We start from the raw sequence: 43,805 nt of genomic DNA on the forward strand, positions 1-43,805 counted from the left end.
CGGCCAGCTCCGCGGGCCGGCCCGCGACGGTCGCGCCGAAACAGACGTCGCGCTCGCCGCTGTTGCGGGACAACAGGATCGCCCACACGCCCTGCACCAACGTGTTCACCGTGACCCGCAGCCGCTTCGCCGTGGCGTAGAGCCGCTCGGACAGAGCCGGCGGCAGCTCGAGGGAGAGCGACGCCGACGACGACCCGCCCTGGCGGGCCGCGGCGCGGCGGTCGCCGGGCAGCGGCGTCGGCGCCGCCAACCCGTCGAGCAGCGCCCGCCAGTGCGCCTCGACGGCCGCGCTGTCCCGCGTGGACATCCACTCGACGTAGTCGGCGTACGGCCGCCGCGGCGGCGGGGTGTAGCCCGTCCCGGCATACTCGCCGAACACCTCGGTCAGCAGCTGCGTCAGGCTCCAGCCGTCGAGCACGAGGTGATGGAACATGCACAGCAGCCGGACCCGCGTGTCGCTCTCCCGCGCGATCGCCAGGCGCAGCAGCGGCGCGACCCGCAGGTCGAGCCCGCGGCCGAGCTCGGCACGCAGGTACCGCTCGCTCTCGCGACGCCGCGTGCTCTCGTCCAGCGCCCGCCAGTCCAGCTGGGCGACCGGGAGTCGCACGCCGGTGTGCACGACCTGGACCGGGTCCGGCACGCCCTCCCACACCAGCGCGGTACGCAGCACGGGTGTGCGGTCGACGACCCGCTGCCACGCGGCCGCGAGCGCTTCGGGGTCACGCACGCCGTCCAGCACCATCGCGGCCTGTTCGAGGTAGGCCTGCCCACGCTCGTCCATCAGGCTGTGGAAGAACATCCCGCTCTGCATGGGGGTCAGCGGGTAGATGTCCGCGACGGTGCGGCCGTCGCCGGCGACCAGGTCGACCGCCGCCTGGTCGAGCGCCGCGAGCGGGAAGTCGGACGGGGTCCGCCGGCCAGAGCCGGACCGCGCGCAGTGCTCGATCAGCTCCTCGATCGCGGCCAGGAACCGCTCGGCGAGCGCGAGGACGGTGTCGTGCCCGTGGACCGCCTCGGAGTGGATCCACTGGAACTCCATGACGCCGTCCCGCACCTGGCCCACGACGTCGATGAGGTGCTGGCGGGTCTGTCCCGCGCACTCGTCGAGGCCGAGGTCCTCGAGCCGGAACGACGTGGGGTCCGCGGCGTCCGAACCGAACTGGCCGAGGTAGTTGAAGCTGATCTGCGCGGTGGACGCGGGAACGCGGGCGTCGGTCAGGTACCGCAGCGCGCCATGGCCGAGACCTCGGCTGGGCACGGCACGCAGGTGCTCCTTGACGGAGCAGATCACCTCGCGCCAGTCCCCGCCCGCGGTCAGGGCGACCGGGTACATCGAGGTGAACCAGCCGACGGTGCGGGACAGGTCGACGCCGCCGAGGATCTCCTCGCGGCCGTGTCCCTCCAGGTCGACCAGGACCCGGTCGCCGCCGGTCCACGGGCACAGCACCATGGCGAGCGCGCTGAGCAGGACGTCGTTGATCTGCGTCCGGTACACGTCGGGCACCCGCTGCAGGAGCTCCTCGGTGCGTTCCCGGCTCAGCCGCACGGTGACACCGCGTGCCGTGGCCGCGGTGTTCGGTCCGGCCCCGTCCACCGGCAGTGCCGGGAAGTCCGTCGCCGCCAGGGCGTGCCAGTAGTCCAGTTCCCCGTCGAAACCCCCGGCCGCGGTGTGCTCCCCCAACCGCGTCGCCCAGGTTCGGAACGACGTGGTCCTCGGGCCGAGGTCGATGGTCTCGCCACCGGCCGCCTGCCGGTACGCCACCTCCAGGTCGTCGAGCAGGACCCGCCAGGACACGCCGTCGACCACGAGGTGGTGTGCGGTGAGCACGAGGACCGCGGGGTCGTCGGCGGCGCGGGCGGCGTGGAACCGCGGACCGGCGCCGAGCCCGTGGTGCACGGTGGACAGCTCGACTCGCGGCGCCGCCGGGCCGTCGTACTGGCGCCACCGCCCTTCGACGGCCTCGTAACGCATCCGCAGCGCGTCGTGCTGGACCAGCAACGCATCGAGTGCCGAGCGCAGCGCGGTCTCGTCGAGATCCTCGGGCAGCCGCACCCGCACCGTCTGGTGGAAGTGGCTGGGGTCGACGGTGTGGGTGTCGAAGAACCAGTGCTGGATCGGCGTCAGCGGAACCGTGCCATCGGCCGGCCGCTGCTCGACCTCCTCGGTCGCGGAGCGCTCCACGTGGGGTGCCAGCGCGGCGATGGTCTGGTACCGGAAGAGGTGGCCGGAACTGAACGACAGGCCCTCCCGGCGGGCCTGGTGCACCACCTGCAGCGCCAGGATCGAGTCGCCGCCGAGGGTGAAGAAGTTGTCCTCGACGCCGACCGCGGGCAGGCCGAGCTGCGTGGCCAGGATCTCCGCCAGCGCGCGCTCCACCTCCGTGCGCGGCGCGACGTGCCCGGCGCCGGTCGCCGCCGCGGCCGTCGGCGGCGGCAGCGCCTGCCGGTCGACCTTTCCGTTGTGGGTCAGTGGAAGCCGCTCCAGCAGCACGAACGCGGCGGGCACCATGTACTCGGGCAGCATCAGCTCCAGCTCGGCCCGCAACCGGGTTGCCGTGACGTCGGCGTCCTGGTTCACGACCAGGTAACCGACCAGCTGCCCGCGCCCACTCGGGCCCGGTTTGACGCACACCAGCGCCTCGTCCACGCCGGCGCACCGCCGCAGCGCGGCCTCGGTCTCGGCGGGCTCGACCCGGAAACCGCGGACCTTCACCTGGTCGTCGGTCCGCCCGAGGAACTCCAGCTCGCCGGGTCCGGCCGAGCCGGGACTCGCCCTCCACCGCACCAGATCGCCCGTGCGGTACAGCCGCGACCCGGCCGGGCCGAACGGGGCGGCGACGAACCGTTCGGCCGTCAACCCGGGGTGCCCGGCGTAGCCGCGGGCCAGGCCGGCCCCGGCGATGTACAGCTCACCGGGCACCCCGACCGGCACCAGCCGCAACGCCGCGTCGAGCACGTAGACCCGGTTCCCGTCCAGCGGCCGGCCGATGGGCACCGCGTCCGGCACGATCCCGGCCGCCGACATGCGGTGCGCGGTGGCGAAGGTGGTGGTCTCCGTCGGACCGTAGCCGTCGACGACGACCAGGCCGGGACACGCCCGCAGCACGTCGCGGACCGACGCGGCAGGCACCACGTCACCGCCGGTCCACATCTCGCGCAGCCCGGCGAAGCAGCCCGCGTCGTGCTCGGCGAGCAGCCGGAAGAGCCCGGCGGTGAGCCACAGCGCGGTGACTCCGTTCCGCTCGATCATCCGCCGCAGCACGGCGGCGTCGACGTCCCCGGGTGGGGCGACGACGACCCGGCCGCCGTTCAGCAGCGGCACCCAGGTCTCGTAGGTGGCGGCGTCGAACGCCGACGGCGAGTGCAGCAGGACGCGGTCGTGTGCGCCGCCGGCGAAGCGACTGTCCGACGCCAGCGCGGTCACGTCCCGGTGGCGGACCGCGACGCCCTTGGGTGTGCCCGTGGAGCCCGACGTGTACATCACGTAGGCGAGGTGGTCCGGCGCGACCGGCGGGAGGTCGCCGGCCGGGCCCGGTTCGTCCATCGCGATCGTCGGTCCATCGTGGACGGACACCGCACGGTCGGTGATCAGCAGCGCCGGCCCGGCCTCGGCCAGGACGGCACGCAGGCGCGACTCCGGGGCGCGCAGGTCCAGCGGGAGGTAGGCGCCACCGGCCATGAGCACCGCCAGCTCGGCCACGACCAGGTCGGCCGACCGGGCCAGCAGCAACCCGACCGGCTGCTCGGGCCGCAGTCCCCCGGCGACGAGCCGGCCGGCCAGCCGGGTCGCCCGCTCGTCGAGTTCGGCGTAGCTCAGCGACTCCGCACCGCACACCACGGCGGTCGCGGCCGGCGTTCGCCGCACCTGGCGGGCGAACGCGCCGGTGATCGTCGTCGCCGCCACCGCCGGGGATCTCTCCGGCGGGGCAAGCAGATCGTGTTCGGCCGCGGTCAGGATCGGCAGCGTGGCGAGTGGTCGGTGGGGCCGGTCGGCGATGGCGGTGAGCAGCACGCACAGGTGCGCCGCCATCGCTTCGATGGTCGCCGCGTCGAACAGGTCGGTGCGGTAGTTGAGGACCGTACGGACGGTGGCGCCGTGTGGCCAGAACTCCACGAACAGGTCGAACGGCACGGCGGTCACCGGCAGGTCGTACTCCTCGACCCGCAGGCCGGCGACCTCGTGCGGCTCGGCGAACGGGGTCTGCATGGCGACCACGACGTCGAACAGCGGGGTGCGACTCGGGTCGCGGTCCGGCCGCACCGCCTCGACGACCCGCTCGAAGGGGACGTCCTCGTGCGCGAACGCCGCCAGGACCGCGGTTCTGGTGCCGGCCAGGTGGTCGGTGAACGGACGCGTCGGGTCCACTGTGGACCGCAGGGTCAGTGTCCGCACGAAGAACCCCAGCAGGTCCTGGAGTTCGGCGCGGTCGCGGCCGGCGCTGACCGTGCCGACCGTGACGTCCCGCTGGCCGGTGTAGCGCGCGAGCAGGACCTGGACGCCGGCCAGCAGGGTCATGAACATGGTCGAACCGTGCTGTGCGCCCAGCTCCGCCAACGCGGCCACCACGTCGGCGGGCAGGTCGAACCGGTGCGCGGCCCCTGCCGCGGTTCGCAGCGCCGGGCGGGGCCTGTCGGTCGGCAGCTCCAGCGCGGTGACCCCGTCGAGCCGGTGCCGCCAGTAGGTGAGCTGCTCCTCGGCCACCGGCCCGGCGAGCCGCGCACGCTCCCACACCGCGAAGTCGGCGTACTGGATTCGCAGTGGCGGCAACGAGACCCGCTCGTCGGCGTAGTACGCGAACAGCTCCCGGACGAGCACCCCGGCCGACCATCCGTCGGACACGATGTGCCGCTGGTTGAGCGCGAGCACGTGCTCGGTCGCGGACAGCCGCACCAGCAACGCCCGCAGCAGCGGGCCGCGCGACAGGTTGAACGGCAGGTCGGCGGCCTGCCGCAGCACCCGCTCGACCGCGTGCTCCCGTTCGGCACCGCGCCGGCCGGACAGGTCGACCACGTCGAGTGGCGCCTCGCCGCCGGCGTGCACGACCTGAGCGCCGTCGCCGTCCCGGAACGTGGTGCGCAGTGGTTCGTGCCGCGCCACCAACAGGTTCAGCGCCAGGCGCAACGCGGTCACGTCCAGGTCGCCGGTCAGGCGCAGGCCGGTGGCGGTGTTGTACTCACCACTGTCGGCGCTCAGCTCCTGCAGGGCCCACAGCCGGCGCTGCGACGGCGCCAGTGGCACCGGACTGTCCCGGGACACCAACGGAATCACGTCGTCGCGACCGTCGCCCGCGGCGATGAGCGTGGCCAGCCCGGCGACGGTCGGGTGCTCGAACAACGCCTTCGCCGGCAGGTCCGTGCCGAACACCGTGCGTACCCGGGACATCATCGCCATCGCGAGGATGGAGTGGCCGCCGAGGTCGGCGAAGAAGTCGTCGTCGCGGCCGACCCGCGTCACCCCGGTGACCTCGGCCCACACCGCCGCGAGGTCGCGCTCGGCCGGAGTGCGCGGGGCGGTGTACGGAGTGGCGATCATCGACCGCCGGTCGGGTGCCGGCAGCGCCCGCCGATCGACCTTTCCGTTGGGGGTCAACGGAAGCGTGTCCAGCGGCACGATCACCGACGGCACCATGTGCCCCGGCAGGACGTCGGTCAGGTCCCGCGCCAGAGCGGGCGGGTCGATCGTCGAACCCGCCGCCGCGACGACGTACGCGACCAGGCGCTTGACGCCCGGCTGGTCCTCGCGGGCCACGACCGCGGCCTTCGCGACCTCCGGCCGCTGCGCGACGGCATGCTCGACCTCGCCCAGCTCGATGCGGAAGCCGCGGATCTTGACCTGGTCGTCGACCCGGCCGACGAAGTCCAGGTCGCCGTCCGGACGCCACCGCACCATGTCACCGGTGCGGTAGAGCCGCGAGCCCGGTGGGCCGAACGGGTCGGCGACGAACCGCTCGGCCGTCAGCTCCGGCCTGGCCCAGAACCCACGCCCCAGACCGTCGCCGCCGATGTACGCCTCGCCGGGTTCGCCGATCGGCACGGGCTTCAGCTCGCCGTCGAGGACGTACAGCCGGGTGTTCGGCATGAGCCGGCCGATCGGCAGCGGACCGGCCGAGCGCGCCGGCTGGAACGTGCTGCGGCAGGTGACCGCCGAACACTCGGTCGGCCCGTACACGTTGACGATCGAGATCCCGGGCACCCGGTCGGTCACTCGTGCGCAGTGGCCCGGCGACAGCACTTCGCCGCCCACGACGATCTGGCGCAGGCCGTCGAGCATCTCGACGCGGTGGTCCACCACCGCGTGGAACAGCCCGGTGGTGAACACCATCGTCGTGACCTGGTTGTCGGCCAGGAAGTCGGCCAGCGTGTCCAGCGAGGTGGTCTCGGCCGGGTAGATCGCCAGGCAGGACCCGCCGAGCAGCGCGTTCCACATCTCGAACGCCGCGGCGTCGAAGGACACCGACGCGAGCTGCCCGACGACCTCGTCCCGGTCGAACCGGACGACCGCGCTCGGCCGCACCAGGCGGACCAGGCCGCGGTGGGTGAGCATCGCGCCCTTGGGCACCCCGGTGGAACCGGAGGTGTAGAGGACGACCGCCAGGTTCTCCGGGTCGACCACGACGCTCGGCGCGGTCGACGTCAGCGCGTCGATCCCGGCCCGCTGCTCGTCGAGCAGCACCACGTCCGCGGTCGTGTCAGCGGGCAGCCGGTCGAGGAAGTGGCGCTGTGTCAACACGATCGGCGTGCCGGTGTCCGCCAGCATGGCCGCCAGGCGGGCCGCCGGGTAGTTCGGGTCGAGCGGCACGTAGGCGCCGCCCGCCTTCAGCACGGCCAGCGCGGCCACCACCGCATCGAGGCCGCGGCCGAGGCAGACGCCGACGAGCGAGTCGGCACCGACCCCCCTGCCGGCCAGGAAACGCGCCAGCCGGTTGGCCCGCGCGTCCAGATCCGCATAGGACACCCGGAGGCCGTCGTGCACCACCGCGGGCGCGTCCGGGTCGCACCGGACCTGCTCCTGGAACAACTCGTGGAGGCAGCTGTCCCTGGGGTAGTCGGCCGCGGAGTCGTTCCACTCCGCGAGCAGCAACCGAGAGTCCGTTCCGTCGCCCCGTCGCTCGAACCGCACTGCGAGTCCTTCCTCTGTTCCAGATGTCACGGCCGGTGGCGTTCGGACGGAGCGCTCAGACGGAGTCGAAGACGCCGGTCATCGCGACGAGAACACGCCGCGCGCCGGTGTAGGGGCGGCGTCCGTGCGAGACAAGGAGGTTGTTGACGATCATCAGGTCCCCGCGTCCCCAGGGGTTCGCGAAGATCGTGTCCTCGTAGGCCTTCCTGATCAGCTCCAGGTCCGTGTCGGCGATCGGCGAGCCGTCTCCGTACAGGGCGTGGCGCGGGTAGTCCGCCTCGTCGTACATCTCGACGATCGCGGCCCGGACCTTCTTCGGCAGGTTGGTGACGTGGAACAGGTGCGCCTGGTTGAACCACACGTCGCGGCCGGTGTCGGGGTCGGTCACGATCGCCGGGCGGCGGCTGCGGGTACGCAACTCGTCGTCGCCCAGCCACTCCAGCTCAAGAAGGTTGTCGCCGCAGAACTTCTCGACCTCGGCCTTGCTGTCGGTCTGGAACACCTCCTGCCACGTCAGCCCCATCCCCGGCCGGTAGGAGCGCGTGTAGAGCACGCCGAGCTCCCGGAACCGGGCGACCAGGTCGGCGGGCAGGCGTCGCAGCACCGCCGCGCTGTCGGCCAGCGGCGTCTCGCCGCCGGTCTCCGACGGCGTGACACAGGCGAAGAACAGCCAGCGCGGCGAGTGCCGCGAATAGGCGGACTCGTTGTGCTGCGGGATAGTCTGGTTCGCCGGGTACTCGGTGGAGGTGTAGACGTTGCCGCTCACCGTGCTGCGCGGGGTGGTTCGCTCGGTGTACTCCAGCAGGTCGCCGCCGACGGCCCGGGCCACCTGGTCGAGTAACTCGGGGCCGTCGATGACGCCACGCAGCAGGACGGCCCCGTACTCGTGCAGGTCCTCGAACAGCGCGGCGCGGTGCTCGTCGATCCACGCCGTCACCGGCTGGCCGCTCTCGAGCGGACTGTAGGCCATCATGCGGGTGTCGGCGTTGCCGATGAGGCTGCCGCCCAGCGAGTTGTCGCGAGCCAGTTCCGAGCCAAGCATGTCGAGTCCTACCCTCACTGATGTCGTCGTTGTCCGTGAGTTACCGCGGGATGGCTTCGAGCTCGAAGACCACGGACACGGTCAGGCTGTCGATCCGGTGTGCCTCGACCAGCCGCCAGCCGCCGTCCTCGAAGACGCCGTGCCACTCGTCGAGCGTCGGCACGTAGACCCCCATCAGGTCGTGGCCGACCTCGAAACCGAGCGTGAAGATCGGCAGCTCGTCGTCGCGCAGGCCGACCGTGCGGGTCGCGTCGCCGAGCAGGAACCGGCGCACGTTGGGGAACGCCGCGCGCAGCCTGCGCAGCGCCGTCACGCAGTTGTCCCTCGGCCAGAAGTCGTGGCCCATCATGAAACAGGTGAGCAGGTCGACGTCCTGGAACTCGGGCCGCGGCTCGATGTTCCTGGCGTCGCCTCGCACGAACGTGATCCGGTCCGCGAAACCCTTGGCGGCGACGGAGTCGTTCGCCATCGCGATGGCCGGCGGCGCGATCTCGATGCCGACGCCACGCGCGTGGGGGTGCCGGTTCAGGATCTGGATGAGGCGCTCGCCGCTGCCCGACCCGAGGTCCGCGACGGACCTGACCTCGTGGGTCAGTCCGTCCATCGCGGTCCAGAACGCCGGGTCGAAGTACCGCTCGCTGATCTCCCGGCAGGCGTAGCTGATCGCCGCCGCGTCGCGCTGGTAGAAGTCACCGACCCGGTTCTCGTTGCGCAGTACGAACGGCATCCGCCGGAACAGCTCGCCGGAACCCTGCACCAGCCAGTGGAACAGCGACCGGTGCCGGCACGCGTCGTCGAAGTTCGGGCCGACCAGGACCTTGCCGTCCTCCCGCTCGACGATGCGCACGCTGGCCAGTGCGGCGAACATCCCGTTGACCGACGGCAGATGAAGGTCGCCGCCCTTGGCGAACTCGACCGGGTCGAGCTTGCCGTGCTCGCGCAGCTCGTCGAGCGCGCCGACCTCCCACGCCGCACCGACCGCGGCCGCGGCGATGGTCGAGTTGAAGATGTCGATGACGCCGGTCCGCGAACTGGACGTTAATTCGTTCGGATTCATCTGTTCATTCCGTCTCGTGTCGGCAACCAGGCCATCAGCTTTTCGGAAGGCGGTCCCCGGCGCCACCAACTTGACCGACCGGCGAAATTGCACGCTTTTCGTCGCGTAGCTCTCCTCAGGCGGCGCCGGCCGGGCTGTCCATGCTTTCCCGCAGGCTTCTCGGCCGCATGTCCGTCCAGTTCTCGTTGACGTGGTCCACCGCCGACTGCCGGTCGGTCTCCGCCAGCGCGACCGTCCAGCCCGCCGGAACCTCCGCGAACGCGGGCCACAGCGAATACTGTTCCTCGTCGTTGACCAGAACCAGGAAACGGCCGTCCTCGTCGTCAAAGGGATTGGTGCTCATTATTCCTCCAGCAACGAATCGAGGGACGGACGCGATTCGCGTCCGTCCCTCAACGTGCCAGAAGAGAACTGCCGTCACCACGTTCTTGACGTGTCGGTGAAACAGCCCGGTCGGCTCATTCCCGGGCGGCCACCAGCGTCACCGGTCGCGGACGGGTCGCCGACAGCGTGGTGAGCACGCTCGTCACACTGGTCACGACGAACGCGCCGGCGGCGAGGATCGACCCCAGCGTCCACGGCACGGCCACCACCGGTGTGCCCAGCGCCGATCCGGTGGCCGCGCCGACGCCCAGCAGCGTCCCGGCGACGACCAGCCCACCGAGGAACAACCCGATGAACGTGACCGCGCAGGACTCGATCAGCGCCATGCGCACGACCTGCACGCGCTTGAGCCCGGTGACCCGCGCGGTGGCGAACTCGTGCCGGCGCGCGGCGTACGCGATGACCACCGAGTTGACCACGGCCAGCGCCGTGTAGAGACCGGCGAGACCCATCAGCACGACCATGATCCCGACGTCGTCCTGCTCCCGCCGCGCCGACGTGCTGGCGACCCAGTCGGCCACCGTGCTGACCTCGAAACCCTTTCCCCGCAACGTTTTCGTCACCGCGGCCGGGTCGGCGCCGTCGGCGAGCACGACCACGGTCTCGGCCGGGGCGCCGGCCAGCACGTCCGGCGGCACGACGGAGAGCGGCACCAGGAACGACTCGCCGGACGCCAGCCCCTCGGGCATCGTGCCCACCAGGCGCAGCGCCAGCGTCCGCCCGTCGAGCTCCGCGCTGGCCGTCGTGCCGATCTCCGCGCGGTGCTCGCTGATCAGCGTGGCGGCGATCGTGTCGCCGGACAGGTCGGCCAGCGACCCGGCGAGCATCGACACGTCGTGTGTGCGTTGGTACGCGGCTGGGTCGATCGCGGTGATCCCGGAGTAGTACTTCTCCTCCTCCGGCTCTCCGCTGTCCGCGTTGAGGACGGTCATCGTGAGTGCCATCGGCACCTCGATCTCCGGCGACGCGACCGCCACGCCGTCCACAGTGGACACCCGGCCTGCCTCGGCGCCGGTGGAGCGCACGATCAGGTCGCCGTTCACCGTGTCGAGCTGCTCCTGCGCGGCGGCCTTGGTGAGTGAGCTGAGTGCGCCGAACAGGCCCAGTACCAACGAGATCAGCACGATCAACGGCGCGGCGGTCGACGCGCTGCGGCGAACGCCCTCACGCAGGTTCGCCTCGGCGATCCGGCCCAGCGTCGAGTACCGCAGGACGAACCCGAACACCCGGCTCGTCAACGGCACCACCAGCGGGCTGAGCAGGCTCAGCGCGACCGCGCCGATCATCGCGAAACCCATCGCCACCACCAGCGCCGCCACCGAGCCGACCGCCTGCGCCAACACGACCAGCCCGGCCGCGACACCAGCGAGCAGCAACCCGACGACCCAGCGCGCCGGCGTCATGACCTGCCGCGCCGCGCCGGTGTCCCGCAACGCCTCCAGCGGCCGCACCTTCGCCGCCCGCCAGGCTGCCGCGCGCACGCCGAGCAACGCGATCACCACCCCGGCGGCGGCCGTGGCGAGCACCACCCACCCCGACGGCGACACCGTGAAGTCCTGGGGCAGGAAGCCGAGCTCCTTGGTCAACCAGATCTGCACCCGCAGGGCCAGCATGCCGACCGGCACACCGAGCACCGCGCCACACGCCCCCAGCAGCAACGCCTCCGACAGCAGCAACCGGCGCAGCTGCCGCTTGCTGCCGCCGACCAGGCGCAGCAGCGCGAGGTCGCGGCGCCGTTGGGCGACGGTGAACGCGAACGTGGAGCTGACCACGAAGATCGCGAGGAACGCCGACAGCAGCATCGTCATGCCCATCAGCGTGGTCGCGCCGTCGTAGCTCTCGCGGATCCGCGCGGCCTCGATCACCGACGCGCCCGCGGGCACCGGCGGGTCCTGCGCGGCGATGAGCACCCGCAGCGACGCCTGCATCAGCCCGACGCCGACCGCGACCGTGAGGATCGAGCCGACGAACAGCTGCCAACGCTCCCGGAACGTGTACAGGGAGAACTCGAACATGGCTAGCGCTCCAACCGTGCGAGCCGGTCGGCTACGCCGTGCACGGTCGGCCGGAAGTCCTGGTCGATGATCCGCCCGTCGGACAGGTACAGCACCGAGTCGGCGCTGGCCGCGGCGGCCGGGTCGTGCGTGACCATCACGATCGTCTGGTTGTCCGAGGAGACGAGGTCGCGCAGCAGTGTCATCACGTTGCGGGCCGACTTGGAGTCCAGCGCGCCGGTCGGCTCGTCGGCGAACAGCACCGCGGGCCTGGTCACCATGGCTCGTGCGATCGCCACCCGCTGCTGCTGCCCACCGGACAGCTCGGCGGGCCGGTGCCGCAGCCGGTCGGCCAGTCCCACCGCGGCCAGCGCCGCGCGCACCTGTTTCTTCGCGACCGTGCGGCCGGCGAGCTTGAGTGGCAACGCGACGTTCTGCTCGGCGCTGAGCGAGTTGATCAGGTTGAACGTCTGGAACACGAACCCGATGCTGCGACGGCGAAGTTCGGTGAGCTTGTTGTCCGACGCGTCGGTGATTTCCTCGCCGAGCAGGAAGACCTGGCCGCCGGAAACCTGCTCCAGACCGGCCGCGCAGTGCAGCAGCGTGGATTTCCCCGACCCGGAGGGCCCCATCACCGCGGTCCAGGTGCCGGGCGAGAACGCGACGTCCACCCCCGCGAGCGCGCACACCCGCGCCTGTTTCGACCCGTACTCCCTGGTGACGCCCCTGAGTTCGACGACGGCGGCCGCCACCGAATCGGTCGCGCCGTTCGGGCCGGTCTCGGTCATGCGCGGGATCCCCCGTCGTTGTTCTCGCCCCGTTGATGTCACTGTCCCGCGCCCCAGAATTCTCGTCCTCGGCGATGTCGGCAACCGTCGCGCCGTGACACGGCGTGTCGGCGTGGGCACAGGAGCCGACCCGGTTCCTGTCGTGAGTTCTCGGCGCAAGGTTGTCGTGGTGGGCTTCCGCCGCGCTTCCCTTCCGCTTCCCTTCCGCTTCCAGTTCACTGGCAGTGACGGCCAGCGGAGGGGAAAGAAAACGGTTGCGACGACCGGTTGAGTGGTTCCACCGTGGAAAACGCGGTGAAGAGGCCAAACAGTGCCTGCGCGACAGCGCCAGGGGGAGACACAATGATGACAATCCGTAATATCTCGCTCACCGTACTCACGGCCGTCGCGATGGCGGTCGCGGTCGCCCTGATCATGACCTCGGCGCCGGGGGTGGCGTCGGCGGACTCGCCATGGGACCGGGGCGGCCACCTGACGGCCCACGACTCGCCCTGGGACTGACGAAGGGTGACCAGCTTCCGAACGGGGGTCGGAGGCTGCTCTCGCGCCGCGCCGCGGACCATGCACCGAGGGTCCGCGGCGCGGTTCTCGTTTCCCGCCAGGCGTGTCCCCCGCCGTGATTCTTCCGCGCCGACCTGGGAAATTCGCCGGCCCCTGAAGTTCATGGCCGGGTGAGGCGCCGGTCTTTACCGTTTACCGCGTGACAGCCACCGCACTCACGCGGGATGGCGCCGAACGGAGACCATGGATGCCCACCACGCTGATCGAGGCCGCCGAACGGCGCGGGCGGCACGTGCCCGAGACCCTCGAGCTCGCGCTGGGTGAGGTCTGGCCGTCCATGCTCCGTGGCCACGCGAACGCCGCCGTGGCCGGCAGCGCCGTCGTCAACGAGATCCACGAGCGCCGCTCGCCGGTGAAGGAGTTGTCGAGAGCATGCGGGTGACCGAACCGGGCGCGCTGGTCGCGCCGCCAGAGCACCGGGCACCCGCCGGCTGGCGGCCGGACTCCTGGCGCGGGCTGCCGATCACCCAGCAGCCGCCCTGGGATCCCGCCGCCCTCGAGCGGGTCACCGAGGAGATCGCACTGCTGCCGCCGCTGGTGCTGCCGGCCGAGATCCGAGAGCTGCACCGCTCGCTCGCCGCGGTCTCCGCGGGAGAGGCGTTCCTGTTGCAGGCGGGCGACTGCGCGGAGCGGTTCAGCTCGTGCACCGAGCAGGGCGTGCGCGGCAAGCTCAAGGTCATACTGCAGCTGGCGATCCTGCTCACGTACGGCGCGGGTCTGCCGGTGGTGAAGGTGGGCCGGATCGCCGGCCAGTTCGGCAAGCCGCGCAGCCAGCCGACCGAGGTGGTCGACGGCGTGGAACTGCCGGTGTTCCGTGGCGACATCGTCAACAGCCCCGAGCCACGCGCCGAGGCGCGCCGACCCGACGTCAACCGCCTGCTCCGGGCGTACCACCACTCGGCGGCGACGCTGGACGCGCTGCGGGCGCTGACCCTGGGCGGCTCCGCCGACCTCGACCAGGCACACGCCTGGAACCAGGAGTTCGTCCGGCGCACCGGCCCCGGCCAGGACTACGAGAAGGTCGCCGACGAGATCACCCGTGCGCTGCGGTTCATGGCCGCCTGCGGGGTGGACATGAACGAGCTGCGGGCACTGCACCAGGTGCACCTGTTCACGTCGCACGAGGCCCTCCTGCCGCACTACGAGCAGGCGCTGACCCGGTACGACGAGAAGTCGCGTGCCTGGTTCGACACCAGCGCCCACATGGTCTGGATCGGCGACCGCACCCGTCAGCTCGACGGCGCGCACGTGGAGCTGCTGTCCGGCATCACGAACCCGATCGGGCTCAAGGTCGGCCCGTCCACCACGCCAGAACAGCTCAGGCAGCTGTGCGACCGGCTCGACCCGAACCACGTGCCGGGTCGGCTCGTGCTGATCACCCGTCTCGGCGCGACCAACGTGACCGACCTGCTGCCGCCACTGCTCAGAGCGGTCAACGAGACGGGACACTCGGTCGTCTGGGCCTGCGATCCCATGCACGGCAACACGTTCGTGTCCCGGAGCGGGTACAAGACCCGGCGGTTCAGCGACATCCTCACCGAGATCGCCATGTTCTTCGGCGTGCACCGCGCCGAGGGGACCTACCCCGGGGGCATCCACCTCGAGCTCACGGGCGACGACGTGACCGAGTGCCTCGGCGGTGTCGAGGACGTCCTCGACAACCAGCTCGGCACCCGCTACGAGACCGCCTGCGACCCCCGGCTCAACGCCGGCCAGTCGATCCAGCTGGCGTTCCACGTGGCCCAGTTCCTGCGGTCCAGCGCCTGGCCTGCCCACTGAGAACTTTCGTTCACGGCGGAAAGCGCCGATCATCTTTTGTGACATCCGGTCGCGACGAGCGCTATTTCGAGTGCCCGAAAATATCCGCCCACGGGGGTAGAGGAAAATGCTACCTGAGGTTGATGACCGCGCGTGTGCACTCGGCTACAGTTGTCCAGGTACTCCAGCGATGTTTTCGAAGGGAATGACCGCCATGCGAAAGCCGACCAGTAATGCTGGCGAATCGATGTGGCAGGTTGAACCGATGCTCCGGCCCCTGGACATCCGCCTCGTCTCGCCATGGCAACGAATTACCCACCTGGAGAACGAGGTGCGGGAACTCCGCGAGGCCAACGGAATCCTCAGGAAGGTCGCCGGTCACTTCGCCTCGATCGACGCACTCGACACGAGCGGGGAGAACACCTGACTGCGGCCGGCCGGGCGCCCACTGTCGGACCAGGCGCCCACCGCGGAAACACCTTGTTGCCCGGTCCCGCGGCCGCGCACCTGTTTCCTGGAAACCTTCCTACCGGCCAGTTCCGTGCGCTCTCATTCCCCACGCACAGAATTCCGAGAACCGTCGGTCTCGGTGAGCAGCCGCCCATGGCACAACGTCTCCGCATAGGAGAACACGTATCCCGAACCGATCTCGACCGGTGCCAGGCCGGCGAGGTCCGAGTCCGGCTCGGCGAAGATGCTCAGTTCCGCGTCCCCCGCTTTCACCTCGGAGAACTCCACACCGGTGACCACTGAGGTCACCAGCTGTGCGGTCGTCTCCTCGTCGGGCACCCAACTGGGGAACATCCTGGTGTGCACGAGCGGCACGGTGTGCAGCAGGGGCGGCTCGACGACCTCGCCGGTGAGTCGCACGGACGCCTCGGCGACCCTCCTGCCGTACACCGAAAGCGTGCCGTCGACCCGGCGGTTGTGCTGCGCGCCCGCGCGACCGACGCGCATGTCCCTGGTCATGTGCACGGCGCCGAACTGCTTGGGCATCCCCTGGATCCAGCCACGGACCAGGGGAACCGCCCCGTCGACCCAGGCGTACGGACACCGTGCCAGCGACCGGCCGGCGTAGGAGCACCCAAGCAGGATCAGGAACTCGGCGAACTGGCATCGCGCCGGGTCGGTCAGCTCCGCACCCGAGTCCGAGCACCACTGCCACTGAGCGAACACCGCCGCGGCGGCGCCGGGGTCGGGACCGAGGTCGAGCTCCGGCGGGAGGAACCGGGCCGCCGCGTCGGGTTCGACGCGGTAGTCGACCATGACCACCTCGCCGGAGAAGTGCCAGGGCGGCGGCGTGATCATCGCGGCTTCGCCGGACGGGGACAGCGGAAGGCTGAAGCCTCCCGGACCCCGCACATCGTTGGTGGTGGCTGACGACATTCCTCTGTCCTAACTGGAGGGTGCGGTGGTTTCCCATGCGGCGCCCAGCCGGGACGCCGCCTCGGTCAACCGCGCCGGTGAGTTGAAGCTGTAGGCGAGCCGCAGGCTGGTCCGCGAGACGGTGCCGAACCGGGAACCCGCGGCCGCGACGACACCGGCCTGCCGCGCCGCGGCGAGCAGGTCCGGTTCACGCTCCCCGTCCGGGAACCGCAGCCACAGGAAGAACCCGCCTCGCGGGCAGGAGATGTCGACCCGGTGGCCCAGCTGGTGGCGCAGTGGCACCGCCAGCGCGTCCCGCCTGGCCCGCAGCTGGCCACGCAACCAGCGGAGGTGCCGGTCGTAGCAACCGTCGCGCACCAGTACGGTCGCGGCGAGCGAGGCAAGGTGGTTCACGCAGCCGCCGCTGACGAACATCCCGTGCCCGGCCAGCCTGCCGACGAGCGACGGATCGGCGAGCAACCAGCCGAGCCGCAACCCGGGGGCCAGTGTCTTGGCGAAGGTGCACAGCCGGATCACGCCGTGGTAGCCGGCCAGCTCGGCGCACGAGACCGGGAGCTCGCCATGGTCCAGCCCAAGCCCGGCGTAGGCGTCGTCCTCGACGATCAGCAACCCCACCTCGGCGGCGGCGGAGACGAGGGCACGCCGGCGGGGTACGGGCATCACCGCCCCGGTCGGGTTGTGGAAGGTCGGGTTGAGGTAGACGAAGGCGGGCCGCCTGCCCGCCGCGCGTTCGGCCGCCACGGCCGCCACGAGCGCCGCGGGGTCCATGCCGGCGGCGTCGCCGGGCACCTCCCGCAGCGGCAACCCGCAGTCGGTGATGATCCGGCGCCCGAGGTCGTAGCTCGTCCGGTCGACGAACACCACGTCCGCCGGCGCGGCCATCGACGTGCTGACCAGCTGCAACGCCTGCGAAATGCCGCCGGTGACCAGTACGTTGCCTGGCCCGCACCGCCCGCCCGCCCTGGCCGCGAGCGCCTCGCGCAGAGGCAGCGCCCCCTGGTCGGCCCCGTAGCTCAGGGCGGCCGTGCCGAACTCGGTCAGCGCCTGCCGGTACGCCGCATCGAGGAGGCCGACCGGCAGCAGCGCGGGTTCGAGGTACCCGGGACCGAGGTCGAACGTCCCGGGTGGGGACACCGACTGCACGATCCCCGGGGTCCACTGCTCGTCGCGGGACGGCGGGCTCCCGGCCGTACCGGCGGGCACCGACGTGCCGAGCGCCATCACGTGTCCAGCAGCACCGACCGCAACACCCGCGCGGCGGCGGCGATCGCGGCCGGGGAACGGGAAAGGGCGATCCGCAGCAGGCGGTCACCCTCGGCCGGCCGGGCCCAGTGGAACTTCTGGCAGGGCAGCACGTACACGCTGTGCTCGCACATCCTCGCCCAGACGTCCGCCGCGTACCGGTCGCCGACGTGCACCCGCTCCACGCTGACCCGGGTGTCCTCGTCGACGAACCGGATGTCCGGCAGGCCGGCCAGCTCGGTCCGCAGCAGCGCCCGGTTCTCGGCGATGTAGTCGTGCAGGTCGGCGAGCCCGGCGTCGGCCGCGTCCTCGGCCAGCTCGCGCACCATGGCCAGCACGAGCGGCGACACACCCAGCAGGATGTCGGAGTACACCTTCGCGATGGGCAGGCCCACGTTCGCCGACCGGACCAGCCAGCCGACCTTGAGCTCGAGGGTCGGCCACAGCTTGCCGGTGTCCTCGATGACCACCCACCGGCACCCGCTCTCCTCGAGCACCGCGTAGTGGTCGTAGTGGGCGTCGGTGTCGAACCCGCGGAACGACGTGTCGAGCGTCAGGACGACCCCGTGCTCGGCGCACTGCGCGGCCAGCCCGCGCAGGCCCTCCTCGGACAGCACCCGCCCGGTCGGGTTGTTGGGGGTGGTGACGAAGACGGCGCCCACCGACTGGAGCAGGCCGACGGGCAGGTCGCCACCGTGCAGGACGTCCTCCTCCAGCGGAACCAGGCGCAGTCCGACCCCGGTGAGGATGTCCGGGATGTTGTCGAAGGTCGGGTGCACCAGCGCGACCGCGTCGGTCGTCGTGGCCAGTGCCCTCGCGTAGATCTCCATGGCCACGGAGGACGAGTAGCAGCTCAGCACCCGGCCGTCCCCGCCCGGGTAGGAGTGCTGGCCCAGCAGGTGGAAGTACGACTCCTGCGCCTCTCGCTCGATCTCGTGCACGGTCCGTTCCTGGGCCTCGGCCCAGAGGTCGGGTAACCGGGCGATGATCTTGGCCTGGCCCGCGGTGAGCTCCTGGCGGGCGTGCCCGTCGGCCAGGTTGAGCGAGCTGTTCAGCGCCAGGAATTCCAGCTGGGTCAGGTTGCCCGCAGCAACCGCGTCGCCGACCTTCTCCACTCTCGACTGAAGTTTCGAGTTCACAAGCACCTCTCGATTGATTAGCTTTGAATACTGTGCTTGGAGCGTGCGGGCCGACGAGCCGAATATGGGCTTTCGTTTCTTGACCACACTCTCACCGGCACTACTTGCCGGGATAACTCAGATTACCATCAGAATCACGCGGGCGACGATCCAAGAAAGTCGCGACCTGGATATTTCATCAATAATTCAATCGTATTGCCATGTCCCGTCCCGGGTGGAGCTCAGGGCGTTCCGGCGGACCAGGACGAGTACTGCCGGAACCCGTACAGCAATGGGCTCGTGACCTCGTCGTGCCGCGCCAGGCCGAGCACCTCGCCGAACACCACGATGTGGTCGCCGACGCACACGGTCCTGACGATCTGGCAGTCGGCCACCGCGTGCGCCATGTCGACCAGGTGCGGGCCGCCGAACGAGGGCTCGTTGCGCCATCGGATCCGTTCGAAACGGTCTGGCGCACCGGAGGCGAACAGCTGCGCGGTGTCGCGCGCCCCCTCGTGCAACAGGTTCACCGCGAAGGTCGACAGCTTCAACATCGCCTGGAGGGTCGGGCTCTCCTCGCGAAGGCAGACCAGCAGCGTCGGCGGGTCGACCGAGACGCTGCAGACGGTGGAACAGGTCATTCCCCACGGCCTGCCTTCCGGCTCGGTCGTCGTCACGACGGCGACGCCGGTGGGAAAGGTGGACATCAGCGCGCGGAACTGCGCCGGCTCGACCACCGCGGCGATACCGTCGCCGGACATCAACGCCGTGTCCACACCGGAGTTCACCATGTCAGGTCCCCACTGTTCGGTACTGGTGGCTCGAACCGGCGCCCACCGCGATCCGTTCGAGGAGCGCGTACGCCGGTCTGGTCATCGCGGTGGTCGTCAGCGCCATCACCAGCAGGGCCAGGAACATGGCCGGGGTGAGAATCCCGGCGGCATGGCCGGCCTGCAGGACGACCAGTTCGGTCAGCCCTCTCGCGTTGAGCAGGACACCGAGCCGCAGACCGTCCCGATGCGACTGTCCACCGAGCCGCGCGCCCAGGTAACCGCCGGCGACCTTGCCGAGGACGGCGAGGCCGGTGACGGCGGCGATCGCGACCCACGGCACGGGTCCGAGGCCGTCGGTGAACACCGTGGCACCGGTGACGACGAAGAACACCGGGACCAGCACCCGCCCGCCCCGCGAGAGGACGTCGACGACCCGCCGCCACGCGCCGTCCTGCCCGTCGTCCGGAATCGCGAAGCCCACGAGGACGGCGCCGAAGACACCGGTGAGTCCCCAGCTCTCCATCGCGGTGAACGTGGCGAACCCCGCGGCGGCGACCAGGACCACCGCCGTTCTGGTACGGGCACCGCACCACCGGGTCGCGACCCGGCCACCGAGCAGGCGCCGCACGCCCACCATGGCGAGCAGGCTCGCGACGAGCAGGCCCGCGAGCCTGGGCATCCCACCCGCACCACCCGTGGCCAGCCCCACGGCCAGCGCGACGACCAGCCACGACACGGCGTCGATGATCACCGCCACGACCACCGACAGCCGGCCGACCGGCGTCTCCGCCAGGTTGTTCTCCGCCAGGATCCGCGCCAGGACCGGCACCGCGGTCACGGCGAGCGAGACCGCGAGCAACAACGCCAGTGCCGGCGCCGGCGCGGTGCCGCGCAGCCCCGGGCCGGCGCTGGTCAGCACCCAGGCGGCGAACGCGGCCCCGATCGTGAGCGGCACGAGGAGGCCACCGGCACTCACCCAGCCCACGACCCGCCGTTGCCCCGGCTCCAGGGTCATGCGTGCCTCGTTGGCCACGCCGATCAGGAACAGCACCAACCCGACCTGCCCCACCACCTTGCTCCAGTCGAGGACGGTGGCCGGCAGCAGCGCCGCACGCAGCCGGGGTCCACCCATCGCGAGGATGACCGGCCCCACGGCGAGGCCGGCCGCGAGCTCGACCAGGACCACGGGCTGGCGCACCAGCCGGGCCACCGTCCTGGCGACGAAGGCCAGCGCGAAGACCGCCCCGAGGACGAGCACCGCGTGGCCGGCGTGCGCCAGGAGGACCGTGCCACTCATCTGCCGACCGCACCCGCGTGCCGGGTCCCGTACCGCTGCCGCGCGAGGAAGTCGTAGTGGCTGGGCAGCCGCTCGACCAGGTCCTTCGCCTGGTCCCGGACCAGGCCGAGCTCCTTGGTCGCGGCGAGGTCGTCGGACAGGGCGAGCGCGGCGGGCGCACGCGTCGGCAGCCCGCCGAGCCCGAGCAGCATCGCGGCGTAGGAGTACGCCTCGAACCCGTGGTAGCTCGGGAAGATCGACTCCGCGTCCGGCATCTTGACCTGCCACTGCTCGATCCGCTCGGCGAGCGCGTCGGGCATCGGCCGGGTCTTGGCGTCCCGCCAGTACTGGTTGTCCGCCCGCGCCGCGGCGTAGTAGTGCAGCACGAGGAACTCGCGCACACCGTCCATCACCCCGGCCACCTGGCGGTTGTAGGCCTTCCGGAGGACGTCGTCGGAGTCCGGCTGGCCGTCGGGGAAGTGCTTCACCAACTGCTCCACCGCGTTCTGGATGAAGAAGATGCCGGTCGACTCGAGTGGCTCGACGAACCCGCTGGACAGCCCGATGGCCACGCAGTTGTTCACCCAGGACCGCGAGCTGCGCCCGATCCGCATCCTGATGTGGTTGGCCTCGAGGTCTGCCGCCGCGTCGCCGACGAACGCGCGCAGGGTCGCCTCGGCCTCCTCCGGCCCGCAGTAGTCGCCGGCGTACACGTAGCCGGTGCCGACCCGCCCGAACAGCGGGATCGTCCAGATCCAGCCGGCGTCCTGCGCGGTCGCCGTCGTGCAGGGGCGGATTCCCCGCGTCGTCCCGTCCACCGGCACCCGCAGGGCCACCGCGCGGTCGTTGGGCAGACTGTCCTGATAGGACTCGAACGGCACACCGAGCGCCTTGTTGAGCAACAGGGAGCGGAAACCCGTGCAGTCGATGAACAGGTCGCCGGACAACGCACCGTGTTCCCGGGTCAGCACGTGGCTGATCCAGCCCCGCTCGTCGAGGCCGACGTCGACCACGTCGTCGAGGACGTGCCGGACGCCGCGCTCGACGCCGTACCCGGTGAGGTACTTCGCCAGCATCGCCGCGTCGAAATGGTAGGCGTACGGGAACTGCGTGTCCTGCTCGGCCAACGTGGTGCGGAAGGCGCGGTCCGCGCCGTTCTCTGCGAAGTCCTGTTCGAACAGCTCACCTGACAGGTACCGGGGCGAGCGCTTCGCGTCGCACAGCGAGGCGATCAGGAAGCAGTCCTTGTCGAACCGCTCGCCACCGCCGTTGTGCAGCCACCAGTCCGTGATCGGGAACCCGTCGATCACGCGGAGCCGCTCGAACGGGTGGTAGAAGTGATGTCCCCGCCGCCGCCAGTTCTCGAACCTGATCGCCAGCTTGTAGGTGGCGTGGGTGGCCGGCATCCACTCGCTCTCCGTCAACCCGAGATAGTCGAAGAAGTGCCGGACCGTGCTGAACGTCGCCTCGCCCACCCCGATGGTGGGCACGTTCTTCGACTCGACGAGGGTCACGTCGAGCCGGTCGCCGAACGCGGCACGCAAGTACGCCGCGGTCATCCACCCGGAGGTGCCGCCGCCGACGACGACCACACTGTTGCCCATTGGATCTCCCGTTCCTACGCGCGTTTCGATGACGGATCAGTAGATGACGCGGGAATCCGCGGTCAGCCGGAACTTCCGGGACTTGCGCAGGTCCACGGCGACGTTCAGGCGGCGCAACCACCGGTCCGTCCCGTCGAACCGGGCACGGAAGGGCTTGCGTCCGTGCACCATCCGGTAGTTGTCGATGAAGTAGATGTCCCCCGGCCGGAGCACCACGTCGACGAGCGCCTTGTCCAGCTCGGCGCTGATCACCTCGAGCGCCTCCCGCTCGTCGGGATCGTGGTCGTCCCGCATGAAGTGCGGGTCCAGCCGGAGGTACGGCGAGTCCGGCGAGCCAAAGAGGACGGACACCGGCTCCGGCTGCCGCAACGCGCGCTCGACCTGTTCCCGGCTGCGCGCGAGGAGGTCGGCGACCTTGCGGCCGGCGTCGGTCGCACGTCCCCGGTTGGCCGGCCGGTGGGAGTGGTCGGGCATGATGTAGAACCGGTCCTCCGACAGGATCTCGCGCGTCGCGTCGTCGAGTGTCACGTCGGCGACATCGGCCATCGTCGTCTCGACGCCGTCGGGGTTGCGCAGGCACATCAGGGCGAGGTAGTCGGTCCGCAGCGGGTGGTAGGCGTCCTCGGTGTGCCAGGTGAGCAGTTCCTCGCTGCCGGAGCCGATCTGCTCCTTCTCGTGCCCCTTGATCGGCAGGATGTCGTGCATGACGTAACCGTCCTGCTGGGTCGCCCATCCGATGGGCTCCCCGAGCAGGCTGGCGACGAGGTAGAACGCGATGTCCTGGCGCAGCGTCGGCGACGGAACGGGCTTGTTCTCCCAGTGCGCGGGCGTCGGCCCGATCTCGCCGTCGTCGACGGGCAGACCGGAAAGCACGAAGGCGCCGTCGCGGTCGGTGCCGCGGTATTCGTTGACCACGGCACGCAGGCCCCTGGGCAGTTCGTCGGCGTAGACGCGTGCCCCCCGTTGGAACTCCGCCGACTCGACCGTGTCGAAGCGTTGCGACACCTCGTCGACGATGGCATCGATCGCTCTGTTGTCATCGGCGCTCAGCTGGAATACCCGCACGGCACAGTCCTCCGCAGTGTCTGCTCAAACGACTGCGGAGAAGCGTGCGGCACGTTCGCCGGTGGTTCTACCTGTTTCACTTGGCAGCGAAACAGCACAGTGTCGAGCCGGACCACGCGATACCGTGTGCCGGACGGTCATATGCCCGCCTCGAGCACAGTGGATCCAATGTGGACAGAGCTGCGGAGCAGGGCAATGCCCAGCGGGGTCAGCGAGTGCGTTGCGGTGTTGCGGTGCCGGGCGGTGATGACCAGACCGGCCTGCCGCAGCACCCGGGCGTGCTTGCTGGCGCCGGCCAGCGAGATCCCCAGCCGCTGGGAGAGCTCGCCGGTCGTGCAGCTGTCGGTCAGCACCTGCAGCGCGGCCGCGCGGGTGTACCCGACAAGCTGGCCGAGCGCCTGCTCGTCCGGCTCCTCGGTGCCGGCGAGATCGGCCAGCATCTCGGATCCGGCCGGGGTGGAGAACACCACGGTCGGCGGCCCGCCGCCGTGCTGGGCCGGGACGACGACGCAGGTCCTGTCGTGCAGGAACAACGCCGGGCTGAGCTGGAGTCCACCGCCCGACAGGTAGATGTCACCATCGGCGGCGTCGGCGATCTCAAGCACCGGCGGGTGCCAGCGCAGCTTGGGGTGCAGGGTGCTGAGCATGCTCTCGACACCGCTGGTGATCGAGATCCGGGCGCGGGAGTCCCGCTCGCCCTCGAGGTGGTTGCGCGCCCTCGACCAGTGCGGCACCACGGCGACGCGGCAGAACTCGTACATCGTCGCGGCGACCCGCCTGCGGACGAGGTCGGTGTCGCCCCACCCACCCGACGACTCGCCCGGCCAGCCGATCAGCCACAGCAGGTCGCTCAGCGGCTGGTGCGTGTGGGCCACGGACTCGACGGCACCCAGCCGTTCGCCGAGTTGACGACGCACATTCCGGCGCCACTCGGCCACCGGTCCCCCACCGCGCCGGCCGAACAGATCAATCGCGAAGACGGCTTCCGCCATCGGTCCCAGGGAGGTGACCATCCGTAATCGGGCCAGGTCCTCGACCGTGAAATGAACTCTCAACACCATTACTCCAACAAAGCTGTCGCGGCAAACTTTTTATCCGGTAAATTGCGCCGACGGCGGATCCCCCCAACCGGACCAAGCCGCGCCACACGCACCCTCAGATTCGTGGATGTGCCAGCTCGACCTCCGGCTTCGCGACGTCGGAGGTGCGCCCCTGCCGCCGGCAGGACACTTTTCTACCGAGAATTCCAACTTCGAGTTTCACTACCAGTACTCCAGGAATAGGATGTCCCAGTTCAGGCACCGAGACCGCACGCACGCGCGGTCCGGTGGATTTGTTCCGCGAGTGCGACGTCCAGCTCCCGCACACCGAGCAGCTCGAAGAGCAGGACGTCGTCGAGATGGGTTCGTCCCGGATGGCGACCGGAGATCACCTGGCCGAAGTCCGCCTCGATCCGGCGCAGGTCGAACCACGTGCACCGGTTGTGGTGCCGCCCCCAACCCCTCCGCAACGACACGCACCGGCCGTTCACCCGCCCGTCGAGGTGCACGGTCACGAACCGCCGGTGCCTGTTGCGCTCGAGCAGTCCGAGATCGTCGACGTAGATCTGGTCGACGCGGTCGACGATGTCGGCCGGCATGTCCAGACCCGCGACGTTGACCAGCAGCGCCCCTCTCGGCAGATGCCGGTAGACGAGGTCCTCGTGCCCCGGTCCGGTCGTGATCAGGAGGTTGGCGCCACTCGTGGCCTCGTCGACGGTGGTGACGACGGAGAGCTCGATGCCGGCCCGGTCGAACAGGTCCCGTACCCGCGCGTCGATCGGCGCCGGGCCCTGGTCGCTCGCCGCGGTGAGGTAGACCTGCCCGACGCCAGGCAGGTGGCAGGCGATCATCGTCAGGAGGCAGTGCGCGACGTCGCCCGAGGCGAGCAACCCGACCGTCGTCTCACCGGGAACGAGCAGCTCCTCGGCGGCCAACGCCACCGTCATCACGGCGTGACACAGGCACAGGATCGACCACGGTATGACGCACCGATCCACGCCGCCCGGATCCTCGATCAGCACCAGGTCGTCGTCCGGCTGTTCCCCGGCCTCGGCCGCCCGGTCGCCGGGCCGGCAGCCGCCCCCCGCGGCCAGGTGCGCCAACTTCGCCATTCTGAGGTCGATCGGGTCGAGTTCCTTGATCACTCGCCACAGGTCGTCAGCGCCGAGCCGCAGGACGGGCTTGCCCATCGCACTGGCCTCCTGTCCGATCGCGGGTGGTCGTCCCGAGATTCGATCGTCCAGGTCCGGCTTTCCCCTCCACTTCCGGTTTTCTTCCGCTCAGGGGAAGACAGCCCGACGCGAGGAGGACGGGGCATGGCAGATCGTCGCCGCCCCCTGGGACTTCGTTCAGAAAGCCGGTTCAGATCGGTTCGAGGTCCGCGCCGTAGTCCAGCCGCAGCGCGGACCTCGTCTCGGTCAGCTGGCCGCGCAGCCGGCTCGCTTCCTTGGAGTCGATGGACCCCAGCAACCGCTCTGCCTCGTCTAGCTCGGCGCCGGCCTCGGCGACGTCGTCCGCGTGCACCTCCGACAGCATGATCAGGCTCTTCGCGTGCCACATCGGCATGCCGAGATCGAGGAACAGCCGCCGCGCCTTGACCAGGTGCTCCTCCGCGGGTACGTAGTTGCCCCGCGCGAGCTCGATCCCACCCAGCGCGTACTGCGCCTGTGCCTCGACGAGCGGCTCCCCGACCTGGTGCGCCAGGGTCAGCGCGTGCACGAGGGTCGTCTCGGCGCTGTCCAACTTGCCTTCCTGCCTGCGGATCAGGCCGAGGCCGTACAGCGCGTGCGCCTCACCGATCCGGTCGCCGATGTCCCGCACGATACGCAGCACCCGCTGGAACTCCTGCCGGGCGAGCCCGGTGTGTCCGGTGACCAGGTGGAGCTCGGCGAACCCCCGCGCGGCCTGCGCGTCACCGCGGCGGTAGTTCACCCTCCGGCACAGCGTGTGCGCCTCGTCGAGCAGGCTCCGCGCGGCCTCGAAGTCACCCTCGTCGGTTCGGAACTTCGCGAGGCTCCGCAGGATGTAGGCCTCCCCCACCGGGTCACCGACCTCCCGCATCTTGACCCGCGCGCGCTCGTACTTGTCCAGCATCAACGTGACGTTGCCCCGCATCCGGTCCACGGAGGCCGCCATGCGCAGGGCCAACGCGCACCCGAGCGTGCTGTTCTCCTCCTCGAAGGTCCGCAGCGCGGTCTCGAGGCACTCCTCGGACTCCGCGAGGCGCTTCTGGTACAGGTAGAGCGTGCCGAGCGAGTACAGCGACGCCGCCTGGCCGAACCGGTTGCCTGCTCGCGTGGTGGCCTCGAGCGCCAGCCGGGAGGTCTCCTCCCAGTCGTCGAAGTAGCCCTTCACCTCGAACAGGTTGATCAGCGTGCAGGCAAGGTCCCAGCACAGCTCGTCCATCCCCTCCGCCGCGGCCCGCCGGACCGCGACGACGAGCGCCCGGCGCTCGCTTTCCCACCACTCCATCGGATAGTCGTCGGGGTCGAGGTCCATGTCCGCGATCCCGTGCCAGCGGGGCACGTCGGAGTGCAGGATCGTGTAGTCGCCGCCGTACTCCTTGCGGTGGGCCCGTTCGGCGAGAGCCAGCCAGGCGCTCAGCACGCGGGCAAGCACGTCGCGCCGTCTCGCGACCGGCTCCACCTCGAACAACCGCTCGTGCGCGTAGAGCCGGATCAGGTCGTGGAAGCGATAGCGGATCCGCCGGCCCGGATACTCCAGCGTGTCCAGAAGGTGCGCGTCCACGAGGCAGCCCAGCGCGTCGTCCGCCTCGAACTGCCCGGTGTCCAGCAGCGCCGCGGCCGCCCACGCCGGGAAGTCGGGCGCGGGCACCAGCGCGAGCAGGCGGAACAACCGCCGGGCCTGGCTCGGCAGGCTGTGGTAGGTCAGGCTGATGCTGGCACGCAACTCCAGTCCGCGATGGCTGAACTCGTCCAGCCTGCGCGTCTCGTCGGCCAGCCTGCTGACGAGGCCACTGACCCACATCTGCGGCCGCGACGCCAGTCGCCCGCCCGCGATCCGCAGCGCCAGCGGAAGACCGCCGCACAGGTTGACCAGTTCCACGGCCGCGTCCTGCTCGGCGTGTACCCGGTCCCAGCCGACGATCTTGCCGAGCATCTCGAGGGACTGCTCGGTGTCGAACACGTTGACGTCGACCCAGCGCGCGCCGGGCAGCCTCGTCAGCCGGGCCCGGCTGGTGACGATCACCGGACAGGTCGCGGTGCCCGGCAGCAGCGACAGCACCTGTTCCTCGGTCGTCACACCGTCGAGCACGACCAGAAGCTGTTTGTGGGCAAGCAGGCTCCGGTACAGCTCGGCGCGTTCGGAGTGGTCCTCCGGCACCGCGGGACCGGGCACCCCGAGGGCACGCAGGAACCGGGCGAGCAAGGTGGCGGGCCGCTCCCCGGTCTCCGGGTCCTCGAGGTCGGCATACAGGTGCCCGTCGGGGAAGGAATCGCTGAGCTCGTGGGCCACCCGCAACGCCAGGGTCGACTTGCCGACCCCGCCCTTCCCGGAGATGGCGACGACACGGACGGCGAAGGAGGATTCCTGAGGCGCCTCACTCAACAGGAACGACTTGATCTCGGCGACATGCGCCTCCCTGCCGACGAAGTCCGCCGTACTGCCGGGAAGCGGCCGGGGCGTCGGCGGGTGGCCGCCGGCCTGCTCGGCCGCCCCTGCGATGGATCCCGCACCGGCCGCCTTGGCGTCCAGCGCGGGATCCCGGTTGAGAATCGCCCGTTCGAGGTCGCATAACTCCTGGCCGGGCTCGACGCCCACCTCCTCGATCAGCATCGTTCTGGCTCTGCGGAAGACCTCGAGGGCCTCGGCCTGGCGCCCGGAGCGGTACATGGCCAGCATGCGGTACCCGTACAGCCGCTCACGCAACGGAGCCTTGTCGATGAGCCCGTCCAACTCGTTGGCGAGGTCCTCGTGCCGGCCCATCCCGAGATCCAGCCGCACCCGCTCCTCGATGGCCGCGAACCGCGCGTCGTCGAGCAACGCGGCACCCCGCTGGATCAGGTCACTCCGCACCCCGTGCAGCGCCGGACCACGCCACAGTGCGAGCGCTTTTCGCAGCGATCCCGCCGCCTCGTCCAACTCCCCGTCGACCACCTGCTCACGGGCCACGCCGACCAGCCTGGTGAACTCCTCGCTGTCCAGGTCCCCGGGCGGAATCTCGAGAATGTAGCCGGGGGGACATGTTCTGATCGTCCCCGCCTGTCCCGCGTCCTTGAACAACTTGCGCAGCCCGGAAACACACTTCTGGATCTGCCCACGCGCCGACGACGGCGGCGACGTCCCCCATACCGCCTCGACCAGGTGATCGACGGACGTCGCCTGGTTGGCGTTCAACGCGAGCGCGGCCAGGACGACATGCTCCTTCGGCCCACCCACCCGCGACACACGGCCATCGGTCACGATTTCCAATGGCCCGAGCAGTCTCACCCCCATAGCGACCCCCTGCCAGGTAACGCCAGCATAGTCATTCGAGGGATGATGTAAAACACAATCGGCGGGTTAATTTCAAACTGAGGCGAAGCGAAGCGCCCGCCCGTGCAGACGTGCCCCAGAGGATTTCCGTTCCGCATCCGCCCGCTCACGCTCCGGTGAACACAGGAAGCGAAGTTTCTTCACCGCGGAGTATCAGCAATTGGGGCGGTGGAGATCATCAGCGTGCTGCTCGCCTACCCGCCGCGCGGCACCGGTCCCGATCACCCGTCCAGGTTCGCCTCCCGTTGATCAACGCCTGCCCACGCGCGGACGCACACACGCCGATCTGGCAATTCTCCACCCGGCCGGGGGGTGCTGGAGGCAACGGATCTTGCGCATCGCCGTTGATCGACCTGGCGGACGGCTATTGTCGAAAAGAGCGGCAGGAAAACACGGCGAGTCCGGTTCTCGAAAGACAATGCCGGGTCCGTCACCATCTCCGAATTCACCTCGAAACGGCCACGGGAGAACAAACCCGACCAGCGACGGGGCGCGTTTCTGGATCCGTCTCAACCGACGGCGCACGTGGCCGCCCTCCATGATGGAACCATGACAACGACGTGGTCACTGCGTTCCGCCACACCGCGGGACGCGGAGTGGATGGCCGACCTCAAGGCCACCGTGATGCGGGCGGATCTCGAACGGCTGGGTTACTGGGACCACGACTGGGCACGGCAGCGGTTCCTCGACACCTACGTTCCCGCCAACACCAACGTCATCCTCGTGGACGGCGACGTCGCGGGCTGTATCGCCGTCCGTGCCGAACCGGACGCGTTGTGGATCGAGCACTTCTACCTTCGCCCCGAGTTCCAGGGCCACGGGCTCGGCGGCCACGTCCTGCGCCACGTCATGACCCTGCGACAGGACGGACGGCCCTTCAAGCTCGCCGTCAACCGAGGCAGCGGGGCCCGCGGTCTGTACGAACGCCACGGCTTCGTCTACCAGTACGACGACACCAACGGAGTGGATCAAATCTTCAGCACCCCACCAGAAGACGATCCCGATGCTTGATGAGGCACTGTGCCCAGCCATGGCTGTTCGCAGCGGATCCCCGCCCGGCGTGGGAACAGCTCGCGCCCGGCGGACGGCTGGTCGCCCAGCCGCGCTTCCCTTTCAGGTCAGCGTGTTGAGATCACCGGCCCCAGGATCAGCCGGACGGCTCGTTCGCCCATCCGAAGGTGCGCGGCCGGGTCGGGGTGCAGGCCGTCGGGCAACGACCTGGCCTCGTCCGGCCCGAGGAGCTCTCGCCCGTCGAGGTAGTGCAGCGCCGGGTCTTCGCGGACGTCGACGACCTTGGCCAGCAACGTGCGGACGCTGGTCAGCGTCAGCGCTCCGACACCCGCGGAGCCCAGGGCACGTTTGCGGCCGGTCTCCTGGTCGAGCGCGACGGGGCCGGACGTGGTTTCCAGTTCGGCGAAGGAGGTCGGCGAGACGAGCACGACCGGCGTGTCCGGGTGGCCTTCGCGGATCGTGTCCAGGAACCCGTGCACCGCCGGGACGAAGGTGCGCTCGCGCATCGACGCGTCCCCGACGATGTTGATCCCGACCTTGAGCGTGATCAGGTCGGCCGGGGTGTCCCGGATGGCGCGAGCGACCTCCGGGTCGAGCATGGCGTTGCCGCCGAAGCCGAGGTTGGTCAGCGCCGCGCCGGTCGTCAGAGCCGCGATGGCAGGCCAGGTCAGGGTCGGGGCGGGGGCCTCGAGGCCGTGGCTGATCGAGGAGCCGTGGTGCGTCCATGCCATGCCGGGCGGCGGGGTCGGCGCGAGCAGCGGCGCATCGGAGTCGAGCGTGCATAACTCGACCGTCGCGCCGTGCGGCAACCAGATCTCGACGTCCTTCTCTCCATCAGGCAGGTCGTCGAAACGCACGGTTTCGGGGTGCCCGGGGCTCAGCCGGCCGTCGGCGAGGTCGGCGGAGAAGCTCAGCACATCACCCGCCGTGGCCGGCACACGGCCGAGGACCGTGCCGTCGACGGCGAGGTCGAACGAGGCCGGCAGCGGGCTCCCGTCCATTTCCGGCACGGTGACGTGCACGCCCAGCGCCAGCGACCGCGCTGCCGTGCGCAGGCGCAGGCGGACCCCGGCCGCCTGCGAGACGACCAGATCCAGCAAGCCGTGGTGCAGGCGCGGCCGGGTCCACGCCGGGAGCCGTCGCGGGCGCACCCCGGCCGGGGTGCGTTCCAGCTCCAGCGCGCCGAGGATCGCGACCCTGTCGTCGGGCAGGGAGAGGTGGTGGGTCATGCCGTGTGCTCCTTGTCGGGCGGTGTGTCATGGTCAGCGGTGATCGCCGGGGACCGCGGGTCGAGAGGGTCGTGGTCGGCGGCGTGGCCCGCGTCGACCGGCAGGGGGCCACTCCGGAAGAGGAGGGCGGCCAGTACGGCGCTGCTCAGGAAGACCGCTGCCGCGACCCAGAACACCAGGTGGTAGCCGGCGAAGGTCGCTTCGGCGATGGTCACCGGTTGTGCGGCGGTCGCGGGATGTGCCGAGAGATAGCTCGCGATCGCGGTGGTGGTGAGCGAACTGAACACCGCCGTGCCGATGGATCCACCGATCTGCTGGGCCGTGGTCACCAGCGCGGAGGCCACTCCGGCGTCGTACGACCGGACACCGCTGGTCGCGGCGTTCTGCACCGGGCCGAAGATGAACCCGAATCCGGCCCCCGTGACGAGCAGGGCGGGCAGGACGTTCGCGCCGTAGCTCGACCCACCACCGATTCCGGTGAGCACGACCATGCCGATCGCGGCCAGGAGACAGCCGATCGGGACGAGCGGGCGGGGTCCGGTGCGCGGCAGGAGCACCGCCCCGGAGAACACCGCTCCCGCCATGACCAGGCCGATCATCGGGAGGAACGCCAGGCCGGTCTGGACGGGGGTGAAGCCCAGCGTGTTCTCGAGGTAGTAGGTGAGGAAGAGGAAGACCGCGAACATCCCGATCCCGGCGATACCCAACGTCAGGTACGCCGCTCCCCGGACCCGGTCCAGTACCACCCGCAGGGGCAGCAACGGGTGGGCGGTGCGGCGTTCGATGACCACGAACACGGCGATGAGCACGACGCCCGCGATCACCGGACCGAGCGTCGCGACGTCGTGCCAGCCGTTCGTTTCGGCGGTGCCGAGACCGAAGACGATTCCGACCAGGCCGAGCACCACGATGACCGTGCCCGTGATGTCGAGCCGGACCCGCCGCGGCCGATCGCCGTCGTGGAGCAGACAAAGCCCGCCGACGAACGCGACCGCCGCGATGACCAGGTTGACGTAGAGGCACCACCGCCACGACAGGCCCTGGGTGAGGACGCCACCCAGCAGCAGCCCCACGGCGCCGCCGGCGCCCGAGACCGCGCCGAAGATCCCGAACGCGCGGCCGCGTTCCCTGGCGTTGTCGGCGAAGGTGATCGACAGCAGTGACAGTGCCGCTGGTGCGAGCATCGCGGCGAACGCACCCTGTCCGACTCGCGCGGCCAGCAGTGTCGTGAAGTTCCCGGCGGCACCCCCGACCGCCGAGGCGAGGGCGAATCCGCCGACCCCGACGAGGAACAACCGCTTGCGCCCGAAGAAGTCCGAGAGCCTGCCGCCGAGCAGCAGGAGGCTGCCGAACGCGAGCGCGTAGCCGGTCAGCACCCACTGCCGGTAGCCGGCGGGGAAGCCGAGGTCGTGCTGGGCGGTGGGCAGTGCGATGGCCACGATGGTGGAGTCCAGGATGTCCATCAGCTGGGCGAGGCTCAGGACGACGAGCGCCAGCCAGCGGTTCGCCCCGCTGTGCCTGGGGCGCGCCGCGTCGCCGCCGGGAGCACTCCGCGGAGCCGACCGGGCTTTCGTGGTCGATGGGTTGTCAGTATTCATGGGTGATCTCTCGGTTGTGAGAAGAGATGACGTCGACGTGCGACGTGCTCGGACGTTCGCGGACCCGACGTCGGATGCCGCGTCAGCCGACCAGCAGCACGAGCTTTCCGCGCACTTGACCCGCTTCGCCGACGCGATGTGCCTGCGCGACTTCGGTCAGCGGGAACGTCTGTCCTACGGGGAGTGAGAACCGTCCGGACTCGACCAGGTCGCCGATCTCGTCGAGCGTGTAGAGGGCGCGACCAGCGTCGCCCTTGCTGAACCGCACGCCGTACTGCTGCGCGCCCTCGAAGTCCGCGATGGTGATGACATGCCGCGGGCCGCCCGCGAGGTCGATGAGATCGGGCAGGACGCCGCTTCCGGCGACATCGAGCGCCAGGTCGACGCCGTCGGGGCAGAGCGCACGGACTCGCTGCGCCATGCCGTCTCCGTAGGCGACGGGTTCGGCGCCGAACGAACGGATCACATCGTGGTTGCCGGGGCCGCAGGTACCGATCACGTGCGCGCCCCGTGCGACGGCGAGTTGGACGGCGGCACGACCGATGTTGCCGGAGGCACCGTTGACGAGCAGTGTGCTACCGCTCCGGACGCCGAGCTGGTCGAGCGCACGCGCGGCCGTCTCGACCGCGACCGGCAGCGCGGCGGCCGCGGCGAAGTCGATCGACGGCGGGATGGGTGCGTAATGGGGCAGCACCGCCAGTTCGGCCTGCGCGGCGCCGGCGCAGAACCCGAAGACGCGGTCACCGACAGCGATGTCCGTGACGCCATCGCCGAGCTCGTCGACGATGCCCGCCACTTCGTGCCCCATGGTCTGCGGGAGCTCCTGGTCCATCAGGCCTTGCCGCTTCTTCCAGTCGCTCGCGTTGACACCGGCGGCCCGCACCGCGATCCGAACCTCGCCGGGGCCCGGATGTGGATCCGGGAGGTCCGCGATCTCGAGGACCTCCGGGCCTCCGAACCGGCTGAACTGAGCTGCCTTCATGAGTTGTCCTCTTCTGGGCACGGCGGGTCGACCGCGCTCGGAGCGTTGGTCGTCATGGTTACGAACACAGTTCCTATAATAGGAACATCGTTCGTGTCAACTCTGATACGAACGCTGTTCGTATCGAGCTATGGTGGTGGGATGACCCCGAAAGAGCGACGCGCGGCCCGCCACCTGCGCCCGAGCACCGACGACCCCAAGCCGCGGCGCCGCACCGTGAAGCAGGTCATCGACACCGCGCTGGGCCTCATCGCCACAGAGGGCTACGAGGCGCTCACGATGCGCCGGCTGGCCAATGCGCTCGACACCGGGCCCGCATCGCTCTACAACCACGTGGTCAACAAGGCCGACCTAGACGAGCTGCTCATCGGGCGGCTGTGCACCGAGCTCGTGCTACCCGAGCCCGACCCCGCGGCCTGGCGGGAGCAGATCCGCGGGGTGTGCGTCCAGATGCGCGATCAGTACCTGAAATATCCCGGAATCTCCCGAGCCGTGCTCGCGATGGCCCCCACCGACCTGGAGATCGTGCGCGTCAGCGAAGGAATGCTGGCGATCCTGCTCACCGGCGGCGTCACCCCGCAGGCCGCCGCCTGGGCCAGCGACGCCCTCCTGCTGTACGTCGCCGCCTACTGCCTCGAGTTATCGATCGCGGACCAGCGCTCGTCGCATGACGACGCCGTCTGGGTCCGCGACCGCGACGAACTGCTGCGCCGGTTCACCGCCCTACCCGCCGAGACCTTCCCCCACACCACCCGTCACGCCGCCGAGATCACCGCCGGCGAGGGCCACGACCGGTTCGACTTCACCCTCGCCCTGATGATCGACGGCCTCGCACACCGCTGACGCCCTTGCCTACCGCGTCGCCGACACCGGTGGCCCCGGTCAGGGGTTGGACGGCCAGTGGCGAGAGGAACTGGCCGAGGAAGATCCCGCCGACGAGTCCACTGAGGACGCGGAGTCGAAGGACGGCGGTCGACTCGCGCAGTTCCTGCCCAGCAGACGACATCCGGTGGTCTCCTACGTTCCGGTCGCCAGCCCGAACGCGACGAAGGTGGCGATGCCGAGTACCAACGCGATGATCGCGCCGGCCCAGCCGCCGAGGTCGCGGTCACGCATGCCGAAGAACGCGGACACAAGCGCACCCGCGGCGAGCACCAGGCACACGATCCCAGGAATGCTGCCGACACCGCCCTGCCAGATCAGCAAACCGGCTCCAAGCCCGGCACCGAGCCCGCCGATAATCGCGATCCATTCCCGCACGCTGTCAAGCAACGCGCCGCCCGCGGCCTTCCCCACCTTCCGCCAGGACACGTCAGGCCCCGTCCTCCCGTCGTCCGGTTCGCTTCTTACCACGTCTGCTGCCTGGTCACGACGATCGTAGTTCGCTCCAGGTCATACCTCCTCAGTCAGTGGCCATCCAGTCGCCATCCAGTTGGGGCGTCGATGGTGTGGGCGTCGCTGACCACGAGGAGGGTTTGATGAGACGAAGAAGACTGGCCACGACGCTCACCATCGGCTTGGCCGGGGCGCTGTTCGTCGCGCCGGTGCAGGCCAGTGCCGGGCCGACCGCGGAACAGGCACGGCCACAAGGATCGGCGCCGGTCGCGTTGAGCGCGGTCGAGCACATCAGCCGGACGTCCGTCGGCGCGGACGGGCTGACGCACACCACGCAGGAGCAGAGCCGGTTCTACCGCGACACCCACGGCCGCGTCCGCCACGAGAGCGGGTCGGTCGTGACGATCGACGACCCGGTCGCCGGTTCGTCCGTGCGTATGGACACCAAGGCCGGCACGTACACGAAGACGACCGCACCCGACAAGCCGAGCCCGCCTCCGGCAACCGGACCAGCGAAGGCCAGCCAGGAGAAACTCAGCTCCGGCTACCAGAGCCTCGGCACGGCCTCGTTCGGGAACGTGAAGGCCGAGGGGCGTTCCTACACCGTCACCACTCCCCGCGAGAACGCCGCGCCGGTCTCCAGGGAGGTGACCACCTGGCTCGCCAGGGACGTCCAGCTGGCCGTCCAGATCCGGGTCGTCGAGGCCTCCGGCGCTTCGTACACCAGGACCTACACCGGCATCCAGACCAAGGCCGTCCCGGCGGAGCTGTTCACCGTGCCATCCGGTTACCGGCAGGTGGACGCGACCACCGCGGCCGTTGCGCAGGCCCCGGAATGCCCGCTGGCGATCGCGCCCGACCCGCTGATCCTGACCAGCTTCCCCGGCTATCTCGATGGCAACTACCACATCGGATACACCGACACCCCGAACACCGGATGCGTGATGGCGCAAGCCGCTGCACTGTTCAACCAGGGTGACGTGCTCTGGCCCGCCCAGGCCACGCCGCTGTTGCTGCCGGCCTTCGCATGGTTCTGGTACGACAACGGCGGTCCGATCCCGTTCTCGCCCTATGTCGTGTTCGCCGAGTCGGCATTCCTTGCCGCCAACACCGAACACGCCACGGTGGGATACTCGTTGGTGGTGCTGACCGTTTTCGCCTGAGCAGAAACGTGGGGCGCCGTAACCGCGGCGCCCCAACCCTTTCGCCGCCGACGGACCACCCGGCATGCATCCAGCCAGCGGAGAGGAGTTACGGCGAACGCGGGATGGCCCCGGTGGCCAGACCACCAGTTGAATGAGGCCCGGCGTCGATCGAACGCGAGGGCCGAGATGTCCGTTCGAATCGCGGTGCTGGGGCCGATCTCCGTGTGGCGGGTGAACGACAAGGTCGGCCTCGGGCCACCACAACAGCGCGCGGTGCTGGGACTGCTGGCGTTGGCGGGCGGTCAGCCGCTGTCGCGGGCCGAGCTGGTCGACGCGTTGTGGTCCGACCGGCCACCGCCGACCGCGGCCAACACGATCCAGACCTACGTCAAGCAGCTCCGCCGACTACTCGAGCCGGACCGGCAGGTCCGGGCCAGGAGCGCGATCCTTCCCCTGGTTGGTGACGGCTACGCCCTGCGCCTTCCGCCCGACGACATCGACGTCCTCCGGTTCCGGCGGTTGGTCGCGTCCACGGGGAAGTGCGGCGGCGAGTCACACCGCACGGCGGCCCTGCTCGGCGAGAGCCTGGCCATGTGGCGGGGTGCGCCGTTCTGCGACATCCCTTTCCTGGCCGGACATCCGAAGGTGACGTCACTGGTCGCCGAACGGCAGGCCACCCTGGTCCGGTACGGCGAGGCCCTGATCACCATCGGCGACGCGGGAGAGGCGGTGGCCGTGCTCGGCGAGGCGGTCGCCACCCAGCCGTTGAACGAGGCCCTGCAGGCACTGTTGATCCGCGCCCACCTGGCCATCGGGCAGCGGTCCGAGGCGTTCACCATCTACCGGGGGGTCCGCGACCGGCTGGCCGCGGAGCTCGGCGTCGACCCGGGGCCGGCGCTGTCCGAGGCGTATCTCGCGCTGCTGCAGGGAAAGAAGCCGCCGCACGAGCCGGTGCCGGCGCACGCGGTGCCGGCGCAGCTCCCGGCCGACGTGCCGGACTTCACCGGGCGCGGCGCACAGCTCGGCGCATTGGACTCGCTCGTCGCGCCGCACGACACCGTGCCGGTCTCGGTGGTCTCGGGCACCGCCGGGGTCGGCAAGACCGCGCTGGCGGTGCACTGGGCGCACCGGATGCGCGACCGCTTCCCCGACGGGCAGCTGTACGTCGACCTGCGTGGCTTCGACGTCGGCTGGCCCATGTCCGCCGGCGACGCGCTGACGCGGTTCCTCGGCGCGCTCGGCGTGCCCGAGTGGCACGTACCGCTCGACGTCGAGGACCGGGCCGCCCGCTACCGCACCGAGCTCGCCAGCCGGCGGACGCTTGTCGTACTGGACAACGCGGCGACGGTCGAGCAGGTGCGGCCACTGCTGCCCGGGACCGCCTCCTGCGCGGTCGTAGTCACCAGCCGGGACAGCCTCGCCGGCCTGGTCTCCCGGCACGGCGCGAGACGGCTCGAGCTGGACCTGCTGCCGCTCGACGACGCCGTCACGTTGCTGCGCAGGCTGATCGGGCCTGGCGCCGAGCCGGCGGCGACGGCCACCCTGGCCGCGCAGTGCGCACGGCTGCCGCTGGCCCTGCGGGTGGCCGCCGAGCTGGCCATCACCCACGACGGCGCCTCGCTGCCCGAGCTGGTGGACGACCTGGCGGACCGGCACGGCCGGCTGAACCTGCTCGACGCCGGCTCGGACCACCACACCAAGGTGCGGGCCGTGTTCTCGTGGTCCTACCGGCGTTTGCCCGCGGACGTGGCACGGGCCTTCCGGTTGTTCGCGCTGTACCCCGGCGACGAGCTGGACCCCTACGGCGCCGCCGCGCTCTTCGGCACCGGGCTGACGGACGCCCGCCGGCTGCTCGCGGCGCTGTCCCGTGCCCACCTCATCCGGCCGGCGGGACCCGACCGGTACGGGATCCACGACCTGCTGCGCGCGTACGCCGTCCAGCGGGGCGACCCCGCCGACCGGCACGCCGCGCTGACAAGGCTGTTCGACTACTTCGTGGCCGCGGCCGGCGCGGCGGCGCGGGTGCTGGAGCCGTCCGCCCGGCACCCCGCGACCGACCAGCCGGTCACGTCGCTGCCGGCGTTCGCCGACGCCGGCGCGGCCAGGGCATGGCTCGACGCGGAGCGGCCCACGCTGGTCACGGTGATCGACCACACCGCGCGCCACGGCTGGCCGGCGCACACCGAGCGGCTGGCCGCGAGCCTGTACCGGTACCTCGACGGCGGCCACTACCCGGACGCGCTGAGAATCTACACACAGGCGGCGGAAGCGGCGCGCCGGGCAGGCGACCAGACCGCGCGCGGCCACGCGTTGATCAACCTCGGCTCGGTGTACCGGTTGCGGGGGCGCTACCACGTGGCCGCGGCGCAGTACCGCCGCGCGTGCACGCTGCACCGGCGGGCCGGTGACGCGCGTGGCCAGGCCAGGGCACTGGCGCACCTCGGGACCGTGCTGTTCCGGTTGGGGCAGCCGGCATCGGGGGCGCTGTGCCAGCAGCGGGCGCTGGGCCTCTACCGCCAAGCGGGCGACCAAACCGGTCAGGCACGGGTACTGACGAACCTGGGCATCATCGACGAGCGCCTGGGGCGGTTCGGGTCGGCGCGCCAGCACCACCAGCAGGCGCTGGCACGGTACCGGCTGGTCGGTGACCGGGTGTGCGAGGCGGTGTCGCTGAGCCGGCTGGGACTGATCGACGCGCGGCAGGGCGGCGGGGGCCCGGCACGAGCGACGCACGAGCGGGCGTTGGCGTACTTCCGGACGATCGGGCACCGGCGCGGTGAGGCGCACCTGCACACGAACCTCGCTGCACTGGACGTCCACCTGGGACGGTACGAGTCGGCGGTGCGCGACCACCGCGAGGCACTGGACCTGTTCCAGCAGATCGGCGACCCACACGGGGAGATCACAACCCGCAACGGCCTCGGCGACGCCCTGCGGTCGGCCGGCCGGCCGGCGGAGGCACTGGCACAGTTCCGCGACGCACTGACGCTGGCGGTGGAGACGTGTGACCGGGACGAGCAGGCGCGGGCACACGGCGGAATGGCGAGGACGCACCAGGTGCTCGGACAGCGCGAGGAGGCCCGGCGGCATTGGCGCCAGGCTCTCGCGCTGTACACGGCGTTCGGCGCCCCGGAAGCCGCGGACGCACGTGCCGGCCTCGCGGCCCTCGACCCGGCCGCACGGACCGGTGAGGCCGTGTCCTCATGAGCGGGAGCAGGGCATAGGCCGGCCCAGCGACCGAGGTGGACCTGGCGACCGAGGAAGTGAGGGTTCCCGCCATGGGTTGAGGTCGGACCAGACCCGGGCGAACGTCAGCGCGGCGTGAACGTCATGGGGTCCGGAGGATCTTCTTCTCGACCGAGGAACAGGCCGATCTGGCCTGGTGTGGCGTATTTGACCAGGAACGCGGAGACCGAGAGGTCTGGTGAGTACTGGCAGGTGATCCGCGCCGGCGCCAGCCTCACAATCCCCCAGTCGTCCGGGTTCGCTGTGGATGGCGCCCAGCAGCAGGCCCAGCCGTCGTGAGTCTCGCCCCACGGGATCATTCCCTCGGCTTCGGGGTGAATGGGGGGATGCTGCTCTGGTCGTCGTCTGGGGTTGGCTGATGCCTCGGCGTGGATCTTCTCGATCAGGCGGTTCAGGCTGTCGTTCCTGCCGCTGACCGGACTCGTGACCGTGATGTCGCCGAACTGTCCCGGGCCGTAGGTGTCGATGAATGTCTTGTAGTCCGAGGGCAGACCGAAGCCGAACTGCCTCTCGATTGACTTCCAGTCCAATGTGGACATCTCGGGTCGCGCCGGGCCGATGATGCTCGCCAGTTCGGTGAACTCGCTCTTCGGGCTTCCGCCGCCATGGCTGCGTTCGATCCAGAAGCTCTCCGTCGACGGCGGTGGGGGTCCAGGTGGTTCGACTGCCTGGAACCGCGGTGCGCCGGCACGCGGAATCACGCCGAACGGTCGGGTGTCGAACCGCCCGGTGACGACCTCGACGAGGAGGTCGACCAGGCCGCCGTCGAAGGCTCGCCAGTACGCGAACTCACGTTCGGCGGCGACCACGGGCCAGTCTTCCGGGTTCTCGCCGTCCGTCAGCCAGAAGAACAGGTCGCCCTGTTTCGACCTGCCCCAGGGAAGAAGTCCGCCAGGCTCGGGAAATATCGGCAACGGGAACCGATCCGACTCACCTGTCCGCCACGCACGCATGTCTTCCAGCCGGTGCGCGTAGTAACCGAGGAACTCATCTCGCGACCCGCCCATATCACCGGGTCTGGTCACTCGGACGAAATCCTGAAAGTGGCCCGGCGGGAGAACCTCCACCAGCTCCTTGTACGCCGAAGGAAGGCGGAGACCGATGGACTTCTCCATTACCTTCCAGTCGAAATGATCTCGAGCGACCCGCCCGCCGAACTCCACGAGCGTCAGCAGTTCGTCGACACCGGTCACCAAAGTAGTCCCTTGCCGAGCATCTGGGGCACCGTCGACTCGTTCAGCACGAACAACAGACTAGGGGCAACCAGGAGGACGACGGTGGCCAGCCAGTACATGAAGGCGGGCCACCGCATGGTCCTTCGGTACCTCCGGTTCATCAGCACGGCCAGCGCCACCAGCACACCTCCGCCGACCAGGACAAAGGCTATGCTGATCTGCGCCTCCGCGCCGCCGTACGGGGAGGCCACGGTGCCCCACACCTTCGCGCGCACGTAGTAGCTGAAAGCCACCGCACTTGTTACGGGAAAGGCCAGGGCGTACCCGAGCAACAGGTTGGTGACAGCCCAGGAGCCGACGCGGCTCAGCGTGTCCATCGCCTCATCGGCATCGGCTCCATCGTCTTCGGCTATCGGCGCGAGGCGTTGAGTGCCTCGAAGATCTGGTACACACCGTACAACTCGCCGCCGTACTGGTCGGCGTCGCTGCCGGTCCCGTTGTAGCGGGCGAAGATCCTGCGCAGCTCGTCCGCGTTGTAGTCGAGCCGCACACCTTGTACGCCTACCGCTGCGGCGCCCTGGAACAGGACGAGCGGGACCGTGCCGATGTTGTAGTTGCCGTCGTCGTGGAGGGAGTTCCAGACGTCGTAGACCACGTGCCAGTCGCCACCGTTCAACCGGTCGCCGGGGATCAGCCCGCTGTCCATCGCCCAGTTGCGTGCGGTGATCGCGGTGGCGGCGAAGATCTGCGCGATGCCGGTGCTGCAGTCCTCGTGCACGACGACCGGCGGCGTCGGCGCGGTGCCGACCGGGAGCTGCTCCCACGCCTCAAACGCGATCCTGTACGCGAACCACTGAACGACCAGCCCGTCCGCCACGTTGTCCGCCGGCGTCTGCTTCCAGTACTCCCAGAAGACCTCCGACTGGAGGAGGGCCTTGCGCACGCCGAAGGACCGGCTCAGGTTCGTGATCAACTCGTCGTATGCGACGACCACGTCAATGGCATCGTCCACCGAGTGCTTGAGCCCCACCGTGTTCGAGGGCACCGTCTTGCTGTAAGCGACGAGATCCCGGGACAGAGCCGGCCTGAGTACGTTGTCGAAGTAGGTGTCGAGCCGGGTGTCGGGTGTCGGGCGCGCGATGACTCGTGACTGGCCGGGGTCCCGGCCGGAGTAGATGTTGTTGTCGATCTCGATGGTCCCGGCGCCGGACCCGACCGTGACGGTGATGATCTGGTCGTACGCCCAGTTCCTCGGCATCGGGAAACCGAGGTTCCCGCTGAACCCGGTGGACATGTCCGACACGAAGCTGGTCACCGCCAGCCCTCGGTCGAACAGTTGGGTGCACACGTTCCTCGGCGCGTACACCCCTACCTGGTAAGGGTTGCCGTAGTAGCTCATGGCCCTGGCAATGGCCTGGAAGTGCGGGATGATGTTGTCGGTGACATCGGTGCCGAGCGCGTCGAAGTCGACGGCGAAATAGATGATGGTCCCCCGCTCGAACCCGTAGCCGCTCGCGGCCGCCATCGCCAGACTCGCGTCCCGCGCGCCCTGTTGTTCGTTGAAGTAGTCGGCACTGAGGCCAGAGGTCTGGTAGATCGGGAACACTCGCATCCCGGCAGCGAAGATGGTGTTGAGCTCGCCCGGCTTGATGTTCTTGTCCAGACTGGTCCCCGGCACGTTGGTCAGGTACCGGCCAGCGACCCGGTAGCCGGCCGCGAACAGGGCGGCTGCCCTGGCCGAGGTGATCTCGGTGACGCAGTCGTACGCGGCGCCGCGCCGGTCCGTGTCGCCGTTGCTGACCAGCAGCGAGCACCAGGTCTGGTAGTCACCGGTCCCGTTCACCGGCAGTGCCGCGAAGCTCTGGAAACTCGTGACCTGGTCCCGGACGGTCGCGGAGTACGTTCCGTCGAAGACGACCTCGTACTGGTTGAAGATCATGCCCGCCTGGAACAGGCGCACGAAGTAGTGCCCGCCGCTGTCCGACGCACCCACGGTCAGCGGCGGACGGGCCCGCAGTGCGCCGCGGGTGCCAGGACCGAAGTTCCCGTTGGCGCCCGGCACGGCCAGCTCCGTCTGCAACGCCCAGATCATCGCCTTCGACACGTCGCGCGACGCGTGCCCGTCCGCCGGCACGATGAAGAACCACGACTGGTTGTAGAAGGTTCTGTTCATCCACTGCTGGACGGAGCGGACGGTGGTCGAGCCGTTCTCGACCACGACGTAGGCGTCCATGGTGAGTAGTGCCTTGAACTCCTTGGGGGACAGGGTGGAGCGGTCGTCGGTGAACCCCATGTTGCCGCGCATCTCCAGCACGGCGTTCTTCGTGGTGTCCGAGTACACGCCGCTGAGCCGGTCACCCCAGTAGCCCTTGCAGTATTGCGCGCACTGCACGATCCGCACGACGTTCTCCGGGTCGCCGGGTCCGATGTCGCCGAACCTGTTGGTGAGCAGAGACATCGTGGTCGGGCCGAAGTTGTCCGACAGCTGGTCGCCGCTCAGCCCGAGCTCGATCTGCAGCGCGCGGGTCAGCGCGTACATCGTGGACCAGCCCGTGCGGCCGGTCTCCGGGGCCGGGTTGAAACCGGCCACGTTCCGGTAGACCGTGTTGACCCACTGCTGGGCGTGCAGCACCCACTCGTCCACCAGCGGTCCGAGGAATCCCCGGCCCACGGAGTTCGCGGTGAACAGATCCGCGTCGCCACGAAGTTGCTCGGGCTCGGGTTTGGTCGGCGGCGGTTTGCTCGCGGCGTCCGGCGGCGGCCGGAACGGCCCCTGTGCCGCGGCCACCGCGGTACCGGTGGTGGCGGTGATCCCCACCGCCGTGCCGGCCGCCGCGCCGAGCAACCTGAACGCGCTTCTTCGGGTGATCCCCGCGCCAGAGACGATTTCCATCATTCTGCTCCTTTGTGGACTTCGGCCGGCCACCCGGCCGCGTGGTGCCTACTGGTCGACGGGTTCGCCGATCAGGAGAGCCGTGCCGAGAGGGGTGGTGGTGTGCAGTACGGCCGTTCCGCGCCGGTCACTGGTGATGAGGCCGGTGTCGCGGAGGATGGCGGCCTGCCTGCTCGCCGTGCCTATCGAGGTGCCGATGCTCGTGGCCAACTCCGTGGTGGTGCGCGGCACGAGCAGCACGCGCAGGCATTCCGCGCGGGTACGGCCGAGCAGTGACGTCAGCCTGTCGGGGAGGAGCACGTCGGCGCGGGCGCCCGCCTTGGGGCCGTGCGCCTGGTAGACCAGCACAGGCGGCAGCTCGTCGTCGATCCAGGTGACCGGGCTGTCCCAGCAGAAGTAGGACGGCACCAGGGTCAGCCCTCGGCCACCGAGGCGCACCGTGCGGTCGACCGGGTAGCGGGTGCACAACACATCACCGTTCCAGTC

General features: G+C 70.1%; 32 protein-coding genes and 1 pseudogene (1 of these 33 only partly in view). 8 read left to right on the forward strand and 25 right to left on the reverse strand.

Annotated features, from left to right (window positions below):
* From VET29_RS04905 to VET29_RS04930, 6 genes are all read right to left on the reverse strand, one after another.
* Window positions 1-7,120, reverse strand: partial view of a non-ribosomal peptide synthetase gene (locus VET29_RS04905; protein ID WP_324915158.1) — the 5' portion only. It extends 2,294 nt beyond the left edge of the window; the window shows 7,120 of its 9,414 coding nt (coding positions 1-7,120); it begins with the start codon at window positions 7,118-7,120; its stop codon lies beyond the left edge, outside the window.
* A 55-nt stretch (window positions 7,121-7,175) separates the two neighbouring features.
* A complete protein-coding gene (locus VET29_RS04910) occupies window positions 7,176-8,162 on the reverse strand; it encodes a TauD/TfdA family dioxygenase (protein WP_324915160.1) in 987 nt (328 codons plus the stop codon).
* Window positions 8,163-8,202: 40 nt separating this feature from the next.
* Window positions 8,203-9,219, reverse strand: coding sequence for a class I SAM-dependent methyltransferase (locus VET29_RS04915; RefSeq protein WP_324915163.1), 1,017 nt, complete (start codon window positions 9,217-9,219; stop codon window positions 8,203-8,205).
* A 115-nt stretch (window positions 9,220-9,334) separates the two neighbouring features.
* Window positions 9,335-9,562: an MbtH family protein gene (locus VET29_RS04920; RefSeq protein WP_324915166.1), complete on the reverse strand. Its 228-nt coding sequence runs from the start codon at window positions 9,560-9,562 to the stop codon at window positions 9,335-9,337.
* 115 nt (window positions 9,563-9,677) lie between these two features.
* Complete coding sequence (locus VET29_RS04925) at window positions 9,678-11,618, reverse strand: FtsX-like permease family protein (protein ID WP_324915168.1); 1,941 nt, start codon at window positions 11,616-11,618, stop codon at window positions 9,678-9,680.
* A gap of 2 nt (window positions 11,619-11,620) precedes the next feature.
* Complete coding sequence (locus tag VET29_RS04930; protein ID WP_324915170.1) at window positions 11,621-12,385, reverse strand: ABC transporter ATP-binding protein; 765 nt, start codon at window positions 12,383-12,385, stop codon at window positions 11,621-11,623.
* A gap of 342 nt (window positions 12,386-12,727) precedes the next feature.
* Here VET29_RS04930 and VET29_RS04935 point away from each other — a divergent pair, with 342 nt between their 5' ends.
* The 4 genes from VET29_RS04935 (at window position 12,728) to VET29_RS04950 (ending at window position 15,131) form a co-directional block, all read left to right on the forward strand.
* Window positions 12,728-12,886: a hypothetical protein gene (locus tag VET29_RS04935; protein ID WP_324915173.1), complete on the forward strand. Its 159-nt coding sequence runs from the start codon at window positions 12,728-12,730 to the stop codon at window positions 12,884-12,886.
* Between the two features lie 247 nt (window positions 12,887-13,133).
* Window positions 13,134-13,328 (forward strand): hypothetical protein, encoded by a 195-nt coding sequence (locus VET29_RS04940; protein ID WP_324915175.1) that lies wholly within the window; start codon window positions 13,134-13,136, stop codon window positions 13,326-13,328.
* A complete protein-coding gene (locus VET29_RS04945; RefSeq protein WP_324915177.1) occupies window positions 13,319-14,725 on the forward strand; it encodes a class II 3-deoxy-7-phosphoheptulonate synthase in 1,407 nt (468 codons plus the stop codon). Before VET29_RS04940 ends, VET29_RS04945 begins: the two co-directional genes overlap by 10 nt.
* A gap of 244 nt (window positions 14,726-14,969) precedes the next feature.
* Window positions 14,970-15,131 carry a hypothetical protein gene (locus tag VET29_RS04950; RefSeq protein ID WP_324915180.1) on the forward strand — a complete coding sequence of 54 codons (162 nt, stop codon included), beginning with the start codon at window positions 14,970-14,972 and terminating at the stop codon, window positions 15,129-15,131.
* Window positions 15,132-15,253: 122 nt separating this feature from the next.
* On the opposite strand, the gene mppR is transcribed toward VET29_RS04950, so the two are convergent.
* From mppR to VET29_RS44270, 11 genes and pseudogenes are all read right to left on the reverse strand, one after another.
* Window positions 15,254-16,090: an enduracididine biosynthesis enzyme MppR gene (gene mppR, locus VET29_RS04955; RefSeq protein ID WP_324915182.1), complete on the reverse strand. Its 837-nt coding sequence runs from the start codon at window positions 16,088-16,090 to the stop codon at window positions 15,254-15,256.
* Between the two features lie 9 nt (window positions 16,091-16,099).
* On the reverse strand, window positions 16,100-17,311 hold the full coding sequence (locus VET29_RS04960; RefSeq protein WP_324915184.1) for an aminotransferase class I/II-fold pyridoxal phosphate-dependent enzyme: 1,212 nt from the start codon (window positions 17,309-17,311) through the stop codon (window positions 16,100-16,102).
* Window positions 17,311-18,471, reverse strand: coding sequence for an enduracididine biosynthesis enzyme MppP (gene mppP, locus VET29_RS04965; protein ID WP_324915186.1), 1,161 nt, complete (start codon window positions 18,469-18,471; stop codon window positions 17,311-17,313). Before mppP ends, VET29_RS04960 begins: the two co-directional genes overlap by 1 nt.
* A gap of 221 nt (window positions 18,472-18,692) precedes the next feature.
* Window positions 18,693-19,241 carry a flavin reductase family protein gene (locus tag VET29_RS04970; RefSeq protein WP_324915188.1) on the reverse strand — a complete coding sequence of 183 codons (549 nt, stop codon included), beginning with the start codon at window positions 19,239-19,241 and terminating at the stop codon, window positions 18,693-18,695.
* Window position 19,242: 1 nt separating this feature from the next.
* Window positions 19,243-20,520, reverse strand: coding sequence for a cation:proton antiporter (locus VET29_RS04975; RefSeq protein ID WP_324915190.1), 1,278 nt, complete (start codon window positions 20,518-20,520; stop codon window positions 19,243-19,245).
* A complete protein-coding gene (locus VET29_RS04980) occupies window positions 20,517-22,103 on the reverse strand; it encodes a tryptophan halogenase family protein (protein ID WP_324915194.1) in 1,587 nt (528 codons plus the stop codon). The genes VET29_RS04975 and VET29_RS04980 overlap by 4 nt, the downstream gene beginning before the upstream one ends.
* 36 nt (window positions 22,104-22,139) lie before the next feature.
* Window positions 22,140-23,168, reverse strand: a complete 1,029-nt coding sequence (gntD, locus tag VET29_RS04985; RefSeq protein WP_324915197.1) for a guanitoxin biosynthesis L-enduracididine beta-hydroxylase GntD — start codon at window positions 23,166-23,168, stop codon at window positions 22,140-22,142.
* Window positions 23,169-23,305: 137 nt separating this feature from the next.
* Window positions 23,306-24,223, reverse strand: a complete 918-nt coding sequence (locus VET29_RS04990) for a winged helix-turn-helix domain-containing protein (protein WP_324915200.1) — start codon at window positions 24,221-24,223, stop codon at window positions 23,306-23,308.
* A 239-nt stretch (window positions 24,224-24,462) separates the two neighbouring features.
* Window positions 24,463-25,398: a hypothetical protein gene (locus tag VET29_RS04995; protein WP_324915204.1), complete on the reverse strand. Its 936-nt coding sequence runs from the start codon at window positions 25,396-25,398 to the stop codon at window positions 24,463-24,465.
* A 172-nt stretch (window positions 25,399-25,570) separates the two neighbouring features.
* A complete protein-coding gene (locus VET29_RS05000; protein ID WP_324915207.1) occupies window positions 25,571-28,633 on the reverse strand; it encodes an AfsR/SARP family transcriptional regulator in 3,063 nt (1,020 codons plus the stop codon).
* Window positions 28,634-28,901: 268 nt separating this feature from the next.
* A pseudogene (locus VET29_RS44270) lies at window positions 28,902-29,012 on the reverse strand (IS701 family transposase); the annotation flags it as partial.
* Between the two features lie 242 nt (window positions 29,013-29,254).
* Here VET29_RS44270 and VET29_RS05005 point away from each other — a divergent pair.
* On the forward strand, window positions 29,255-29,716 hold the full coding sequence (locus tag VET29_RS05005) for a GNAT family N-acetyltransferase (protein WP_324915210.1): 462 nt from the start codon (window positions 29,255-29,257) through the stop codon (window positions 29,714-29,716).
* A gap of 107 nt (window positions 29,717-29,823) precedes the next feature.
* Here the strand turns inward: VET29_RS05005 and VET29_RS05010 are convergent, their stop codons facing one another.
* From VET29_RS05010 to VET29_RS05020, 3 genes are all read right to left on the reverse strand, one after another.
* Window positions 29,824-30,945: an SGNH/GDSL hydrolase family protein gene (locus tag VET29_RS05010; protein WP_324915213.1), complete on the reverse strand. Its 1,122-nt coding sequence runs from the start codon at window positions 30,943-30,945 to the stop codon at window positions 29,824-29,826.
* On the reverse strand, window positions 30,942-32,543 hold the full coding sequence (locus tag VET29_RS05015) for an MFS transporter (RefSeq protein ID WP_324915215.1): 1,602 nt from the start codon (window positions 32,541-32,543) through the stop codon (window positions 30,942-30,944). The genes VET29_RS05010 and VET29_RS05015 overlap by 4 nt, the downstream gene beginning before the upstream one ends.
* Before the next feature lie 82 nt (window positions 32,544-32,625).
* Window positions 32,626-33,525 carry an NADP-dependent oxidoreductase gene (locus VET29_RS05020; protein WP_324915218.1) on the reverse strand — a complete coding sequence of 300 codons (900 nt, stop codon included), beginning with the start codon at window positions 33,523-33,525 and terminating at the stop codon, window positions 32,626-32,628.
* 141 nt (window positions 33,526-33,666) lie between these two features.
* On the opposite strand from VET29_RS05020, the gene VET29_RS05025 reads away from it, so the two are divergent.
* Window positions 33,667-34,368 (forward strand): TetR/AcrR family transcriptional regulator, encoded by a 702-nt coding sequence (locus VET29_RS05025; RefSeq protein ID WP_324915220.1) that lies wholly within the window; start codon window positions 33,667-33,669, stop codon window positions 34,366-34,368.
* A gap of 174 nt (window positions 34,369-34,542) precedes the next feature.
* On the opposite strand, the gene VET29_RS05030 is transcribed toward VET29_RS05025, so the two are convergent.
* Window positions 34,543-34,836, reverse strand: a complete 294-nt coding sequence (locus VET29_RS05030; RefSeq protein WP_324915223.1) for a hypothetical protein — start codon at window positions 34,834-34,836, stop codon at window positions 34,543-34,545.
* A gap of 167 nt (window positions 34,837-35,003) precedes the next feature.
* Between VET29_RS05030 and VET29_RS05035 the strand changes: the two genes are divergently transcribed.
* Window positions 35,004-36,023 carry a hypothetical protein gene (locus VET29_RS05035; RefSeq protein WP_324915225.1) on the forward strand — a complete coding sequence of 340 codons (1,020 nt, stop codon included), beginning with the start codon at window positions 35,004-35,006 and terminating at the stop codon, window positions 36,021-36,023.
* Window positions 36,024-36,191: 168 nt separating this feature from the next.
* Entirely contained in the window at window positions 36,192-39,212 is a 3,021-nt protein-coding gene (locus tag VET29_RS05040; protein ID WP_324915228.1) for an AfsR/SARP family transcriptional regulator, read from the forward strand.
* Window positions 39,213-39,316: 104 nt separating this feature from the next.
* On the opposite strand, the gene VET29_RS05045 is transcribed toward VET29_RS05040, so the two are convergent.
* From VET29_RS05045 to VET29_RS05060, 4 genes are all read right to left on the reverse strand, one after another.
* Window positions 39,317-40,444 (reverse strand): SMI1/KNR4 family protein, encoded by a 1,128-nt coding sequence (locus tag VET29_RS05045; RefSeq protein WP_324915231.1) that lies wholly within the window; start codon window positions 40,442-40,444, stop codon window positions 39,317-39,319.
* Window positions 40,441-40,803 (reverse strand): hypothetical protein, encoded by a 363-nt coding sequence (locus VET29_RS05050; protein WP_324915234.1) that lies wholly within the window; start codon window positions 40,801-40,803, stop codon window positions 40,441-40,443. Before VET29_RS05050 ends, VET29_RS05045 begins: the two co-directional genes overlap by 4 nt.
* A 32-nt stretch (window positions 40,804-40,835) precedes the next feature.
* Complete coding sequence (locus VET29_RS05055; RefSeq protein ID WP_324915236.1) at window positions 40,836-43,319, reverse strand: glycoside hydrolase domain-containing protein; 2,484 nt, start codon at window positions 43,317-43,319, stop codon at window positions 40,836-40,838.
* A 48-nt stretch (window positions 43,320-43,367) separates the two neighbouring features.
* Window positions 43,368-43,805, reverse strand: a 438-nt coding sequence (locus tag VET29_RS05060; RefSeq protein WP_324915241.1) for a winged helix-turn-helix domain-containing protein, incomplete at its 5' end; no start/stop codon positions are given.

It is taken from the genome of Actinophytocola sp., assembly GCF_035634895.1.
GTDB lineage: Bacteria > Actinomycetota > Actinomycetes > Mycobacteriales > Pseudonocardiaceae > Actinophytocola.

Coding starts and splice junctions, on each gene's coding strand:
- VET29_RS04910 (WP_324915160.1), bottom strand. CDS start 8,162: ATGCTTGGCTCGGAACTGGCTCGCGACAACTCGCTGGGCGGCAGCCTC.
- VET29_RS04915 (WP_324915163.1), bottom strand. CDS start 9,219: ATGAATCCGAACGAATTAACGTCCAGTTCGCGGACCGGCGTCATCGAC.
- VET29_RS04920 (WP_324915166.1), bottom strand. CDS start 9,562: ATGAGCACCAATCCCTTTGACGACGAGGACGGCCGTTTCCTGGTTCTG.
- VET29_RS04925 (WP_324915168.1), bottom strand. CDS start 11,618: ATGTTCGAGTTCTCCCTGTACACGTTCCGGGAGCGTTGGCAGCTGTTC.
- VET29_RS04930 (WP_324915170.1), bottom strand. CDS start 12,385: ATGACCGAGACCGGCCCGAACGGCGCGACCGATTCGGTGGCGGCCGCC.
- VET29_RS04935 (WP_324915173.1), top strand. CDS start 12,728: ATGATGACAATCCGTAATATCTCGCTCACCGTACTCACGGCCGTCGCG.
- VET29_RS04940 (WP_324915175.1), top strand. CDS start 13,134: ATGCCCACCACGCTGATCGAGGCCGCCGAACGGCGCGGGCGGCACGTG.
- VET29_RS04945 (WP_324915177.1), top strand. CDS start 13,319: ATGCGGGTGACCGAACCGGGCGCGCTGGTCGCGCCGCCAGAGCACCGG.
- VET29_RS04950 (WP_324915180.1), top strand. CDS start 14,970: ATGCTCCGGCCCCTGGACATCCGCCTCGTCTCGCCATGGCAACGAATT.
- mppR (WP_324915182.1), bottom strand. CDS start 16,090: ATGTCGTCAGCCACCACCAACGATGTGCGGGGTCCGGGAGGCTTCAGC.
- VET29_RS04960 (WP_324915184.1), bottom strand. CDS start 17,311: ATGGCGCTCGGCACGTCGGTGCCCGCCGGTACGGCCGGGAGCCCGCCG.
- VET29_RS04970 (WP_324915188.1), bottom strand. CDS start 19,241: ATGGTGAACTCCGGTGTGGACACGGCGTTGATGTCCGGCGACGGTATC.
- VET29_RS04975 (WP_324915190.1), bottom strand. CDS start 20,520: ATGAGTGGCACGGTCCTCCTGGCGCACGCCGGCCACGCGGTGCTCGTC.
- VET29_RS04980 (WP_324915194.1), bottom strand. CDS start 22,103: ATGGGCAACAGTGTGGTCGTCGTCGGCGGCGGCACCTCCGGGTGGATG.
- VET29_RS04995 (WP_324915204.1), bottom strand. CDS start 25,398: ATGGGCAAGCCCGTCCTGCGGCTCGGCGCTGACGACCTGTGGCGAGTG.
- VET29_RS05005 (WP_324915210.1), top strand. CDS start 29,255: ATGACAACGACGTGGTCACTGCGTTCCGCCACACCGCGGGACGCGGAG.
- VET29_RS05010 (WP_324915213.1), bottom strand. CDS start 30,945: ATGACCCACCACCTCTCCCTGCCCGACGACAGGGTCGCGATCCTCGGC.
- VET29_RS05015 (WP_324915215.1), bottom strand. CDS start 32,543: ATGAATACTGACAACCCATCGACCACGAAAGCCCGGTCGGCTCCGCGG.
- VET29_RS05020 (WP_324915218.1), bottom strand. CDS start 33,525: ATGAAGGCAGCTCAGTTCAGCCGGTTCGGAGGCCCGGAGGTCCTCGAG.
- VET29_RS05025 (WP_324915220.1), top strand. CDS start 33,667: ATGACCCCGAAAGAGCGACGCGCGGCCCGCCACCTGCGCCCGAGCACC.
- VET29_RS05035 (WP_324915225.1), top strand. CDS start 35,004: ATGAGACGAAGAAGACTGGCCACGACGCTCACCATCGGCTTGGCCGGG.
- VET29_RS05040 (WP_324915228.1), top strand. CDS start 36,192: ATGTCCGTTCGAATCGCGGTGCTGGGGCCGATCTCCGTGTGGCGGGTG.
- VET29_RS05050 (WP_324915234.1), bottom strand. CDS start 40,803: ATGGACACGCTGAGCCGCGTCGGCTCCTGGGCTGTCACCAACCTGTTG.
- VET29_RS05055 (WP_324915236.1), bottom strand. CDS start 43,319: ATGGAAATCGTCTCTGGCGCGGGGATCACCCGAAGAAGCGCGTTCAGG.